The following is a 55,851-nucleotide window of genomic DNA, read 5'->3' as shown; positions in this document are numbered from 1 at the left end:
TTGATGGCCAGGCCTCCTTCCAGGCTCTTGGCCCCGTGGTCGCTCACCACCAGCACCAGGGTCTCCGGGGGCAGGGCGGCCACCAGCCCGCCCAGCAGGCGGTCCAGCAGGGCGTAGTGCGCGGCCAGGATGTCCGGCTCGCCCCAAAAGGCATGGTGCAGCCGGTCCGAGGACATCTCCACCATCATGAACAGCTCGGGCGCGTAGAGACCCAGCAGGCCGTGGGCCACGGCGAAACGGCGTTGGGCCATGGTGTCCAGGCGGGCGGCCAGCTCCGCGCGGGGGGCGGCGCGGAAGTTGGGGATGTCGTAAAGGTACTCCCCCCCGGCCCAGCGCTTGAGGCGCGGCCCCAGGCTGGCGGGCCACACCCCTTGCCGCGAGCCCGCCGGGGTCAGGGGACCGGCCACCATGGCTCCCTTGAGGGGCGCGGCGGGATAGGTGAGCGGCCAGCCCAGCACCACCGAGGTGAGCCCCGCCGCCCCGGCCAGGTCCCACAGGCGCGGGGCCTCGACCATCTCCGCCGTGGCCGTGGCCATGGCTTCGTAGGAGTGATCCCGCCGGTTGCGGAAGCCGTAGAGCCCCAGCTGGCCCGGGTCTTGGCCCGTGGCCAGGCACATCCAGGCGGGCACGGTGATGGGCGGGATGCAGGAAGTGAGGCGGCCCCAGCGGCCGCGTGCGCGCAGGGTGTTCAGGTGGGGCATGTGCCCGGCCAGCTCGCCGAAGGCCAGGGAGGGCTCCAGGCAGTCCAGGCCGATCACCGCCGCCCGGCGGGGGATCACCTTTTCTCCTGTTGCAGGGCGTTCTGGAAGCGGCGCAATTGGCCTTCGTAATACTCGCGCCGTTGGCGGGGGTTGGCCGCCAGGGCGGCCCGGGCCGCGGCCACCGCACGGTGGTAGTCGTGGTTCACGAAGTAGGCCTCGGCCAGGGTGTCCCAAATGTGGGCCGAGGGCGAGAGGGTCACCGCCCGGCGGGCCAGCTCCAGGGCGCGGCGGGGGTTCTTGAGGGCCGGGTCCTGAGCGATGGCCAGGCACCAGGCCAGGCCGTTGATCACCTCCGGGTCGCCCGGGGCCAGGGCCAGGGCGCCCTCCAAACGGGCCAGGCCCTCGCGCTCCCGGCCCTGCTCGAAGAGAATCGCGCCGAGCTGCATGTGCAAACGGGCGTCGTGGGGGTGGGCCGCGATCTCCTGCTCCACCAGGCGGGCCACGGTGGACTGCTTGACCATCTGGTCCAGGCCCAGGTGGTCCACGGCCAAGCCCCCCGCGATGGTGAGGGCCAGGGCGATGAAGAACACCTTGAGGCCCCGGTTGATCAGCTTGGCCTGGGCCGCGATGCGTCCGGGCTCGGCCTCGGCCCTACGCAAGGCCTCCACCCGCTGGGCGATGGAGAAGTGGTGCCAGGAAGGGGTGTCGCGGGTGTCGCCGGACAGGGTGGCGATTTTTTCCAGGGACCGCACCAGGGGATCGGCCGCGCCCATTACGCGCAGGGAGAACAGGTCGGCCTGGCGCTCGAAGTGGCGCATGAAAAAGCCCATGACCAGGCGCAGGTAAACCACCAGCAAGACCACCAGGGGCAGGGCCAGCAGTATGCTCATGGCCCCGCCCGCGCCATCGCTGGAGAGGATGTCCAGGCCCCAGGCGCTGCCCGCCAGCCACCAGACCAACAGGCTCATCACCAGGCTCATGGGACCGGACAGGGCATAGGCCGCGAAAAAGAAGCCCGTGAAGAACATGAGGTAGTACCACAGGTGCTTCAGGCGCACGTGACCCGCCTCGTGGGCCACCACCCCGGCCAGCTCGTCGTTGTCCAGGGCGTCGGCCAGGCCGGGGGTGATGAGCAGATAGCGCAGGCGGGGCACGAGCCCCAGCACCCCGGCGGTCAAGAGGCGCCCGCCCATGAGGGGCCAGGTGAGCATCTCGCCCACCGCCACCCCGGTGTGCTCCAAGACCGCGCCGCACACCGCGCGCACCCGGCCTTGGGGCAGGGGTTTGCAGCCCCACCAGCGCTTGACCAGGGCCGGGAACAACAGGGCCAGGGCCCCCACGAAGACGATGAGATAGGCCAGGCTGCCCAGGCCGCTGTCCAGCCAGGCCCGCGCCCCGGGCCACAGGTGCACCAATACGTCGCGGCACAGGCTCACCGCGAACCAGGGGAAGATGACCGGGGCCACCATGCGCACCTGGCCGCCCAGATAGTCGCCCCGGCCCAGGCCGCCCAGGCCGCCGGCGTTCTCCAGGCGGTGGGACGCGCCCCACACCACGGCCAGCAGGAGCAGGTAGAGCCCCACCGCCACCAGGCCGCGCAGGGTCTCCCAGGTGGCCATGCCCGGCCAAGTCATGAGATAGGCCTTCAGGTCGGCCACGGTGATCATGAGCATTAGGCAGAGGATGGCCGCGCCGTGCAGCTGGGCCACCAGGCGGCGCGCCCGCGCGGCCGGTCCCCGGCCCCGGCGGAACAGCCCCGCCCGGCCCAGGTGCATGGAAACCGCCAGACGCGCCCCCAGCCAGAGCATGGCCGCCAGGACCGCGCTGGCCAGATAGCTCTCCCAGGGCCCCAAGGCGGGCTTGCCGGGCTGGTAGGCCTCGAAGACCACCATCACCAGGATGAAGGCTATGATCTGGGCGAAAAGCACCGCGACTCCCTTGCCCCCGGCCTGGTTTGCTGGGCCGTGCGTCCGGCCGCGCCGGGGATGCCTACAACTTTACCACGACAACGCGGGCGCATTGCCTTCAACCGCGCCGCCTGGCGGCCATGGGGTGGATAGCGGGGAGCTGGGGCGGCCGGAAGGGCGGCCGCCAAAAGCGGGGGCCCGGGCCTGTATTCGGCCCGGGCCCCGCTGGCTGGCAAAAAGTGGCGGAGAGAGAGGGATTCGAACCCTCGGTGGAGCTTTTAACCCCACACTCGCTTAGCAGGCGAGCACCTTCGGCCTCTCGGTCATCTCTCCGCGGCCGGTATCGATTGGTTCAGCCGCCCCTGGGCGGCGATATTTCAGTTGGCGGAGGGAGTAGGATTCGAACCCACGGAGCCTTGCGGCTCAGCGGTTTTCAAGACCGCCGCCTTCGACCACTCGGCCATCCCTCCGCGATGCCTGACAATTTTACCAGAGGGAGGATGCGCATCGGGCCGTGGGGCCATATCCCGGCCCCGCTCAAGGTGCTTATGTACCACCCGCCCCCCGAGGGCGTCAACCGTTTGTGCCCTTTGGCCCCGGTTTCAGGGCGTTTTCTCCCGTCGCCGGGGCCGCCCGCTCCAGGTCGATTATCTTGCGGCCGGGCAGGTATTCCATGGTCTCGTAGCGCACGATGCGCCCGAAGCGCTCCACCAGGCGGGCCAGGCTCTGGGCGTCGGCCATCATGCGCCGGGCCTGGCGCTGCAAATCATCCGGCTGGCTGTACATGGCCATGAGCTCGCTGCTGGCCAAAAGCGAGGTCAGCGGCTGGTTGAGCTCGTGGGCCGCCGCCCCGGCCAGCTCCACCACCCCGGCCAGGCGGGCCGCTTCCTGGCGCTGCTCGTCCAGGCGGCGGCGGTGGCCGATGTCCCGGAAGCTCAGGTAGATGAGCCCCGCGTCCAGGGCCAGGACCAGGACCTCGTAGGTGCTGGGGCTGCCGCCCAGGGCGATCTCCACCTCCTCGCGGGCCACCTTGCCTTGCACCACCCATTCCATGAGGTCGCGGCCCCAGGAGCGCCGGTCGGCGGGCAGCAGGTCCAGCCACGGGTCGCCCTGGGGGGGCAGGCCGCCCTTGAGCAAACCGGCCGCCGCCCGGTTGGCCAACACCACCTTGCCCGCCGCGTCCACCAGCAAGATGGCGTCCGGGCTGCCCTCCACCACCGCGCGCAGGCGGGCGGCCTGGCGCTGCTGGCGGCGCTCGGCGGCCAGGCGGCTGGTCACGTCTTCCATGAGCACCAACTGCTCGCCCCCGGCCAGGCCCACCGAGCGGAAGAGCACGTCCTTTTCGCCCTGGTCGGCGCAGGTGATCCGGAACACCCGCTCGCGCAGGGCCCCCTCCCGGCCGCTGGTCAGGTCGGCCTTCCAGGCGGCCGCCGCCTGGCCGCGCCGCACGGGATCGGGGAAGGCCAGCTGGAGCCAGGCGCGGCCGTCGGGCACCAGCTCGGCGGAGTAGCCGAACATGGAGTTGAAGGCGGGGTTGGTATAGAGGTAGTTGCCCCGGGCGTCCAGAAAGGCCAGGCCCAGGGGAGACTGTTCGCTGAGGATGCGGAAGCGCTCCTGCTCCAGGGCCAGGGCCTCGGCCATGTGCTTGGACTCCTGGTTGAGGAGCTCCACCTGGCGCACGTGCTGGTTGAGGCTGTCCACCAAAAAACGGGCCCGCCGGGCGTTCACCCCGTAGAGCAGGGTCTTGAGGCGCTCGCCTAGGGGCAGATGAACCCAGCCCATGCGCCAGACGCTCTCCGGGGCGCCCTGGAAGAAGCAGGCTTCTTCCTCCAGGCGGGCCGGGGGGCGGCCGAAGCACAAGGGCAGGGCGGCCAGGCAGCCCATGGTGAACAGGCAATTGTTGTGGCTTAGGCAGGGGTCTTGGTGCCAACGCACGTGCAGGACGCAGCCGTCCTCGCCCAGGCCGCTGACCTTCATGGAGCTGATGGAGCGCGAAAAGCGGTGGATGAGCCAGGGGGCGCCCCGGGCCAGGTTGGCCGGGGTGCCCACCAGGCGCATGAACAGGCTCTTGAGCGGCCCCCAGGTGAAAAAGGCCATGGCTTCGAAGGCGATGGCATAGGGCGCCTGGGGATCGAGGAAGATTTCCTCCCGGGTCCGGCGCAAAAGCTCGCTGAACACCGATATGGGCACCCAACGGCCCCTGTGCCCCAGCACCTCCTCCACGCGGGCGGGCTCCATCCCGGCCAGGCGGTCCATGCCCTCCAGAAGCCGGGGCACCATCTCCGGGCGGCGGCGGCGCACATAAGAGATGACCGCGCTGGTGTTGAAGGTGCTGGTCAGGCGCTGGTCCATGGGACTTTTTATCCCCCGGGGGTGAGCAACGGCAATAAGTATCCAAAACATAAGCCGGAAAAGGCAAGCAATTTAAATGAGGCGCGGCTCAGCCGGCGGGCTGGACGGTTCGGGGAGCTTGTAGTATCTTGGGAACAAGCGCCGGCCAGCCTATCCTATTGCTTGGGTAGGAATGGCAGGCGGTTATATCGTTTTGCACATCATAACGAGGACCGGGCCGATGCAGCGGCTCGAGGCCCCGGCTGGCGTTGCCGTTCGGGGAAAAACCTCCCAACCGGTCCGTTGTTTCATTTTGTCTAGGAGCGAGGAAGCATGGACGGCAAAAAGGCTCCCAACGTCTCGGGAGTGGACAGCCCCGGCCGCCGGACGGTCTACAGCATCTGCGGCATGTGCGCGGTGCGCTGCCCCATCCAAGTAGAGGTTGAAGACGGCCGGGTGGTGTGGGTTCAGGGCAACCCCAACGACAAGGGCATGGGCACCAGCCTGTGCGCCAAGGGCGCGGCGGGCATCCCCTTTGAGTACGACGACGAGCGGCCCCAGTACCCCCTTATCCGCACCGGCCCCCGGGGCTCCGGCCAGTGGCGCCGGGCCACCTGGGACGAGGCCCTGGACTACATTGCGGACAAGCTGAAAGAGGTCATCGAGAAGTACGGCGGCAAGGGCGTGGCCCTTTCCGACCGCGGCGGCCCCTTCAACGACCTGACCAAGACCTTCATCAAGTCCCTGGGTTCGCCCAACTACTTCAACCACGACTGTACCTGCGGGCGCAACGCTCACCACGCCGCCAAGAGCCTTTTCGGCATGGGCCGCAAGGACTGGGGCATGGACATCAAGAACACCAAGCATTTGGTGCTCTACGGCCGCAACATGATCGAGTCGCTGCAGGTGAAGGAGGCCAAGGACTTCATCGAGGCCCTGGGCAAGGGCGCCAAGGTCACCTACATCGACGTGCGGGCCACCCTCACCGCCTCCAAGGCCAGCCGCTTCTGGATGATCCGGCCCAACACCGAGTACGCCCTCAACCTGGCCTGGATCAACGTTGTCCTGGCCGAAAAGCTATACAATGCCGAATTCGTTAGCAAATGGGTGGAGGGCCTCGACGAGCTGGAGAGCTTCGTAAAGGAGTACACCCCGGAGTGGGCCGAGAAGGTCACCGGGGTGAGCGCCGAGGAGATCAAGGCGGCCATCCGCGAGATCGCCGCCGACGCGCCCCAGGTCATCTTCCACCTGGGCTGGATGACCGCCCGTCACCGCCAGAGCTTCCACACCAGCCGCACCGCCCACATCCTCAACGCCCTTATGGGCAACTTCGAGGTAACCGGCGGCCTGATCGCGGCCAAGGGACCGGGGGATTACGGCCTCAAGGGCGTGAACAAGCTCGAAGACAGGGTGACCAAACCCACCGACGAGCGGGTTGACCAGATCGGCACCAAGTACAAGCATTGGGACTCCGGCCCCGGCCTGGCCCACATGCTCTTCGCCAACATGCTCACCGGCGAGCCCTATCAGGTGGGGGCCTACTTCGCCTACCGCCACGACCCCCTGACCAGCATTCCGGACCCCGAGGCCATCCAAAAGGGCATGGACAAGCTGGACCTGCTGGTGGCCATCGACGTTAACTACTCCGAGACCGCCTGGTACGCCGACGTGATCCTGCCCGAGACCACCTATCTGGAGCGCGGCAGCTTGGTGGCCCAGAAGAAGGGCGGCAAGCCCAGCCTTCAGGTGCGCGACCAGTGCATCGCCCCGCGCTTCGACAGCCGGCCGGCCTGGTGGATCTTCCGCGAGATCCTCCGGCGGATGGGCAAGAGCGAGGCCCTGGAGTTCGAGACCATCGAGGACATCTGGCATTACCAGCTGGACGGCACCGGGGTGAGCCCGGCCCAGCTTCGCGAAAAGGGCGTGATCGGCCTGGCCAAGGACGCCATCATGCGCGACCGCGAGGACGGCCTGGGCTTCAAGACCGCCTCGGGCAAGATCGAGATCATCTCCCCGGTGCTCAGCGAGGCGGGGCTGCCCAGCCTGGCCCCCTTCTACGAGGCCCCGCCCAAGGAGCCGGGCCAGTTCAACCTGGTCTTCGGCCGGGTGGGCTGGTTGGCCCACGGCCAGAGCACCAACAACCCCCTGCTCAACGAGCTGATGCCCGAGAACGCCCTGTGGATAAACTCCAAGGTGGCGGCCGAGCTGGGCATCGCCGACGGCGACACCATCAAGGTGAGCTCCGACGGGGCCGAGGCCGTGGGCAAGGTGAAGGTCACCGAGTACATCCACCCCGAGGCTGCCTTCATGGTGCACGGCTTCGGGCGCACGGTTCCCTTGCAGACCCGGGCCTACAAAAAGGGCATGGCCGACCAGCGCCTGATGAAGGGCAAGCTGACCGACTATGACCCGGCCGGCGGGGGCAACAACCTCACCGAGACGGTGGTGACAGTGACCAAGGCCTAGGGGCCGGGTGAAGCCTATAACCCTCACCCTGTGAGGAGCGAAATGAGCAAATATTTCCTTCTGCAAGACTCGGAGCGCTGCATAGGCTGCCTGGCTTGCGAGATTCATTGCAAAACCAACAAGGACCTGCCCATGGGCCCGTCCTTGTGCAAGAACATGTCGGTGGGCCCGGTGGAGGTTAAGGACATCCCCCGGGTGCGCTTCGTGTTCATGCCCTGTTTCCACTGCGAGGAACCCTGGTGCATGAACGTGTGCCCCTCCGGGGCCATCAAGCGCCGGGCCAAGGACGGCATCGTGTTCATCGAGCCCAGCCTGTGCATCGGCTGCAAGAGCTGCATCACCGCCTGTCCCTGGGGAGCCTGCCAGTGGAACCCGGTCACGGCCAAGGCGGTCAAGTGCGACTATTGCATGGAGCGGGTGGACCAGGGCCTCAAGCCGGCCTGCGTCACCAAGTGCCTGACCCAGTGCCTGGACTTCGGCAGCGCCGAGAATCTGCCCACCGGCCAGCGGGAGCGCTTCGCCGCCGCGGTGGCCCGCGACCACTTCAACCCCAAGGTCTAGGCCTCCGGGGGCGGCCCTAATCCGAACCCCCCGCCCGGCGGGGGGTTAACCGCGATCTTCGAGGCAGCAGTTATGGCTCCGCAAGCACCCCTTTCCATTCCCCACTCCCTGTTGGAGCGCACCCAGCGCCCCGGTCTGGCCGACCTGGACGCCTATCTGGCCGCCGGCGGGTTTGAGCTGCACCAGTTGGACGCGCTCGACGCGGTAAAGCAGCTCCGGGCCGCGGGCCTGCGCCGCCGCACCACCCCGGCCGAGCCGGTGTTCCATTCCTGGTGGGCCTTTGCCCAGCAGGGCGGCACGGGCGAGATGGTGGTGGACGCCCGCCAGCGCGACACCCTGTCCAAGGCCGAGGACCGGCTCCTGGGCATGGACCCCTACGGGCTCATCGAGGCGCTCTACCTGGCCCATCTGTCCAGCGGGGCCTCCCGGGCCCTGGTGCTATTGGATTCCAGCCTGTCCCGGCACCGGCCCGCGCTACTCAACGCCATGGCCGAGCTGAAGTGGCGGGGCCTGCCCGCGGGCAGCGCCTTTGAGCTGGAGGTCAGGGTGGGGCAGCTTTTCAACGCGCCCTCGGCCGACACGGCCCCCCGCCTGATCTGCTGCGTGGAGACCTGGTATCAGATCAAGCGCATCCTCACCCACCCCGACCTGGCATCCGCGCCGGGCGGCGAGGCGGGCACCCGCCTGATCACGGTGGGCGGGGCGGTGGCCCGGCCCGGCCTGGTGGAGGTGTCCCTGGGCAACACCCTGGGCACGGTGCTTACCCTGGCCGGAGGCCCGGACCCCAAGCACCCGCCCCGGGCCTTGGCCCTGGATTCCGGCGCGGGCGGCTTTTTGCCCCCGGACATGACCGATTTGCCCCTGGAGCCCGAGGAGATGATGGCCGCCGGGGCCAACCCCGGCTTCGCCACCCTCTTGGCCGTGGGGGCCGAGCGCTGTCTGGTGGAGCTGACCCGCAAGGCCATGATCCGCCTGGCCCAGCTGGGCGAACACCCCTCCGACGCCTCGCGCACCCTCACCTGGCACGCGGTGCGCCTGATCATACAGCTGCGCATCCGGCGGGGCGGCCCGGAGGTGGTGGAGCAGCTGGAGGCCATCGCCGGGCAGCTGGAGGCCATGAACTCCCCGGCCGCCTGGCCCCTGACCAGCAGCCTGCGCCACTTCCGCGAGGAGTGGGTCTCCCACGCCCAGGGCATCCCCTGCGCGGCCATGGACTGTTTGCGCCCCCTGGTGGCCCCCTGCCACGCCACTTGCCCGGCGGGCATCGACATCCCCTCCTTCATGGCCCTGATCGGCCAAAAGCGCTACGTGGAAGCGGTGGAGGTGATGCGCAAGGACAATCCTCTGCCTTTCATCTGCGGCCTGGTGTGCCCGGCCCCTTGCGAGAAATCCTGCTTGCGCCAGGAACTGGACACGCCCATCAGCATTAGGGCCATGAAGGCGGTGGCCTGCCGCCACGTTTTGGAAGACCAGGGCCACTACCCCCGGCCCGAGCTGGCCCCGGCCAGCGGCCACAAGGCCGCGGTGATCGGCGGCGGCCCGGCCGGCCTGACCTGCGCCTACTTCCTGGCCCTGGCCGGTCACCAAGTGACCCTATTCGAGGCCCAGGAGGTCATGGGCGGCACCACCTTCCTGGGCATTCCGGCCTACCGCCTGCCCCGCGAGGTGATCGACGCCGAGGTCCAGGCCATCGCCGAGCTGGGGGTGGAGATGAAAAACGGCCAGGCCCTGGGCCGCGATTTCACCCTGGACCAGCTCAAGGAGCAGGGCTACGAGGCGGTGTTTTTGGGCATCGGGGCCCACGAGGGCTACCGCCTGGGCATCCCCGGCGAGACCGACTATCCCCAGGTGCACGACGCCATCACCTTCCTTCGGGGCGTGTCCCTGGGCACCCAGGGCGCCCCGGCCGCCAAGGTGGTGGTGGTGGGCGGCGGCAACGCGGCCATGGACGCGGCGCGCACCTGCCGCCGCCTGGGCTGCGAGGTGACCATCAGCTACCGCCGCACCCGGGGCGAGATGCCGGCCCACGGCGAGGAGATCGACGACGCCCTGGCCGAGGGCATCAACATCGCCTTTCTCACCATGCCCGTGGAGGTGGTGGGCGAGGATGGCCAGGTCACGGGCCTCAAGTGCCTGCGGGCCGAGTTGGGGCCCCCGGACGCCACCGGCCGCCGCCGCCCCCAGGCCATGGAGGGCAGCGAGTTCATCATGGAGGCCGGGGCCATCATCGCGGCCATCAGCCAGCGGCCGGACCTGGCCTGCCTGGGCCCCTGGGCCCACGACGACAACCTCTGCGCCAAGACGGTGAACGCCGACATGCTCAGCGGCCAGACCTCCCTGGGCTGGCTCTACGCCGGCGGCGACGTGGTGACCGGCCCGGCCACGGTGGTGGAGGCGGTGGCCGCGGGCAAGCGGGCCGCCCTGGCCATGGACGCCCAGTTCAAGGGCGAGGCCCTGGACCCGGCGGACACCTATCCCACCCCCCGGGCGGTGGTGGCCCCCCTGCTGGTGGAAGCGGACCAAAAGGCCAGCCTCAAGCGGCCCGACATCCCCAAGCTGCCCCCCCTGGAGCGGGCGGACAGCTTCGAGCAGGCCGAGCTGGGGCTCGATGACGCCATGGCCCTGGGCGAGGCCCGGCGCTGCCTGCGCTGCGACGTGTGCATCGGATGCGGCCTGTGCCAGACCGCCTGCGCCGAGATGGGGGTGGGGGCCTTGCACTTCCGCGAGACCCCGGCCAACCGCAGCGCGCTCATCGACTTCCATCAGGCGGCGGACCGCTGTATCGGCTGCGGAGCCTGCTCGGCGGCTTGCCCCACCGGGGCCATCCGGCTTATGGACCGGGACGGGGTGCGCAAGACCACCCTGGCCGGCACGGTGCTTCGCGAGCTGCCCCTGCTCACCTGCGATGCCTGCGGCAAGCCCTATCTGCCCCAGCTATACCTGGACCGGGTGGCCAGCCGCCTGAGCCCGCGGCAAAAGGAGGGCATGGGCGGGGAGGTGATTTGCCCCGAATGCGCCCGCCGGCGGGCCGCCCGCCAGTTCGCCGGGGTTCGCTGAGGCCGGCAGGCCCCATGCGCCTTGCCAAAGCCATGAGGCCGGGTTAGGCTGGGGCCGTACGTTTTTTAGGAGACGCGCATGGCCCAGACGACCATCGGCCGTTACATGGAGTTCCGCCCCGCGTGGCAGTCCTTCGGGGTGTGGTACTTCGGCATCTTCATCTTCCTGGTGGGGCCTCTGGTAAACCCGGATACCTTCATATCCGAGGCGGCGGGCCAGCTCATCGCCAGTCTTTTGGGGGCCTACGTAATCATCACCCGCTTCACGCGCATGTATAGGGTGAGCCAGGATGCGGTGGAGGTGGAGCGGAGCTTCCCCTCCCACGCCAAGCAGATCGCGCCCATCGTGAACATAACCCGCATCGACCTGCGGCGGGGCATGGCCCAGCGCCTGATGAACGTGGCCCACGTGCACATCCACGCCAAGGTGCCCGGCGGCGAGGTGGAGATTCTCCGCCTCAGCGGAGTGCCCGCGCCCACCCGCTTCAAGCAGGTGCTCCTGGACCGGGGGGCCCACGACGAGCGGGTCTATGGGGCCTTCCGCTAGCGCTTGGCGGGCGGCCAGGGTACGCTTTTGGGAAAGCGGCCGCTCCCGCCAGACTCCGGTGGCCCTGGATTTGGGCGATGGCTGGCGGACGGTGAGCATCCTGGGCGAGGAGTTGGTGGCCGGGGCGGACCCGGCCGAGCCGGTGGCCCGGCGCTGGCGGCTGGCCGGCGAGGACGGCGCGCTCTATGTTTTGGCCCCCCATCCGGCGGGGGGATGGCGCGTCCGGGCATGGGGCCGGGGTGGCGCAAAGGTTTGACAGCCGGGCGTGGCCCATGCTACCTAGAAATGAGTGGAGGCCGTTTCCGCTTTGGCGTCTCCATCCACACGAAAAATGCAAATCCCCTAAGGAGGAGATAATCATGGTGGCCTTGGTTGGTGGGTTGATAGCCCTGCTTTTGGGAATCATCGGCATCTTCGCCTGGTGGGACGAGTTTCTTTGGCTGCTCAAGGGCGTGATTCCGCCCATCCTGATCCTGGGCGGGGTTCTGGCCGCCTATCTGGGGGCCGAGGAGATGAAGGACAAGCGCAAGGCCGAGAGCGAAGCGGCCATGGAGCCCTTCACCCCGCCCGCCGCCGAGGGCGACGACGCCGAGCGCTACAAGCAGGAAGTGGCCGAGCTCAAGGCCAAGCTGGCGGCCATGGAAGAGGCCCCGGCCGAGGAGAAAACGGAAGAGTAAGCTCCTCCTTTTCCGCTGGAACGATTCAGGGCGCGTCCCATGGGGCGCGCCCTTTTTTTGTGGGGCGCGGCGCTATCGGCGCGGCGTCCCGGCCCGCCACTCCCAGGCGGCCACGCCTCCCACCGCCCGCTCCGGGGCCGGGCCTTGCAGCCAGGCCCGCGCCGCCGCCTCCTCCCGCAGATAGGCGTCCGCAAAGGCGCTCACCGCCATGAGGATGAGCTGGTGGTAGCGGGCCTCGTGGGCCGGACGCTCCGGCCCGGCAGGATAGCCCAGGGGACTGCGGTGATCGCCGTCGTTTAGCCACAGTAGATACTGGTCGGCCCGTTTGATGTGGTCAAAGGGCACTCGCCGCCGCTCGGCGGTGGTGAAGCCCAGGCGGGCCACGTCTTGTCCGCCGCTGATGTGCAGGCCGGGCAGGGCGATGGGCCCGTACATCCGCCGAGGCGGGAGCTTGCCGGGCACCGGCGGGCTCAGGGCGATGAAGGCCCGGAACAGGGGCTCGCGCCAGGCACCGCCCCCTCCGAAATCCTGTCCCGCCGCGATCAGCGCGCTGAGCGCTCCCATGGAGTGCCCGGCCACCCCCACGCGGCCCAGGTCCAGGCGGCCTTGCCAGGGGCCGGGCTCGCGGTTCAATAGGGCCAGGCGGTTCAGGGCAAAGGAGAGGTCCCCGGCCCGCTGGCGGTAGCTCTCCGGGTTGCGCCCGGCCTTGTACAGGGCCCAGTAGGTGGCCAGCAGGCTGAGCCCCGCGCCCACCTCGCCGTCGCTGCCCGCGTGTTGCACCGCGCAGACGCCGTAGCCCTGGCTGGCCAAATGGCGGGCCAGGTAGGCCATGGCCTCGCGGCTGCCCCCCAGGCCGTGGGAGATTATCAGCACCGGCCAGGGGGCGGGCGCGCCTTGGGGGCGGTAGAGCTTCACCGGCACCTCGCGGCCGCGGGAGGCGTCCTGCCAGGTTTGGCGGCTTTCGGCCACGGCCCAGGGGCCGGGGCGGGGCGGGTCGGCTGGCGGCGACCAGGCCCGGGCCGGGGCGGCCAGGAGCAATACCAGCAACAGCGCGGCCAAAGATTTCAGACGCCAAGTCATGAGGCCATTATAGCCGCAAAAAAGGGGCGGCCCCGTTCGGAGCCGCCCCTGGGGGTTCGGGTTGTTTCTAGAGTCAGGCCGCGGCCGGGGCGGCGCCCGCCGGGCGCCAGACCTTCTGCATGATCACTACCAGGATCAGCAAGCCGAAGCCGGCCGAATCCACCAGCCAGGCGGGGATCACCCCGCCGCCGGGCAGCACGATGTCCGGCCAGAACAGCAGGCCCGCCGCGCAGACCAGGATCGCCGTCTCCAGGATGGTGGCCTTGCGGAACATGTAGCGGTCCAGGGCGGAAGCAAAGGCCACCAGGCCGCACAGGGTGGTGATCCAGGTGAAGATCACCTCCCAGTGCATCAGCTCGTACTCCTTGCCGTTGGCGATGCCCAGCATGGGGCGGTAGGCCATGATGATGGGGATGATGTAGAGCCCCTTGGCCAGCTTCCAGGAGGTGAAGGCGGTCTGCATGGGGTTGGCCCCGGCCACGCCCGCCCCGGCGAAGGAGGCCAGGGAGACCGGCGGGGTCACGTTGGCGTCCTGGGAGTACCAGAACACGATCATGTGAGTGACCAACAGCGGCACGCCCAGGTCCAGCAGGGCCGGACCGGCCAGGGTGGCCAGGACGATGTAGGAGGCGGTCACCGGCAGGCCCATGCCCAAGACCAGCGAGGCGGCTCCGATGAGCAGGATGGCCAGGGCCTCGATGCCGAAGGAGAGGTCCAGGACCAGGCTGGAGAACTTGAGCCCCATGCCGGTGAGGGTGACCATGCCCACGATGATGCCCGCCGCGGCGCAGGCCACCGAGACCATGATGGCGTTCCTGGCCCCGCGCTCCAGGCCGGTGACCACCATGGAACCTTCCGCCTTGGCCAGCTCCCCGGCGCTCAGGCGCTGGTCGCTGATCTCCTTGACCACGCCCTTGTTCAGGCTCCAGCGCACCAGGTTGGCCAGGATGCTGGCGGCCAGGGTGCTCACCACCGCCACGAAGCCGGCCATCATGGGCGAGTAGTTGGCCATGAGCACGTAGACGAGGATGCCCACCGGAATGATGAAGTGCAGGCCCCCTTTGATCACGTTCCAGGCCTTGGGCAGCTTGTCCTTGGGTTGGCCCATGATGCCCTGTTTCTGGGCCTCGAAGTGCACGAACAGAAGCACGGTGAAGTAGTAGAGGATGGCCGGCACCAGGGCCACCTTGATGATGGTCAGGTAGCTGGTGTTGGTGAACTCGGCCATGAGGAAGGCGCCCGCGCCCATGATGGGGGGCATGAGCTGGCCGCCGGTGCTGGCCGCCGCCTCGATGGCCCCGGCCACGTGGGGCCTATAGCCCACCCGTTTCATCATGGGGATGGTGAAGGACCCGGTGGCCACCACGTTGCCCACCGCCGAGCCGGACACCGAGCCCATGAAGCCCGAGGCCAATACCGCGGTCTTGGCCGGGCCGCCGGAGAAGCGGCCGGTGAGGGCGTAGGCCAAATCGATGAAGAAGTTGCCCCCGCCGGTGACCTCCAGGAAGGCCCCGAACAAGACGAACACGAAGACAAAGGTGGCGGCCACGCCCAGGGGCAGGCCGAAGATGCCCTCGGTGGTCAGCCACAGGGTGGTGGCGATGCGCTCCACGCTGTAGGGCTTGTGCAGGAACATGTCCAGCAGGTAGGGCTCGTAATAGATGCCGTAGAGCCAATAGCCCACCGCGGCCAGGCCCACCAGCAGGGTGAGCCAGCTCTTGGGGCTGTTGCACAGCCGTGCAAAGAGCATGCAGCCCAACACCGCCAGGATCACGTCGCCCATGGTGAAGGCGTAGATGAGCGCGGCGAAGCAGATGCCGGCCATCACCCCGCCGATGACCCGGCGGCAGGCCTCCAGGGTGAGCAGGGTGCCCACCACGCTGACCCAGACGTCGGCCTCGAGCCAGTCTCCCTGGCGGGCGAAGATCTCGTTCAAGTTGGAGCAGATGTAATAGACGCAATAGACCGAGGCCAAGACCAGGGCCCAGTCCATCAGCGTCCAGAAATTGAAGCGGTCCTTCCGGGCCCAGGGCCCGATGGGCCTGAGCAGGAAGGTGAGGCTGAGAATGGCGCCCAGGTGCAGCGAGCGCTGGACCAGGGCGGTGAGAGGAGCGATACCCGCGGTGTAAAGTTGGTAGAGACTCAGGCTCACCGCCAGAACCATGACCACTTTGGCCACCGCGTTCACCAGGGCCTGGTTGGGCCCCTGCTGGCTCGCCGCGCCGGCGGCATTCACGGTTGAAATCATCTACGGCTCCCGCGTGTTGGGAGTGGCCTTCCTGGGCATCAGCCGGTGCCACAGCTCGCCGAGCAGGCTCTCCGGCCGGGCCGAGAACATCACCGCCTGGTGGGGGACCACGGCGCTCAGGTTGGTCGCCGTGTGCCGCCACAGGATGGTGTGGTCCACCCCCGGGCTGCCTACCCTGAGGACGAAGTCCCCGGTGGGCAGGTGCATGTCGGTAATGGCTTCATAGGGGCCGCGCATGATCATGCGGCCCACCCCGGGCATCTTGCCCATGCCCGCCCCGTACTTGAGGTAGCGCTCTTCCTCGATGTAGATGCGTCCCGAGGAATCGACGCTGTGCTCCTCCCAGATGGGGGCGTTTTCCACCGAATGGTAGTAGTGCAGGGTGAAGCGCTCGCCGGGCTGGAGCGGCAGCTCCAGCAGGGGCGGCCCACCCTTCACCGGAGTGATGCTCAGCACCACTCCTCCGGGCAAAAGGGCCAATACGATCAGAATCAAGGCCAGTCCGGCCAGCCCCAAAAGGGCCAGCCGGACCGGCCGGTTCAGTGCGGTCACTTAGGGCTTCAGGATGTCGGGCACCGTGACGCCGCGTTCCTTGAGGGCCTTGATGGTGCCCGGGTGCAGCGGAATGGGGCTGTACTTAACCGCGTTCTCCGGGGTGGTGTAAGCCGCCGAGGGGTGGATCTTCATCATGTAGTCGCGGTGGTCCCACAGGGCGCTGACCAGCTTGTAGACCAGCTCGGTGTCCAGGGACTTCTGCACGATCATCACGTTCCACACGCCGATGGTGGGAACCGGCTTGTCCACGCCGCGATACACGCCGGCGCCCAGGTCCACGGCCATGTAGGTCTTCACCGCGCCGGTGATCTTCTTGACCTGCTCGGGGGTGAAGGAAAGGATGCGGATCTCGTGGGTGGTGGCCAGGTCCATGATGGAGCTGGTGCCCGGGCCCACCGACCAGATGCCCACCTCGATGGTGCCGTCGCGCAGGGCGTTGGCGGTCTCGGTGAAGCTCAGGCGCTTGTCGTCGTAGGAGCCCTTTTCGATGCCCAGGGCCTTGAACACGGCCTCGGCCATGAAGTTGGTGCCCGAGCCGGGGCTGCCGCTGGAGATGCTCTTGCCCTTGATCTGCTCGATGTTGGTGATGGGGCTTTTCTTCATCACCACAACCTGGAGCAGGTTGGGGTACATGATGGCCATGGAGAGGATCCGGTGCTTCTTGCCCCGGAACTTGCTCAGGCCCTTGTAGCCGGCCAGGGCCACGCCGCCCATGACCTCGCCCACCACGGTCTCGCCCTTGTCGGCCAGCTTGACGTTCTCCACGCTGGCGCCGGTGACCTCGGCCACCGCCTTGACGCCCTTGACGTACTTGGACCATACCTCGGCCACGCCGCCGCCGTAGGGATAATAGATGCCGCCGGTGCCGCCGGTGCCGATGGAAATGAAGGTTACGCCCTGGGCCAGGCCGGCGCCGACCAGGATCAGCGCCGCGATGATTGCAATAATGCTAAAGCGTTTCATTGGGTTCCTCCCTTGATCCTTGGGCTACTTGCTCATGGTCTTGACGATGAGGGTCATGCCCAGAGGGGTCTTTTCCTGACCCTTGAAGAAGTAGGTGAAGCTGGCGGTGGCGCCGGGCTTTACCAGACCCTTTTTGGTCTTGCGGGGGATGAGACCACCCACGGCCTTGTCGTTGGCCAGGAAGATGTTGACCCGGAAACGCTGGGGCTCCTTGGACACGTTCTGCAGCGAAACCTTGACCGCCAGGGACATCACCCCGTCGAAAGGCTTGTGCATGCAGGTGAGGCCCACCAGCTTGGCCTCGGGGGCCAGGGCGCGCACCAGCTTGCCCTGCACCGCGCAGGGGCCGGGCTTCACCGGAGCGGGCTTGGCCATCTCCTTCTTCATGTTGTCCACGCCCTTGTCCACGGTGGCGCAGCCACCCAGGGCCAGGGCCAGGGCCATGGCGGCCATGAGCCCGATGAGCATCAGTTTGCTGATTCGCATGTTTGTCCTCCCATACGTTTTGAGACAGTTACCTGGTTTAAAAAATCTTCAGCTGGCCTTGCGGCTGGCCTGGTCCTGGGCCACTTGCACCCCCATGCGGTGGTACAAATCGCGCAAGGTCTCCAGGTCGTCTATGGTCAGCTTGCGGGCCAGGTCGGCTTGACTGGCCAGCAACGCCTGAAAGATTTGGTGGTGAAACCGGTGAACCGTTTGGCTCGTCCGGCGGTTCAACTTGCCTCGCAGGGTCCCCACCAGAATGCTCAGCACGGTTTCGCAAAGCACGCTGAGCAGGGGATTGCCCGCCAGGGCCACCAGGCGGCGGTGGAATTCCAGGTTGTCGTCTCGAAGCGCCTGGGAGTCGCTATGATTGCCTTCGGCCTGTTCCAGAATCTCGCGCAGGGGCCCCAGGTCCTCGGGGCGGGCCCTCTCGGCGGCCAGGGCCGCGGCGGGCGGCTCCAGCATCAGGCGCATCTCGAACAGGTCGTTGAGGGAGATGTCTCCCCCGGCTAAAAGATTTTCTATCGAGGTTATGAGGGGCTTGTCCAGGTCATGGCACACGAAGGTGCCCCCGCCCGCCCCTTTTTGCACGCGCAGGATGCCGGCCAGCTCCAGGGTGCGGATGGCCTCGCGCACCACCACCCGGCTGACCCCGAAACCCTCGGCCAGCTCTCGTTCGGGAGGCAGCTGCTGGTCCTGGCTCAACTCGCCGGAAAATACCTGCGTGCGGATGGCCTCGGCCACCTCCTCGTAGGCTTTTTTCCGTTTCCTATTGTGCAAAGAACCTCCTCGCCGGGTTGTGCTTCCCGGTGCGGGGGTAGTCAAATGAAGATCGAAAATTGGGCTAACCTTAGACCAGAATTATCTTGCCAAGGCGGCTCCCGCCTTGTCAAGGGGGCTCCTTGACCATATAGCACTTGGGGCCTATGCTTCAGCCATGTCGACCGCACCCCGCCAGACGGCCGCGCCGGTGCCCCTGTGGCGACCGGCCCTGGGCCAGGGCCTCGCCCGCTGCCGCAAGTTCATGGGCTTTCTGGTGATCAACATCCTGCCCCTGTACGTGCTATCCGAGGTGCTCACCGCCTCCGGGGCCATGGCCTATATCAGCGGCTTTTTGGCCCCGGTGATGGGCCAGTGGAGCCTGCCCCCCGAGGCGGCGGCGGTGCTGGTGGCCGGGATGCTGGTGAACCTCTACGCGGCGGCGGCGGTGGCCGCGCCCTTGGCCCTCACCTGGCAGCAGGTGAGCATCCTGGGGCTCATTCTGGGCATCAGCCATAGCCTCTTGGTGGAGGCGGTGGTGGTGCGCCAGCTCACCCCGCGCTACCAACTGCTTACCTGGTTCCGCCTGGCCTTGGGCCTGGGGGCGGGCTGGCTATTGGCGCTGATCATATGTTAGGCAAGGTGTGGGGCATAATCCCCGGCGCCCTGGGCCAGGGGCTCATCCTCTGCGCCGAGATTGCCGCGGTGGTGCTGCCCCTTATAATTGGCTACGAGATGGCCAAGGCCTACGGGGTGTTCGAGCGCCCCTGGCCCCGCCTGCGCCCCTGGCTGGCCCGTTTGGGCCTGGGCCCGGGGGCGTTGGTGCCCCTTCTGGCCGGGGTGTTCCTGGGCCTGTTGTACGGCGCGGGCATTTTGGTCTCCGTGAGCCGGGAGCGGGGCCTGGCCGAGGGCGAGCGCCTGGCCCTGGCGGTGTTTCTCATCACCTGCCACGCGGTGGTGGAGGACACGGCCATCTTCGTGCTCTTGGGCGGCAGCGCCTTCTGGATTCTGGGGCCGCGCCTAGCCTTGGCCCTGGGGCTCACCGCCTGGCTGGCCCGCCGGGGGCGGCGCAAGGCCGCACGCCTGTAATTAAAAGGAGAGAACATGGCCGATCACAGCCACGGTTTTGTGGAGGAATACAAGGGCCTGGTGGGCTTCGGCCTGGACCGGCCCACCGACGAGGCCACGGTGTGGGTCTACTTGCAGAAGTTCGCGGACGACGACTGCATGAGGGCCATCCTCCCCCGCCTGGAGCAGAAGGACCTGGAGACGGTCTTCGACCTGATCAGCGACCTGCTGCGCCGGCACCTGAGCGAAGAAGAGTATCACGACAAGTTTTTGAAGGACCCGGAGCCCCATCACCACCACCCCATCGAGGAGTAGGGCCATGGACCCCCGGGAAAAGCTCTACGGCGACCTGGCCCTGGTGCGGGGCATATTGGAGACCGCTTTTTTCAGCCCGCTACGGGCCCTGGACTGGCCGGCCTTCTGCTTCGACCAGGCGGGGCTGTTGGGCATGGAGGACGAGGAGGTCTTCGACCTCACGGTCCGCGCCTCCCTGGCCGCCGAGACCATGCACCCCAGCGAGAGCCAGGGGCGCGACCCCCTGGCCTGGCTCTGGGCCCTGCCCGAGCCCGGCCCGGTGCTGGCCCACGCCCTGGCCAGCATGAGGGCCGACCGGCCTTTCCTGTTCCACCGGGTGCTCTACTCCCTGGGCCCGGTGCGCGAGGGGGCCATCGACCCCGGCGACTACGAGCTGGTGGAGGACTACATGGCCGCCGCCCTGGCCGGGGGGCCCCAGATGCGCGCCGCCGCCGGCCAGGAGTTGAACACCCTGACCCGGCGGGCCCTCCAGGCCGCGGGACAGGACCCGGAGAGCCCGGACCCGGCCCTGGCCGAGCTGGCCGCGCAGGTTTTGGCCCGGCCCCAGGCCACCGGGGCCCACTCCGACGCGGAGCTCTTGACCTGGCTGACCCTGGGCGACGCCCTGGAGGGGGTGCCCGGGGAGCTGGCCCCGGCCGTGGCCGCCCTGGCCTGGAGCCGCTGGTGCGCGGCGATCATGGGCGAGCCGGTGGATTTGGAGCTGTTGGGCCGCTTGCATCCCGAGGTGACCTTCAGCCCCAGCGAGCTGGCCCTGTACGTGCCCCAGGAGCCGGGCGGCGGGCAGATCATCCACAGCCAGTGCCCCTTCTGCTCCGAGGACAACCAGCTCCGGCTGGGCAAGGAGGTGAGCGAGATCAACCGCTGCCCCCACCTGATCTACGTGGGCACCAGCGACGAGGCCCATCTGCTCACCGTGCTGGAGAACTACGAGCTGGGATCGGACTTCCTGGCCCTGTTGGACAGCTATTACCAGTCCCCCTCGGACTTCGAGCTGTTCGCCACCATCGTGGACGACCTCTACGAGATGCTCAGCGCCCAGGGCCGCCTGGGCAGCGCGCCGGTGACCAGCCCGGATACCAAGGGGCTGTACTATCTGAAGGCCTTCTTCGCCGGGCCCCCGCCCCAGGAGGAGCACCTGCACTAGGGTTAGGAGACGAGCATGACCCTCAGCGAGTTGTTGGACCGGCTCTGTCCGCCCCTGGGCCCGCCGGGGCGCGAGGACGAGATCCGCGCCGTGGTGCGCGAGCTGGTGGAAGCCAAGGCGCAGCGCATGGAGGTGGACCGTCTGGGCAGCCTTAGGGCCTGGTGGAACCCGGACAAGCGGCCCCTGGTGATGCTGGACGCCCACCTGGACGAGGTTGCGCTGATCGTGCAGCAGGTGGACGATGCCGGGTTCATCCGGGTGGCCCCCCTGGGCGGCCTGGACAAGCGGCTCATGCCCGGCTCGCGGGTCTTGTTGCAGACCCGGCCCGGCCAGAGCCTGCCCGCCCTGTGCGGCCTGCTGCCGCCCCATGTGTCCCACGGCAAGGACCTGGACAAGGCTTTGGCCTGGGAGCAGCTATTCCTGGACCCCGGCCTGGGCAGCGCCGAGGCGGTGGCCGAGGCGGGCATCCAGGTGGGCTCCATGGGGGTGCTGGACCTGGGCTGCGGCCCCCTGGGCGAGGGCTGCTACTTTGCCCGCAACCTGGACAACCGGGCGGGCTGCGCCATTTTGGCGCACCTGCTGGAGCGCCTGGCCGACCAGGGGCGCGAGCTGCCCTTCGGCCTGGTGATGAACTTCTCGGTGGCCGAGGAGGTGGGCCTGCGCGGGGCCATGACCTCGGCCTTTGACCTGGCTCCGGACCTGGCCCTGTGTGTGGAGTCCACCATGGGCGAGACGCCGGGCGTGGTCGCCTGGCGCAACGCCTCGCATCTGGGCAAGGGCCCGGCCATCACCGTGGCCGACGGGCGCATCGTGGTGCCCGCGCGCATCGTGGAGAGCCTGGAGGAGGCGGCGGCCGAGGCGGGCGTGCCCTGCCAGCGCAAGCTGCCCCCCTACGGCGGCACCGACGCCGGGGCCATCCACACCTCCCGGGGTGGGGTGCCCACCGGGGTGGTGAGCGTGCCCACCCGCTACATCCATTCCCAGGCCTCGCTGCTCAAGCTTTCGGACCTGGAGGCCATGGCCGAGCTGGTCTGGGCCTGGCTGGGCCGGGCGGAGGAGCTGCTGTGAGCTGGCGCTTCCCCTCCTGGTACCACCTGGTCCCGGCCGAGGTGATCGGCCCGCGCGTGGAGCGCATCGCGGCCATGTGCGCCGAGGCGGGCCTGGACGCGGTGCTGCTCACCGACTCCTACGACGTGTTCTACGCCTCGGGTACCAGCCAGCAGGGCCTGGTGCTGGTGCCCGCCGCGGGCGAGCCCCTGGTGCTCATGCGCCGCCACGTCGGGCGGGCCGCGGCCGAGTGTCCCCTGGCGGTCACGCCCATCAGCGGCCTGACCCAGGCGGCGGGCATGCTCCGCGAGGCCCTGCCCGCTGGGGCCAGGCTGGGCCTGACCATGGACGTGCTTTCGGCGGCGGACTACCTGGGCTGGGTCAAGCGCCTGCCCGGAGTGGAGCTGGGGGACGCCACCCGCCCCTGGATGGAGCTCAAGGCGGTGAAGGACGCCTGGGAGCTGGAGCGCATCGCCGCCTCGGGCAAGCTGGCCGCCGATATATATGCCCAGCTGCCCGGGCTGATCCGCGAGGGTATGAGCGAGGCCGAACTGGCCGGGGAGATGCAGCGCCTGGCCATAAGCGGTGGGTCCATCGACTATCTGCGCTCGCGCACCGGGTATCATCAGACCTACTCCTGGCACATCGCCTCCGGCCCGGACGGCGCCCTGCCCAGCGCCCTGGACGCGCCCTTCAACGGCTGGGGCCTCTCGCCCGCCTTCCCCCTGGGGGCCTCGCCCCAGCCGCTGGTCAGGGGCGTGCCCATCAACATCGACTTCGGGGTGAGCCTGGAGGGCTACCAGACCGATCAGACCCGGACCTACGTGATCGGCCCGGCCCCGGACCAGGTGCGCCGGGCCCACGCCTGTTTGGAGGAGATCGAGGCCGCGCTCATCGACGGCCTCAGGCCGGGCGCCATCAGCGGCGAGCTCTTCGCGCTGGCCGGGGAGATCGCGGCGCGCCACGGCCTGAGCGACGACTGGCTGGGGCGCGAGGGCAGCAAGATACGCTTCTGCGCCCACGGGGTGGGCCAGGAGCTGGGCTCGCCGCCCTACATCCTGCAAGGCTCCCCCGCCGTGGTGCGCGCGGGCGAGACCTACGCCCTGGAGCTGAAGATCGTCTGCGACCTGGGCCCGGTGGGCCTGGAGAGCACCGTGGCGGTGATGTCCCAGGGCCCGGCCGCCAACCTGACCCCCGCGCCCAGCGTGCTGGTGGAGCTGCCCGGCTAGGAGCAAGCGCATGAAGAAGATCAACCCCGCCTGGCTGGCCTCGGTGCAATCCGGGGTGAACGGCTGCCCCTACTTTGATCTGCAAACCATGCGCATCATGGACGTGAGCTGGGGCCAGGCCCGCCTGGAGATAGACCTGGCCCAAAAGCACATGCAGCCCTTCGGCCTGGTGCACGGCGGGGTGATCTGCACCCTGGCCGACGCCGCCGGCTTCTGGGGGGTCTACTCCCAGGCGGACGAGGGCCTGGGAATGACCACGGTGGAGATCAAGGTGAACTTCCTGTCCCCGGTGCAGGCCAGGGGCAAGCTCATCGGCCTGGGACGCTGCATAAAACTGGGGCGCAGCCTGGGCCTGGGCGAGGCGGTTATCCAAGACGCCGAGGGCCGCCAGGTGGCCCACGCCACCACCACCCTGATGGTGGTGCCCAGCCTCAAGCTGAACAACCAGGACGACCTGCCGCCCAAGTTTTTGGACTAGGCCGGGCGGGCCGGGTTGCGCTTGACCAAAATCCGGTCAATGGCTATCCTGGCAATAGATAATAATTCTCCGGTGAGAAGATTTTTTTGACAAGGACCCCGCCAGCTCCAGCCATGGACCCCCGCCAGCGCGTGGCGGATATGACCGCCGCCCTGCGCGCGGCGGGCCACCGGGTGACCCCCCAGCGCCTGGCTGTATTGCGCGTGTTGGCCGAGAGCGCCGACCACCCCCGGGTGGAGACGATCTACGAGCGGGTGGCCCAGGACTTCCCCACCACCAGCCTGGCCACGGTGTACAAGACCCTGACCATGCTCAAGGGCCTGGACCAGGTCTTGGAACTGGGTTTCGCCCACCTGGGCAGCCGCTACGACGGCCGCAAGCCCATCCCCCACGCCCACGCCGTCTGCACCCGCTGTGGGGCCATCGCCGACCCGGAGATAGGCTCTCTGGAGCCCCTGGCCCAAGAGATGGCCAAGAGCTCCGGCTACGACATCACCAGCCATCAGCTCGATTTCTTTGGGCTTTGCCCCGCCTGCCAAAAAAAATCCTAAAAAATACGCGGATTGCCCTTTTTTTTGGGTCCGTAATGGAGAATAATTTTCCATAGAAAAGAAATATCGTCTGGGGCCGCCGCGGCGGCTCCGGGCCGACAACGTCTTATGCCGTTTATTAAGGGAGGAAACCTCATGAGCGATAACGCCAAGTGCCCGGTGACGGGTCACGAAAAAAAACCCATTGCCGGCGGCGGCACCTCCAACCGTGACTGGTGGCCCAATCAGCTCAACCTCAAGGTTCTCCACCAGCACTCCAAGCTGAGCAACCCCCTGGGCGAGGACTTCAACTACGCCGAGGAGTTCAACAAGCTCAATTTCAAAGCAGTGAAAAAAGACCTCTACGCCCTGATGACCGATTCCCAGGATTGGTGGCCGGCGGACTGGGGCCACTACGGCCCGCTGTTCATCCGCATGGCCTGGCACAGCGCGGGCACCTACCGCATGGGCGACGGCCGGGGCGGGGCCGGGGGCGGCAACCAGCGCCTGGCTCCCCTGAACAGCTGGCCGGACAACGTGAACCTGGATAAGGCCCGCCGCCTGCTCTGGCCCATCAAGCAGAAGTACGGCGACCGGATCTCCTGGGCCGACCTGATGATTCTGGCGGGCAACTGCGCCCTGGAGTCCATGGGCTTCAAGACCTTCGGTTTCGCCGGGGGCCGCGAGGACCTTTGGGAGCCCGAGGAGGACGTGTATTGGGGCTCGGAGGATGAGTGGCTGGCCACCAGCGACAAGCCCATGAGCCGCTACAGCGGCGACCGCGACCTGGAGAACCCCTTGGCCGCGGTGCAGATGGGCCTGATCTACGTGAACCCCGAGGGCCCGGACGGCAACCCGGACCCGGTGGCCTCGGGGCGCGACGTGCGCGAGACCTTCGCGCGCATGGCCATGAACGACGAGGAGACCGTGGCCCTGGTGGCAGGCGGCCACACCTTCGGCAAGTGCCACGGCGCGGGCGACGCGGCCCACGTGGGCCCCGAGCCCGAGGCGGCGGGCCTGGAGGAACAGGGCCTGGGCTGGAAGAGCAGCTTTGGCAGCGGCAAAGGCGGCGACACCATCAGCAGCGGCATCGAAGGGGCCTGGAAGCCCAACCCCACCACCTTTGACATGGGCTATCTCAAGGTGCTGTTCAAGTACGACTGGGAGCTGGTGAAGAGCCCGGCCGGGGCCAACCAGTGGCTGGCCAAGGACGTGGAAGACCAGGACATGGTGCTGGACGCCCACGACCCCAGCAAGAAGCGCCGCCCCATGATGACCACCGCCGACCTGTCGCTCAAGTTCGATCCCATCTACGAGCCCATCGCGCGGCACTACCTGACCCATCCCGAGGAGTTCGCCGACGCATTCGCCCGGGCCTGGTTCAAGCTGACCCACCGCGACATGGGCCCCCGCTCGCGTTACCTGGGGCCCGAGGCGCCCCAGGAGGACCTCCTCTGGCAGGACCCGGTGCCCCCGGTGGACCACAAGCTGGTCAGCGCCAAGGACGTGGCCGCGCTCAAGGAGAAGATCCTGGCCTCGGGCCTGAGCATCCCTCAGCTGGTCACCACCGCCTGGGCCTCGGCCTCCACCTTCCGGGGCTCGGACAAGCGCGGCGGGGCCAATGGGGCGCGTCTCCGCTTGCTGCCCCAGAAGAACTGGCAGGTGAACGGGCCGGCCCGGCTGAAAAAGGTGCTCTCGGTGCTGGAAGGCATCCAGCAGGAGTTCAATGACGCCCAGAGCGGCAACAAGCGGGTGTCCCTGGCCGACCTGATCGTGCTGGGCGGCTGCGCGGCCATCGAGCAGGCGGCGGCCAACGCCGGGCACAAGGTCAAGGTGCCCTTCGCGCCGGGGCGCACCGACGCCGGCCAGGAGCAGACCGACGTGGAGGCCTTCAAGGTGTTGGAGCCCAAGGCGGACGGCTTCCGCAACTATGAGAAGGCCAAGTACGCCGTTTCGGCCGAGGAGCTCTTGATCGACCGGGCCCAGCTCCTTACCCTGACCGCCCCGGAGATGACGGTGCTCCTGGGCGGCATGCGGGTGCTCAAGACCAACTTCAAGAACACCAAGCACGGCGTGTTCACCAAGCGGCCCGAGGCCCTGACCAACGACTTCTTCGTGAACCTGTTGGACATGGGCACCGTGTGGAAGCCGGTCTCCGAGGAGGCCGAGGTGTTCGAGGGCCGCGACCGGGCCACCGGCAAGCTGAAGTGGACCGGCACCAGGGTGGACCTGATCTTCGGCTCCAACGCCCAGCTCAGGGCCGTGGCCGAGGTCTACGCGGCCAAGGGCGCGGAGAAAAAGTTCGTCAAGGACTTCGTGGCCGCCTGGGTCAAGGTGATGAACCTGGACCGCTTCGATCTGGCCTAGGCCAGGCACCCTCCCCCAAAAAGCGACCGGGCTCCGGCACATGCCGGGGCCCGGTTTTTTCGTGGGGCTGTGGGCGGCTACTTGTCCTTGTCTGCCGCCTTCTCGGCCACCAGGGTGGCGTGGGCCTCCTCCAGGATGGGCATCTCCACCCCGTTTTGCCGGGCCAGGCGGGTAGCCAGGGCCAGGTCGCGCCAGGCGGTGAGGCTGTTGCCCTCCTCGGTGAGCTGCTCCTCCAGCTTGGCCGCCGCGGCGGGCAGCTCCTTGCCCCGCTTGGCCAGGCTGCCCAGCTTGCGGCCGAAGTCCCGCGCCGAGCCCCCCAGGCCGCTGGCCGCGAAGGCCGAGGACCAGGCCGGGCTGGCCGCGCTGAAGCTTTCGGCCGAACCCCCCAGGGCGCGGCACAGGGCGATGGCCTCGGCCGAGGCGTCGGCCAGATAGCAGCCGGCCGCCGAGGCCCGGGCCAGGCGGCCGGTCTTGAGCAGGAAGCCGCCCCACAGGCCGTATACCCGGGCCAGGACTCCGGCCAGGTTTACCCCCACCGCGTCCGGGGCCTGATAGACCTCCACCGGAGGCGCGGCCAGAAGCTCGGCCAGCTCGGCGCGGCCCGGGGCCGGGCCGGCCAGGACCAGGCGGGAGGTGCGGCCGGGGATCAGGTCGCCGGGGCCCACCGCCCCGCCCAGGGCGTAGATGCTCACGTCATTGCGCCCGGCCTGGGCGGCCATGCGCCGGGCCAGGAGCACCGGCAGCTCCGGCCCCGGAGCCAGGCCCCGGCTGGCCACCACCAGCTTGAGCCCCTGCTCGGCGTGGGCCAGGATGGCCCCCAGCTGGTCGGCCAGGTGGGAGGCCGGGGTGGCCACCACCACCTCGGAGGCTTTCTTGAAGGCGCTGGGGCGGTCGCTGGTGACGAAGGCGTTTTTGGGCAGGCGCTGCTCGCTGAAGCGGCCCTCGGGGCTGCGGTCGTAGGCCAGTAGGTCCACGATCTCCCGGCGGGGGTCGTAGATGGTCAGCGAGGCGTTCAAAAAGCGCTTGGCTTCGAGCATGTGCGAGCCCAGGTGCCAGGCCAGGGCGAAGCCCCAGTCCCCGGCCCCGGCCACCACCACGTTCTGGTCGGCGGTGGGCGAGTAGATGCGCCGGTCGCCGTGGGTGGCGTAGTAGCCCAGGCCCTTGGGGCTGCGCACCAGGGGCAGCTTGTTCTCGTCGCGCATCAAGGGCCAGACCACCGCGCGCCGCTTGAGGGTGCCCAGGCCGTCGGCCACCACCTTTTCCACCGGGTTCTGGCGGATGAAGTCCTCCAGGTCCGGCTCCTGGCCGAAGGCCTCGCGGTGGTACTCGGCCAGGCCCTCCAGCTCGCTCCGGGTGGCCTCCACCAGGTCGCCGCGCTTCTGGCGGCGGGCCCGCATGAGGCCCCGGGCGGTGAGCTGGCTAGCCATCACCTTCTTGGAGCGGGCGATGTCGTTGATGGCGGTCAGCGCCACGTACTCGTCCAGCTCCCGGCCCTGGCGGTCGACGGCGTGGGCCTCCTTCAGCTCGGAAAGCAGGCGGGGCCGGGGCAGGGTCAGGTAGGCCCGGCCGTAGAGGTCTTGCACGCTGCGCCACACCCAGGAGCGGGGATGGCCCACCATGCGGGCCAGGGTGCCCAGCACGCCCACGCCCCGCACCCAGCCCATGGCCCCCTTGCGGGCGGCCAGGGAGAGGTCTTCGGGCACCGCCGCGAAGGAGCAGGCCACCGGCTGGATGACCACTTCCTTGTCCCCGGCCAGGGCCCCGCGCAGGGTGACCAGGCGGCGGGGGTAGCGCAGAGAGCCGTCGCGGCTGCGGGCGCCCCCGGCCCAGGCCTCCAGGAAGATGCCCTGCTGCTCGCCGCACTCGGCCACGGCCCGGCAGTAGTTGTACAGGGCGGCCATGTAGGCCCGGTCCGCCCCCCGGCGGCGCACCACGTAGGAGCTGATCCACAGGATCTTGGCGATGGATTTGATGGCCATCATGTTGTCGCCCGCCGCGAACAGGGGCAGGCCCAGGTCGTGCTGGGCCATCACCGTGGCCAGGAGGAACTCGTCCAGGTGCGAGGAGTGGTTGATGAGGTAGACCACGCCCAGGCCCTGGTCGCGGTACTGCTTGAGCAGCTCCACGTGGGCGATCTCGCGGTGGTCCGGCGAGGTGAAGCAGTTGGTGGAATCCTGCTGCCAGAAGAAGCCGTTCATCAGGGTGCACACCGCCGTAGCGCCGTAGATGTGCAGCTGGCGGTCGTAGCGCACCCCGATGGACTCCAGGTTGCGCGCCAGGGCCTCCTCGTCGACCTCGCGGCCCTCCTCGAGGAGTTGGGCCCGGGTGAGTTCGGCGGCCCGCTCTATGATCTCCGGGGCCTTGCCCCAGTGCTCGGGCATCTGGGAGAAGCGGTCCAGCCAGGGGCGGCCGGCCTCGCTTTCGGAGATGTGCTTGAGCAGGCGCACGAAGTCCACCCGCCCGGCGCTCTTGACCAGGCCCTTTTTCATGGTGCGCGAAAGGTCCCGGAGCAGGGAGAGAGGAAAGGGCTTCTTCTTGGCTGCCGTCACTCTGTTCCTCGCCGCAGATAGGGGAAATTACAGGTAACTGTAGCCAAGTGAGAAGCTTTGTCAAGGCGTGGGAAAGCGGCGCGTATTGTGTGCCAAGGCCCAACGGTGTAGAGTCGGTTTCATGAGCAAAGAGCACATCCCACCGAAGCTGAATGATATTCAGGCCATGGAGCGCCTCAAGGCGTTGCCGCGCCCCTGGGCGGCGGATTACCTGGCCATGTACTCCAACTGGCTGGGCGGCATCGTAACCGACCCCTGGCTGATGAGCGTGCCCATCGACGACCACCTGGTGCACCGGGGCGACGGGGTTTTCGAGGCCACCAAGTGCGTGAACGGGCGCATCTACCTTTTGGAGCGCCATTTGGAGCGCCTGGAGGGTTCGGCCGCGGCCATCCACCTGCAACCGCCGCTGGGCCGCCGCGAGCTGGCCGGGCTGGCCCGGGCGGTGGTCATGGCCGGGGGGCAGCGCGACTGCATGCTCCGGATCTTCCTCTCGCGCGGGCCGGGCGGCTTCACCACCAACCCCTTCGAGTGCCCCAACCCGGGGCTCTACCTCATGGTCAGCCGGGCCCATCCGCTGCCCGAGGGGGCCTATGAGCAGGGGGTGAACCTGGGGGTGAGCTCGGTGCCGGCCAAGAGCGGCTTTTTCGCGGGGGTGAAATCCTGCAACTATCTGCCCAACGTGCTCTTGAAACGCGAGGCCATCACCCGGGGTTGGGACTTCGCGGTTTGCCTGGACCCGGAGGGCTATCTGGCCGAGGGCTCCACCGAGAACTTCGGCCTGGTGGACCAGGACGACGTGCTCTGCCTGCCCCCGGCCACGCACATCCTGGAGGGCACCACGGTCAAGCGCGCGGCCGAGCTGGCCACGGGGTTGGTGGAGGCGGGCGAATTAAAGGGCATCGAGCGCTGCGACATCAAGGTGGAGGAGCTTACCGCGGCCAAGGAGGTGATGCTCTTCGGCACCACCTTGGACGTATTGCCCGTGACCCGGGTGGACGGCGACGAGGTGAACAACGGCCTGGTGGGGCCGGTGGCCCGGGAGCTCAGGCGCTTGATCAAGAAGGACATCGCGGAGAATGACCAGATGTCTTTCGCGGTGTGGGACTGATCCAAGCCAAGACGCCAGCTGCCCCCTGGACGCGCGAATCGCGCCCATAGCCGACAACACCAGGCAGGGGGACAACATGGTTAACCTGGAAGCAATCGCACAGAGCCCGCGCGGCCTTTACGACGCGGTGTTCGCGCCAATAAAGGCCGAGCTAATCCTGGCCGCCATCAAGGTGGGCCTTTTCACTCATCTGGAAAATCCAAGCGGCTCGGCCGCCCTGGCGGAGCGGCTGGGCTGGGAGCCTCGGGCCACGAGCATCTTGCTGAACGGCCTGGCCGCCGGCGACATCCTGCGCAAGCAAGGCGGCCTGTTCCAAAACAGCCCCGAGGCCTCGCGCTTTCTGGTGCCCGGCAAGCCCACCTATCTGGGCGATCACCTGATCAACACACACCGCATGGTGACCAACGGCCTGGCCGGCCTGCCCCAGCGCCTGCAAGAGGGCCCACCCGCCCCGGCGGAGGGCGCCGGGCCCGCTGGCGAGGTCGACTGGTCGGCCATGGCCGAGGGCATGGCCAACTCGGCCCGGGCGGGACGGGCCCAGTTCGTCTTGGGGCTGGTCCGGGAGCTGCCCGAGTTCGCGTCTTTCCAGAAAATGCTGGACCTGGGCGGCGGGCCGGGCATGCTTTGCATCGCCATGGTCGGGGCCCATCCCAGCATGACCGGGGTGGTCTTCGACCGCCCGGCCATGGGGGAGCAGGCCCGCCGCTACATCGAGGAGTATGGCCTGGGCGGGCGCATCGAGTTTATGGGCGGCGACTACATGAGCGACCCCATCGGGGATGGCTATGACCTGATCTGGGCCTGCGCCTCCCTGAACTTCTGCGGCGAGCGCCTGGAGGAGCTAATGGCCAAGGCGCTTAAGGCCCTGAACCCCGGCGGGGTGCTGGCCGTGTTGCAGGAGGGCCTCACCCACGAGGGCACCAAGCCCGCAGAGATGGTGCTGTCCATGCTGGCCTGGCAGCTGAACTCGGACGAGGGGGTCAACTTCGCGCAGGGGCAGATCGCCTCGGCTATGCTGGCGGCGGGTTTCCGCTCGGTGCGCTCGCGCACCCTGGAGACGGTGTCCGGGGAGATGGACTTCGACGTGGCGCGGAAGTAGGGGGGCTCGCCGCTTCGCGGCCCCGACAGCAAGCTGTCAGGCGGCAGCAGAGAAAATCATTTCGCAAACACATAGGTTGTCATTGCGAGGAGCGGCCTTGCCGCGACGCGGCAATCTCTGTTTGCAAAGGGCGGGTTGGAGCAGGCGGGACGGTGCGCCGGACCTCTTGTGCCTGCGGCACCCAGACAGCGAGCTGTCTGGGCCACCCCGGAAAAGACATGCTGCGGGATGCCGGGCACCAGGGAAGATTGCCACGCAGCGGCGGGAGGGGCGGCCTTTCCTTATCTGCCTCTGGGGCCGCCGCTGCTCGCAATGACCGTCTGTTTCTGTGATTAAGAGAAGAAGCCGGGTTTGCAAGGGTGGGGCTGGTCCCCGCCCTTTTTATTTATAAGAGGCGGCCGGGGTGGGGCAGAGATTGCTTCGCTACGCTCGCAATGACAAAGGTGGGTGGCGAGGCGGGGCGGTGGTTGCCGGTCCGGGGCGCTCTTGGGCGGGGATAAACCCCGCCCCTACATTTTTTTTCATCACAAGCCGAGAATAGGCGCTGAAGATTTCTTGCCGCCCGGCTGGGAGCCGAGCGGCCCCGACAGCAAGCTGTCGGGGGCAGCAGAGAAAACCATTTCGCAAACAAAAAGTTGTCATTGCGAGGAGCGGCCTTGCCGCGACGCGGCAATCTCTGTTTGCAAGAGGCGGCTGGGAGCAGGCGGGACGGTGCGCCGGACCTCTTGTGCCTGCGGCACCCAGACAGCGAGCTGTCGGGGGCAGCAGAGAAAAACCTAGCGCAAATAGACTAGTCTTCCTCGGGCGGTTCGCTCTGGCGCTTCTTGCGGGCGGCCTTGAGGCGGGCGGCCTTTCCGGCGCGCACCGCGCTGGTGGAGGCGTCTTCCATGGCCGACCACCAGCCCACCACCGAGCGGGCCAGGTTGCCGCCCAGCTGCCAGAGGTACTTGGCCGCCGTGTCGCGGGGCTTGTACACGAAGTGCTCGCCCTCCACGTCCACCGTGACCGTGGCCCCTTCCTTGGGCTGGTGCTCCTCCAGGCGGCCGTGGGCCAATATCACCGAGCCGTCGCCCAGCTGCACATAGCCCAGCTCCAGGGGCGCGTCGAATCCCTTTGGCGGGGTGTGTAGGGTGGTCCAGGTGAGCAGACTGCCCCGGCCCGGCTGGAGGCTTTCCTGGTGCAGGAGCGGGCGGCTGGGGAACAGCTCGGGGCTATAGGCGATCTTCTCGGGCACCTGCCAGGCGCGCTTAGCGTCGGTGCGGGCCAGGATGGTGACCAGGTTGTTGTTGGCCAGGCCGCCGATGGACTGGGCCAGGCCCACCTCCACCCGGGGCAGCTGGCGCGCCGGCTCCACCTGCCCGCTCATCTGCCAGGCCAGCTCCACCACCTGGGCCAGGCCCGAGGCGCCCACCGGATGGCCCCGCGCCTTGAGCCCGCCCGAGGCGTTCACCGGCAAGCGGCCCTCGCGGCCGGTGTCGCCCTCCATGACCGCGCGCCAGCCCTGGCCGGGCTCGAAAAAGCCCAGGTCCTCGCAGCCGATGATCTCGAAAATGGTGAAGGCGTCGTGCACCTCGGCCAGGTCGATGCTCTCCGGCCCCAGGCCGGCCATACGGTAGGCCTTCAAGGCGGCCTGCTTGGTGGAGTTGAAGGAGGTGAGGCTGCCCCTACGGCCCACGGCCAGGGTGTCGGTGGCATGGCCCACCCCCACCAGGTTGAGCAGGGCGGGGCGGCTGCTCAAGACCATGGCCGCCGCGCCGTCGCTGATGGGCGCGCAGTCGAACAGACGCAACGGATCGGCCACCAGGCGGCTGGCCGCGTAGTCCTCTTGGGTAATGGCCTTTTGGAACTGGGCCAGAGGGTTGAGCGCGCCGTTGGCGTGGTTCTTCAGAGCCACCGCGCCCAGGGCCTCGGCCAGCTCGCCATCGTCCAGGCCGTGCTTGAAGGCGTAGCGCCGCGCGATCATGGCCGCCAGGGCGGGCATGGTGGCCCCGTAGGAACGCTCCACCCGGTCGATGACCCGGGCCAAAATCTGGGTGGTGGCCGCGGTGGGCAGATGGGTCATCTTCTCGCCGGCCACCACCAGCACGTGGCTGACCAGGCCGCTGGCCACGGCGTAGAAGGCGGTCTCCAGCACCGCCGCGCCGGTGCTGCTGGCGGTCTCCACCCGGGAGGAGGGCACCCCGGGCAGGTCCAGCTGGTCGGTGAGGATGGCGGCCAGGTTGGAGTCGCCGGTGAACTCGGCCGGGTCCATCACGCCAAGATACACCGCGTCCACCGTGTCCAGGCCCGCCTGGGCCAGGGCGGCCGAGGCCGCCTGGATCATCATCTGCTCCAGGGAGTCGGGGCGCTTGCCGAATTTGGTAAGGGCCGCGCCCGCTATGAAAACCGGATTGGCCATGTCGCCCGCCATTGAAGCGTGGTAGTTGGGGCCGGCGGATCGCTTTATAGATAAATGTTAGCACGGGGGCCGGGCGGCACAAGTCGGGTCTTGCCTCTTATCATATGGCGGTTGCTGCGGTAAGCTTGGACGAGAGATCACCCGAGCGATTGGAATGAGATGCACGCAGGCTTTGTGGCCATAATCGGCGCGCCCAACGTGGGCAAGAGCACCTTTTTGAACCAGGCCCTGGGCTTCAAGCTGGCCATCACCAGCGACAAGCCCCAGACCACCCGGCACCGCCTGCTGGGGGTGCACAACCTGGAAGGGGCCCAGATCGTGTTTTTGGACACGCCGGGCATCCACGCGGCCAAGACTGCCCTGAACCGGCGCATGGTGGCCACCGCCTGGGAGGCCCTGGCCGAGGTGGACGCGGTGCTGTTCATGGCCGAGGTGAGCAGCAAGGGCATGGAGGAGGCGGCCAAGCTGGCCCCCCGCCTGGCCGCGCTGAAGACCCCGGTGGTGCTGGCCCTGAACAAGATCGACCTGGTGCCCAAGAAGCAGGCGCTGTTGCCCCTGTTGGCCCTGGCCTCCGCCTGGGGCGAGTGGAAGGCGGTGGTGCCCCTGAGCGGGCTCAAGGGCGACGGGGTGGACGCGCTGGTCAAGGAGCTGGCCGCCTGCCTGCCCGAGGGGCCGCCCCTGTTCCCCGAGGACACCATCACCGACCTGCCCCTCAGGTTTTTGGCCGCCGAGCTGATCCGGGAAAAGGTCTTCCGCCTCACCTCCCAGGAGGTGCCCTACGGGGTGGCCGTCACCGTGGACCAGTATTTGGAGCCGCCCGACGAGGAGCACCCGGTGGCCATCACCGCCACCATCCACGTGGAGCGCTCCGGCCACAAGGGCATCATCATCGGCAAGGGCGGGGCCATGATCAAGAAGATCGGCACCCAGGCCCGCCAGGACCTGGAGAAGCTGGTCGGGCAGCAGGTGTTTTTGGACCTGCTGGTGCGCGTCGAGCCGAAATGGTCTCGCAGAGAGCAAGGCTTGTCAAAAATGGGTTACTAAACCCAGCCACGCCAAAAAGAACAGGCCGCGGGAACCAACCCGCGGCCTGACTGTTTTTACGTTCTGGGCTGGTTTCAGCCGCCTACCACTTGAAGATCTTCTTCACCGCGTCCAGGCCCTGCTGCACCGCGTCGCCTTGTTGCTCCTGGCCTTGCTGCTGGCCCTGCTGTTGCTGCCGGGTCTTGGCCTCGGCCTGGGCCTGGGCCGCCTGGCGCTGGGCGTCCTGCATGGCTTGGTTCTGCTTATTAGCCGCGTTGGGGTCCTTGAGCATGTTCATGATGTTGTGGGCCATCTCGCGCTGCTTCTGGTCCGCCTCGGCGTTGAACTGCGGGGTAATGCCCGCCGGGGGCTTGAGCTTGCTGGAAGGCACCGGCACGCCCACCGAGATCTGGGTGGCGGTCATGTTCATCTCCACCCCCATGATGCTGCCCTTTTGCTTGAGCACCACGTTCTTGCCCCGCCAGGTGTAGGAGGTCATGCCGGCGGCGCTGACGATGTCCACCGGCTTGCCCATGAACTTGCCCTGGCTCACCTGGGGCTTGCCGCCCATCATGGCCATGAAGTTCTTGCCCATGGCCTCGGCGTTCTTTTTGACCTGCTTTTTCTCGGCCGGGCTGAGCTTGTCGTACTCCTCGGCCATGTAGGTCATGTAGTTGCCGGTGTAAAAGGCCTCGTTCTTCTTGAGGTCGATGGTGGTCATCCGCTTGGGCGAGGTGATGATGATCTGGTTGTCCTCGCTGCCGAAGCCCAGCACCTTGGTGGTCAGGTGCTTGTACTCCGCCCGGGTGTCGCCCTTGAAGTAGGTGGTGGCCTCGCCGCTCTGGTTGCCGCTGTAGGCGTATTTGATGATCGCGGTCTTGAAAGGCGGGGAGGGGCGGAAGGGGTTGTCCCCGGCCATGGCCGCCAGTGGCAGGGTCAGGACCAGTGCCGTGCAAAGCAACAGACGAAGGACTCTGGAGGGGCTCATGTGGTTCAACTCCCGGTAAATCGCTCTAGGTCATGCGGACCACGTGTATGTGCGAGATTCTAAGGCCTGGGGCGGCGGGAAACAAGAAAATTGGCCCCTTGGCCTCGGGGGTGGCGCGTGGGGCGGCGGCTTGTGCTAATCTGGCCCCAAAGGGGAGGAGGCCGCCATGCACGAGGCGATGCTCTACGAGAAGTTGCGCAAGAACAAGGAAGTGAGGTGCCGCCTCTGCGCCCACAAATGCCTCATCGAGGACGGCAAGCGGGGCATCTGCCGGGTGCGGCAAAACCAGGGGGGCACCCTCTACAGCCTGGTCTACGGCAAGCCCATCGCGGGCAACGTGGACCCCATCGAGAAAAAGCCGCTGTTCCACTTTTTGCCGGGCTCCACCAGCTACTCCATCGCCACCATCGGCTGCAACTTCCAGTGCGGCTTTTGCCAGAACTGGGACATAAGCCAATACACCCGCGAGACCGGGGGCAAGATTCCCGGCGGCGGGCCGGACGGGACCGAGGTGCCCCCGGAGCAGATCGTGGCCGCGGCCAAGCGCTCCGGCTGCGCCTCCATCGCCTACACCTACACCGAGCCCACGGTGTATTTCGAATACGCTTACGAGTGCATGAAGCTGGCCCACGCCGAGGGCATTAAGAACGTCTTCGTGACCAACGGCTTCGAGTCCGAGGGCTGCGTGGAGGCCTGCCAGGGCCTTTTGGACGCGGCCAACGTGGACCTGAAGGCCATGAACCACAGCTTCTACCTGCGCGAGTGCAAGGCCCATTTGAGCCCGGTCCTCGAAACCCTGAAGCGCATGCACCAGGCGGGCATCTGGCTGGAAGTGACCACGCTACTCATCCCCGGCAAGAACGACGCGCCCGAGGAGCTTAAGAAGCTGGCCCGCTTCATTGCCAAGGAGCTGAGCACCGAGGTGCCCTGGCACCTCAGCGCCTACACCCCGCGCTACAAGTACGCCGAGGAGGAGCGGGGGCCGGGGCGCACCCCGGTGAAGACCCTGGAGATGGCCATGGGCATAGGCCTGGAGGCGGGGCTGAGCTACGTGTATCCGGGCAACGTGTTCGGCCACGACGGCGAGAGCACCAAGTGCCCGGGCTGCGGCTCCAAGATAATCCCCCGCCGGGGCTACAGCGTGAGCGACCAGGTGATGAAGACCGGCCTGTGCCCGGACTGCGCCAAGCCCATCGCCGGAGTCTGGACCCCGTGAGCCCGGCCCAGGGCGCGGCCAAGAACCCCGCCGAAGGCCACCGCGCCCGCTTGCGCGAAAAGTTTCTGGCCCACGGCCTGACCAAGTTCACCGACGAGGAGGCCCTGGAGCTTCTCTTGACCCTGGCCACCCCGCGCCGCGACTGCAAGCAGCAGGCGAGGGCGCTGCTAAAGGCCCTGGGCAGCCTGCGGGCGGTCTTGGAGGCCCCACCGGCCGAGCTGGCCAAGATAAAGGGCATCGGCCCCAAGAACATCCTGGGGCTCAAGCTGGTCCCGGCCGTGGCCCGGCGCTATCTGGAAGACAAGCTCATGACCGGGGGCTCCCTGGCCGACCCGGCCCAGGCGGCGGAGTATCTGCGCCTGAGCATGGGGCCGCTCAAGCAGGAGGTGTTCCGGGTGCTCTTGCTGGATTCGCGGCACCGGGTGCTGGCCAACGAGGAGCTGTTCGCGGGCACCATCAACCAGGCGGTGGTCTATCCCCGCGAGGTGGCCGCGCGGGCCCTGGCCGCCGGGGCGGCGGCGGTGGTGGCCGCCCACAACCACCCCGGCGGCGACCCCACCCCCAGCCGGGAGGACCGGGCGCTCACCCGCCAGCTCTACTTCGCGCTCAGGGGGGTGGGACTGGAACTCACCGACCATCTGGTGGTGGGAGGCGATTCGGTCTATAGTTTCCGGGCCCAGGGGGAGCTGGTTCCCCTGGCCCGGGAATACGACGCAATGCATCTGGAGGAGATGGGCCCATGACCCCCCGCGACCGACTGATATTCGCCCTGGACGTGGACAGCGCCGACGAGGCCGAGGACTTGGTGCGCCTTTTGGCCTCCGAGGTGGGGGTGTTCAAGGTGGGCCTGGAGCTGTTCGTTTCCGCCGGGCCCAAGGTGATCGCCCGGGTGCGGGCGGCCGGGGCGCGGGCGGTGTTTTTGGACCTGAAGCTGCACGACATCCCGGCCACCATGCGGGCGGCGGCGCGGGCCGCGGCCGCGTTGGGGGTGGACATGCTCACCTGCCACGCGGACCAGGAGAAGATCTTCACGGACATGGACCTGGGCGGGGCCCAGCTTTTGGGGGTGACGGTGCTCACCAGCCTGGGGCGGGGCGAGCTGATGAGCATGGGTTACCCGGCCGAGCTGACCGACCCGGCCGCGCTGGTGTTGCACCGGGCCCGCCTGGCCCTGCGCGCCGGATGCGCCGGGGTGGTGTGCTCCGGGCAGGAGGCCATGCCGGTGCGCGAGCTATTGGGCGAACAGGCCCTGGTGGTGTGCCCGGGCATCCGCCTGGCCAGCGGCTCGGCCGACGACCAAAAGCGGGTGATGACGCCCGAAAAGGCCATTGCCGCCGGGGCCAGCCACATCGTGGTGGGCCGGCCCATCCGCGCGGCGGATGATCCGGTGGCCGCGGCGCGGCAGATGGTGGCCGGCATCTCCGATGGCCTGAGCGCACGGGGGCTTGCTTGACTGGCCTTTGGGGCGCTGGTAGAGTTTAGTCGCATTCGCAGAAGCTTAAGGGGTTTGGCGTGGCCGAGGTCATTGACCTGAAAAGGCGCAAGAGCAAGGACCGCCGTATCGCCGAAGGGCGCGCCCGCAGGCGGGCCCAGGCGGTGGCCAGTTCGCTCAGTTGCGGCATGTGCCCCCGGCGCTGCGCCCACTGCGGCCTGGCCGTGGAATACACCGCTCCGCCGCCCGTGGACGCCCCCTATCCCTTCTGCGAGGTTTGCCAAGAGGAATACGAGGCCTTTCGCCGCTGGGAAAAGGGCGAAGAGCCGGAAGCCTTCTGGCACACCGACGAGTGGGGCGAGGCCTGGCGCGCCTGGCTGGCCCACATGCGGGCCGGCGAGGCCTTTCGGAGCTCGCCAGCCTTCCTGAGGCTCATGGAGGAACACCTGGAGTGAGGCCCCACGGGGGCCCGCCACGGGGGAGGGTAAGGTTATGATCGGCGGGATCGGCATTCCCGAACTTCTCATCATTCTGGTCATCGTTCTGTTGATCTTCGGCGCCGGCAAGCTGCCCATGATCGGGGGCAACCTTGGCAAGGCCATCAAGAACTTCAAGGGCGGGGTCAAGGACGAGGAGAAGGAACAAGAGTTGAATTCGGCCAAGTCCGAGGCCATCGAGGACAAGCCCGCCGGGGACAAGCAGTAAGCCACCTCCGGGCCCCACAGACAATTTAGGCAGGCCGCCGCGCTGAACACGGCGCGGCGGCCTTTTTTGCGTCCGGCAACCGGGCGGCGGGGCCTTATCCGCGCCTAATTACTGAAGCTGACCTTCCACTCACCCCCGTTGCCGGGGTGTTCCCCGCCGGGTTTGGTGTCGCCGTCTTGCAGGTTAAGGGTGAAGACGCCCCCGCCCCGGCACTGAAGCTTGTAATGCTCCCATCCGGTGGAGCAGTGCTTGCGCCGGATGGCGCCCTGGCCGCAGGAGGCGGTGAAGTCGACGCAGCGGTCGCCGGTGTCGTCGTAGCCGTGTGCTATGCCCAGGGTGGCGGTTTTGGCCCAGGAGGGGACCTGCACCCGGAAGCTGGCGGGGGTGCTTTGCTTGCACTTGATGCACCAATCGATCGTCTTGGTGCTGCTGCGCTTGGTGTCCTGCCGCCAGGCCAGGTCCTTGGCCCCGCCGGGTGACCACTCCTTGCGCCAGGTGCGGTAGAAGCTGTCCACCCGCTTGCGCTCGTTGTAATAGTTTTGCTTGGCCCGCTGCCGGTATTTATTCCAGAACGCTGCCAGGTAGGCCTTTTCCTGCTCCAACATCGCCACCCGCCGCCGCAGCACATCGCCCCGGCCCTTGTATTTCTCTTGCAGCTCGGTAATGGTCTGGTTCACCCGCGCCACGGCCCTGTGCTCGCGCTGGTTGATCTTGTGGGTCAGCGCATCGTATCCCTGTTTGAGGTTCAGCTTGGCGCCCTGCCATTCCTGGTCGATGTAACGCACCATCCATTCCAGGGCGGAGGCGGGCTGGGCAGAGAGGGCCAGCAGGGCCGCGGCCAGCAACACCGCGGCGGCCAGGGCGCCGATTCTTCCTCGCTTCATAATGATCCCCACTTTTTGGCAAAGACCGGCGGCAAGCGCGAAGGTGGGGGGATGCAAGATGGCGAAGCTGAACGCGGTAGCCCGGTGCTGGCCGCTCCCTCCGGGTTGGGCGCATGGCGGTACATGGGAAGCGGGGCAACGCGGCCGGTCGGAAATCCGAGACGGTGTTTGAAGGCCAAGGCGGCGCATGGACCAAAACCCGGCGAATGCCGCCCCCGCCTAGTTTCAGTGAATCCTAGCCCCGGCGGGTTTGATGAGTCAAACCGGAAATGAAATCAGCGCCCCGGGGCGGAGGGGGCTTATCTTCGCCAGAAGAAGAAGTTGCGCCGGGGCTTGGGCAGGGGGGGCGGTGGGGGCTCCGCCCCGGAGAGCAGGGCGGCGGGGGCCTCCACGGTGAGCACCCGGGCGGCCTCGTCCCCGGCCAGGCGGGCCAGCTCGGCGGCGGCGGCGGACAGGGTGGGCGGCCGCCAGTCGGCCGAGTGGGCGTCGCTGGCCACCAGGCCGGCCAGGCCGCGCGCCACCAGCTCCTGGGCCGCCGCCTTGGGCGCGGAGCCCATGTCGCCGGTGAGGCTGGAGCCGGTGAGCTGCACCAGGCAGCCCTGCTCCACCAGCCCGGCCAGCCAGTCCCAGTCCTTGGTCCCGGACCAGGTGCGCTCCGGATGGGCCAGGACCGGCCGGAGCCCGGCCAGGCGCAGGGAGTAGACCAACTCGGGCAGAATGCGCGGGCTGGTATGGGGCGGGCACTCCAACAGCAGGGCCCGGCCCGAGCCCAGGGTGGGCAAGAGCCCCTGGCGGGCCATCTCGCCCAGCTCCGCGTCCAGGGCCACCTCGGCCCCGGGCACCAGCTTCAGCTCCAGGCCCTCGGCGGCCACCATGCCCTGGAGGCGCTCCAGCTTGGCCAGCACTTCGGAGCGTTCCGGCGGGTTTTGGGCGGGATACCAGTGGGGGGTGGCGGCGATGAGGCGCACGCCGTCGGCCACGGCCAGGCGGCACATGGCCAGGGCCTCATCCCAGTCCTTGGCCCCGTCGTCCAGGCCGGGCAAAACATGGGTGTGCAGATCCAGCAAGCTTTCCTCCAGCCCTTGGGACCACCCACTCAGCCTAGCATCGGCCCCGCTCCGGGGCAACAAGGGCGGCTAGCCCCCACGGGGGATGATTTGCTAAGATGGGAGCCGCCGGTCCGCGGCGAGGAGGGATCATGACATTGGCGAGCACTCTGGGGGGCAGAGACGAAATAGGGCCCCTGCGGATTCTGGTGGCCGACGATTCGGCCACGGCCCGCGCCCATCTGGAGCATGTGCTGGCCGGCCTGGGCCACACCAGCCTGAGCGCCGCCAGCGGGATGCAGCTTTTGGAGCTCCTGGCCCGGGAGGCGGTGGACCTGGTGCTCTGCGACCTGATGATGCCGGGCATGGACGGTCTGGAGGTGTTGGCCGAGACCCGGCGCCTCAAGCCAGAGGTGCCCTTCATCATCATCACCAGCCACGGCTCCCTGGACAGCGCGGTGGAGGCGCTCCGGCAAGGGGCGGACGACTACCTGAGCAAGCCGGTGGACGCCGAGATATTGGCCCACCGCGTGGCCGCCGTGCTCCTGAAGCGCCGCCTGGAGGCCAGCCAGCGGGAGCGCGGCAAGCTGGAGGCCGCCCTGGCCACCGCCGGGGCCGCCGCCCACCAGATAAACCAGCCGCTCACCGCCCTGCTGGCCACGGCCCAACTGCTGCAAAAAAGCTCGGACCCCGAACGCTCGGCCCACTACTGCCGGGTCATTGCCGAGCAGTCCCAGCGCCTGGGCGACATCGTGCACCGCCTGGTCAACCTCACCCGCTTCAAGACCATGAACTATCCCGGGGACACCGAGATCCTGGACCTGGACCAATCCGGCAAATAGGGCCCCGCCCCAGGCGGGAGTTTTAGGTAGCCGCATAGTTTTCCACTGTGGTGGAAAAGCTACGTAAGTGCGTTTTTTAATTGCAAAACCATTTGTGCAAAACTCGGTGGAAAACTGGTTGAGCGGCGGTTGGCCAATGGTTGATGGCTTGGGGAAAAGCGGTGGAAAACAGCCCAGGCGCGGTGGAGAGAGGGCGCAAAAGCCGGGGCGCTTTGTGGAATAATGGGGGAGTGACGGTGGAAAAGCAGCGGCCGGCCGGTGGATAACCCCGGCGGTTGCGGTGGAAAACGTGGTGGAAAAACCCGGCCCGCCAGGGCCGGAGAAGCGGAAGAGGGAACATGCTCATCGGAGTGCCCAAGGAGATAAAGAGCGAGGAATACCGCGTGGCCCTGGTGCCCGCCGGAGCCCAGCGCCTGGTGACGGCGGGGCACCGGGTGTTGGTGGAGGCCGGGGCCGGGGCCGGGGCGGGCATCCCGGACGAGGCCTATCTGGCCGCCGGGGCCGAGCTGAGCGACGCGGCCGGGGCCTGGGGGGCCGAGATGGTGATCAAGGTCAAGGAACCCCTGCCCTCGGAGTATGATTATTTCCGGCCCGGGCTGTTGCTCTACACCTATCTGCACCTGGCCGCCCAGCCCGAGCTGACCCGGCGCCTGGCCCAGGACCGGGTGAGCGCCGTGGCCTACGAGACGATCCAGCTGGCCGACGGCAGCCTGCCGCTCTTGACCCCCATGAGCGAGGTGGCCGGGCGCATGGCTGTGCAGGCCGGGGCCCACTGGCTGGAAAAGCCCCAGGGCGGGCGCGGGGTGCTCCTGGGCGGGGTGCCCGGGGTGAGCCAGGGCAGGGTGGTGATTCTGGGGGCCGGGGTGGTGGGCCACGCCGCGCTCAAGATGGCCCTGGGCCTGGGGGCCAAGGTGACGGTGATAAACCGCTCCTTCACCCGCCTGGCCTATCTGGACGACCTCTACGGCGGGCGCATCACCACCCTGATCTCCCTGCCCGACACCGTGGGCGAGCTGGTGCGCCGGGCCGATCTGGTGATCGGGGCGGTGCTGGTGCCCGGGGCCAAGGCCCCCATGCTGGTGAGCGAGGAGATGGTTAGTGAGATGCCCGAGGGCTCGGTGATCGTGGACGTGGCCATCGACCAGGGCGGCTGCGTGGCCACCATGCGCCCCACCAGCCACGCGGACCCGGTGTACACGGTGCACGGGGTGATTCACTACGGGGTGGCCAACATCCCCGGCGCGGTGGCCCGCACCTCCACTTTCGCCCTGACCAACGCCACCTTGGGCTACGCCCTCAAGCTGGCCGGGCGCGGCCTGGCCGCCGCCCGAGAGGACCCGGCCCTGGCCCTGGGGGTGAATGTGGCCGGCGGGGAGATCGTGCATCCGGCGGTGGCCGAGTCCTTGGGGCTCAAGGCTGCGCTCCTGAGCCAGGCGCTCTAAAAAATGAGCCTGCTTCATCAGTCTTTCTAACAGCCGAACCCCCGCCTCCCGGGACGGACCCGGCGGGCGGGCGTTTTTTTGCGAGGCATCTCCCTGGGCCCCGCCTAGGGCTTGGGGTAATTTGCCAGTGAAAACCCGTTGCTGAGTTTTGCCGGGCAAAAAAAGGCGAAAAAAGATGAAAAACGCCAAAAAACAGAGTAAATTGAAGATCGGAAATGTGGCCTAAAAATCGCACAATTGTGACATTTGTGAGAAACCTAGGCAGCGGCGGGGTTTAGCCCAGCAGGCCCCGGAGGGCGATTATCATGCGCTCTATGGAGGGGCGGCGTGGGATAAACAGTGAAAACAAAGGTTTGTTGTATGTGGCCAAGTGTGGGCCGTGCCGGGCCCTACCAGGGGCATACCGCGATTGACCACGGGGGGGGGCCTTAGACAGAATGGGCAAGACTTATACGTCGCACCGGGTCCAACTTTTACAAAGTCAGGTTTTTTCTTAATTTTTTGCCGCTAATACGCGGCAACACAGGGGCAGTGCTACCTCCAACCATGAACCACGGCCGAACCGACATAATCGACACCACCCCGGGGAAAGTGACCACGGCCCCCTGGGATGCCCCCAACAGTGATAAGGCCTCTCAATTGTGGCAAGAAACTCTCATCGCCTTGGGCGATGAGCTCGACTCCCAGGAACAGGCCCTCTGGCTGGAGCCGCTTAGGCCCCAAAGCCTACGGGACAACTGCCTGGTGGTTTCCTGCCCCAACCGGCTGCATTGCAACACCGTGCGCGAGCGCTTCGCGCCCAACCTGGAGCGCGGCCTGCAAGCCGCGCTGCCCGGGGCCCGCCTCAGCCTTGAGGTGGCCCCGCCCCCTCCGCCGGCCACCGGACCGGCTCCGCAGCCCCGCCAGATGGAGCTGCCCCGCATCGGCTGGGCCCAGCCCCGCCTCAACCAGCGTTTCGTGTTCGACAACTTCCTGGCCGGCGGGGGCAACGAGTTCGCCTGCGCCGCGGCCAAGGCCCTGGCCGGGGGCAGCGGGCTGTTCTCCAACAGCCTGTTCCTCATGTCGGCCACCGGCTTAGGGAAAAGCCATCTCACCCAGGCGGTGGGGCATCAGGTGATGGGCCTCAAGCCCGGCTCGCGGGTGGCCTATCTGACCGCCGAGGAGTTCACCAACCAGATGACCGCCGCCATCCGGGGCAAGCGGACCCAGCAGTTCAAGGACCGCTTCCGGGCCTCCTGCGACCTGCTGCTCCTGGAAGAGGTGCAGTTTTTGGCCGGCAAGGAGAAAACCCAGGAGGAGCTGGTGTTCACCCTGGACGCCCTGGCCGACCAGGGCAAGCGGGTGCTCTTCACCGGGCGCATGCTGCCCGCCGAGGTGAAAGGCCTCTCTTCGGCCCTGGCCAGCCGCCTGGCCGACTGCGTGGCCGTGGGCATCGAGCCGCCGGACTTCAAGACCCGCGTGCGCATCCTGGAGCGCCAGGCCGCCCAGGAGGGCGTGCGGGTGCCCCGCGCGGTACTGGAGTTTTTGGCCGAGGAGATCCCCGGCGACATGCGCCGCATGCGCTCGGCCCTGGTGGGCATCCTGGCCCGGGGCAGCCTGGCGGGCCGCCCCCTGGACCTGTCCCTGGCCGCCGAGGTGCTGGGTTCCATAAGCGCCCGCCTGGCCCGCCACACCCCGGAAAAGATCCGCGACCTGGTGGCCTCGGTCTACGGCCTCACCGTGGCGGTGCTCACCGGCAAGAGCCGCAAGAAGGCGGTGGTCACCCCGCGCAATTTGGCCATGTTCCTTTCCCGCCGCCACACCGACGCCTCCTACAAGGCCATCGGCGAGGTGTTCCACCGCGACCACGCCACGGTTATGTATGGGGTGGATCAGATCGAGCGGCGGTTGGGGGCCGAGCCCAAGTTGGCGGCGGAGCTTACCTTCCTGGAGCAACGCTTGGGAGTCAGCGCTTAGGGGCTGACTTTGTAACAAGCAGGCTTCGCCAGGCGGCGTGCCGCCGCCGCCAAGGCGGGTCGTGAAAGCCTCGGGGAGTTGGCCACAGTCAGTAGCTCCCGTTGCAGCCATCTGGGTGCCCCAGCCTGGGGCCGGGATACGTTGTTGCCGGCGTCGCTCCAGCCTCGACGTAGGTCAGCCTACGCCTCCGGCTGTCGCTCGCCGGCGCCTAGCCTACCGGCGGCTGGCTGTGCCTACGGTGGCGCGGGGGAAAGAGGGAGGCAGGGAATTTAGGACTTTTTTCATTCCCTACTTCTTTTTCTTTCTGATCAACGAGCCGCAAGGCAGCGCTTGCCCGGGGAGCGGTCAAAAATATAGAGTAAAAGGCGTCCGGGAGACCGGGCGCCTTTTTTATTGCGCAACCTGGGAGGGGTCATGGCCTGGCTGGAGCTGGAGGGACGGCGCGTCTTTTACGAGGACCACGGCCAGGGTCCCACGGTGATCCTGTTGCACCACGGCTTCAGCTCCCTGGAGATGTGGCGCGGGGTGCTGCCCCATCTGGTCATGGCCGGGCATAGGGTGGTGCTCTACGACCGCCGGGGCTACGGCCAGAGCGACGAGGGGGCGGGTTTCCGCGAGTTCTACTTCAGCGACGAGTTCCGCCCGGCCGCCGTGGCCGAGCTGGCCGGGGTCATGGACGCCCTGGGCCTTCAGAGCGCGCATCTCATCGGCCAGTGCGAGGGCGGGGTGGTGGCCCTGGACGCGGCGGCCACCCGGCCCGAGCTGGTGAAAAGCCTCTGCGCGGCCTCCACCCAGTGCTTCGCGCCCACGCCCATGGTGGAGTTCAACCGCGCGGCGTTCCCTAAGCCTTTCACCGAGCTGGATCAGGCCATCAAGGACAAGATGATCAAGTGGCAGGGGCCGGACAAGGCCGAGGAGCGCTTCGAGCTGTTTCGCTACAAAGGCGGGGCCTACGGCTGCGATGAGTTCGACCTCAGGCCCATGCTGCCCGGGGTGGCCGCGCCCGCCCTGGTGCTCTACCCCGACCGCAGCGCCCTGTTCCCGGTGGAGCAGGGGGTGGCCATGTACCGGGGCCTACCCCGGGGCGAGCTGGCGGTGATCCCCTCCTGCGGGCACAACTCCTATGACAACCGGCCCCAGGATTATCTGCGCACCGTGCTGGGCTTCTTGCAGCGCCAGGAAGGCGGCACGGGCCTGCCGGACAACTACAGCTTTTCCACCTGCGCGGGCTGACGCCGCATTAGGCGCAGCCGCCGGGCCCGCCGCCGCACCAGGTAGGTGAGGGCGTCGCGGGCGGTGCGCAACAGGGCCGCGTCCTCGCGGTCCAGGGGGGCCAAGCCCCCGGCGCGGAGCCAGGCCCGCCGGGCGGCCAGCCCCACTCCCACGAACAACAAGAACAAAAGGGCCAGGGCCAGATACAGGCCAAGGGTGGCGTGGTCCGTGGGCGGCGGGGGCGGAGGCGGCGGCCAGGCCGCATGGGGACGGGCCTTGAGCACCGCGCAGGCCGGAGCCGCCGCTATGAGGGCGGCTAGGCAGCTTAGGCAGGCTGGTATTTTAACGGATATAGAAATAGCTTGACATATAACCATAAAGGCTTTATCAATGTTGTCGCCAATGATTCTCCGTAAATACCATAAACCTGCCCGGGACTTGAACCGCAATAACAAGGAGGCGACGACATGGCCCAGGATCTTTTCACCCGCCAGGGGCTGGTGCCCGGCTGGATGCGCCAGGTGGAGGCAGAGCAGCTGCCCGAGGTCTATCAAGAGATCGTGGGGGTGATCGGCCTGGAGCCCACCCTGCAACTGGCCCAGGTCTTCGCGGGCAACAGCGTGTACTTCCCCAAGCTGGACCGGGCCCTCATCGAGCTGCGCAACCGGATGATCCGGGCCGAGTTCGACGGGGCCAACACCCGCGCCCTGGCCCGGCGCTGGGGCCTGAGCTCCCGCCACGTGCGCCACATCCTGCGCCCGGCCCATCGGGTTGAGGACAACTAGCTCTCTTTCCGCCTTTCCCGTTCCGCTCCCCCCTTACACCACAACCCGGAGACCACCCGAGGAAGCGCCGCCGCGCGCCAACTCGGGAAGGCGTTTTTGTGCGCCCCCTTGCTGGGCCCCCCCGCGCGGGGAGCCTAGGCTCATGCCCAAGCTGACGGCCCGCGTGGAGCGGGCCCGCATGAGAGGAGGGCCCATGAGCCTTTTACAGACCAAGACCTTCTGGACCGGGGTGGCCGCCCTGGCCACCGCCGCCGGGGCCTACCTGAGCGGCGAGGCCGGCCTGATGGAAGCGGCCCAGACCGCCTTCACCGGCTTGGCCGCCATCTTCCTGCGCGCCGGCATCCTGCGCGTGAACACGGACTAGCCCGCTTGGGCGAGGAGGAGATGAAAGTGGCCCTGGAGAACCTGCGGGGCCAGCTGCGGCGGCTGGACACGGTGATCAAGATGTCGTTGGCCGAGCAGCGCCGGGTGAACGGCGAGACCGCCGCCGCCCTGGAGCGGTCCGGCGGCAGGGTGGACGCCCTGGACCAGCGCCTGGACCGCCTGGAGACCCGCCTGGCCGCCTACACCGGGGGCCTGTTCGTGCTCTGGCTGCTGTTCCAGGTCGTTCATTCCCTGTTGAGGTGAGAGCCATGGACAAGACTTCCCGCCTGATCGCCCGGGGCCTGCGCGCCGAAAAGCGCGAGCGCCTTAGGCAGCTTGAGATAAAGATCGATCGCCTGGGCAAGGACATCAGCTACTACCTCTACAACCTGGACGGGGTGGAGGCCATGCGCATCGAGCACGCCGAGCAGGCCATGGAGGAGCTGGTGGCCGCGGTGCGCGAGTACCGCGCGCTGAGCCGCGAGCTTCGGGAGATGGAGGCCTGCTGATGGCCGGCGGCGAGGACAGCAAGGCCATCGCCCGGGCCCGCTATCTGGCCGGGCAGGAGCTGGGCGCGGTGGCCGCCGAGCTGGGCCTGGAGCCCGAGCGGCTCATCCGCTGGGCGGCCGAGGGCAACTGGGCGGCCATGCGCAAGGCCTGGCTGGCCGACCCCCGGGGGGCGGCGGCGGCCCTGCGCGAGCTGATGGCCAAAAAGGTGGAGGATCTGGTGGCCACGGGCGAGCTGGAGGCGGCCCAGGCCGACCAGCTGGCCAAGATCGCGGCCGCCTGCGCCCGCCTGGAGCGCGAGGGCTACGACCTCAAGGCCGCGGCGGTGGAGGTGGGCGAGCGTCTGGCCGCCCTGGCCGCCGAGGGCCCGGAGGACCCCGAGCGTTTGGCCTGGCTGGGGCGGCTGCTGCAAAAGTTCTTCGCGCGCCTGGAAGGGGAGGGCGCGGCGTGAGCGCCCTGGCCGCCCGCAAGATGACCAGCGCCCGCTTTAGGCAGCGGGCCGCCCAGGTGGTGGGGCGTCTGGCCGCCGAGGCCGGGGCCTTCGGACCGGGCGACCCGGCCCGCTCCGAGCGCCGGGCGCGGGCGGCGGAAGACCCCCTGTACTTTTGTGCCACCTATCTGCCCCATTACTTCAACTGCGCCTTCGCGCCTTTCCACCGCGAGCTGATCGGCCTGTTGGAACAGCGGGGCAGCGCGGTGGTGCCGGTGGCCGTGGCCGCGCCGCGCGGTTTTGCCAAGACCACCCTGGTGAGCTTCGGCTACGTGCTGCACCAGGTGTTGTTCGGGCGGCGGCGCTTCGTGGTCCTGGGCAGCGACACTGCCGATCTGGCCAACGACCTGACCAACTACCTGCGCCTGGAGCTGGAGCTCAACCCCCGCCTGGAGGAGGACTTCGGCCCGGCCCGGCGCCCCGAGGGCCCGGCGGGCGACTTCGTGGTGGGCGGGCGCACCCGCATCCTGGCCCGGGGCAGCGGCCAGCGTTTGCGCGGGGTGAAGCACGGCCGCTTCCGCCCCGATCTGGTGATCCTGGACGATCTGGAAAACGACAAGAACGTGAAGAACCCGCGCCTGGTGCGGGCCTGTTTGGAGTGGGTGAGCGCGGCGGTGTACCCGGCCATCGACCCCACGGGCAGCCTGTTCATCATCGGCACCATCCTGGCCCGGCGCAGCGCCCTGGCCACCCTGGTGGGCTCGCCCGAGGAGCCCTGGAAGCGCTACACCCGGCGGGTCTACCGCGCCCTGGACGACGCGGGGCGCAGCCTATGGGAGGAGCGTCACCCGGCCAAGGAGCTGCTCCAGCAAAAGCGGCTCATGGGCACCCGGGCCTTTAATACCGAGAAGCAGAACAACCCCCTGGACGACAACGGCATGTTCCAGGAGGAGTGGCTGCGCTCCTACCATCCCGCCGAGCTGGGGGGTAAGGAGCTGGCCGTGGCCGGGTTCCTGGACCCCTCCCTGGCCACCGGCGAACGGGGCGACTTCAAGGCGGTGATCACCGTGGGCCTGGACCGGGCCGCCCAGGTGTTCTACGTGCTGGACGCCTTTATCCGGCGCTGCTCCCTGGATCAGCTGGTGCGCGCGGTGCTGCGCCGCCAGCAGCGCCACCAATACCTGGTCTTCGGGGTGGAGGACAACCTGTTCCAGCGCCTGCTATTGGACGAGTTCTCCCGCGCCGCCTGCGAGGCCGGGGTGGTGCTGCCGCTCAAGGGCGTGACCCAGCGCCTGTCCAAGGAGCTGCGCCTGGCCGGCCTGAGCCCCCTGGTGGAGCGGGGCCTGGTGCGTTTCCGGCCAGAGCACTCCGACCAGGGCGAGCTGATCGAGCAGCTTCTCAATTTTCCCACCCCCAAGGTGCACGACGACGGACCCGACGCCCTGGAGGGCGCGGTGAGCCTGCTGCGCTCCACGGGGCCCAACGTCTGGTGAGGTGAACATGAAAGCCTGGCTGAGCAAGTTATTTCCGTCCTCCCTCGGCAAGCGCCTGGAGCTGCCCCCCGCGCCCCCCGGCCCGCCGCCCTTTTTGGGCGGCAGCAGCACCCGGGGCCGCTCCCGCCAACTGGCCGCCTACCAGGGCTGGGTCTTCGCGGCGGTGAGCGCCATCGCCCGGCGCATGGCCGGGGTGCCGCTGAGGCTCTTCGCCGACCAAGGCCCGGAGGTGAGCGCCCATCCGGTGCTCTCGCTGTTGGCCCGGCCCAACCCCCTGCTCACCGGCAGGCAGCTGCGCTACACGCTCTGCCTGCACCTGGAGCTCACGGGCATGGCCTTCGTGCTGGTGCTCAACAACGCCCTGGGGCGGCCGGCGGAGCTGTGGCCCCTGAGCCCCGGCGACCTCATCGAGATCGCCTCGGGCAGCGACACGAGGCAGCCCATAGAGCGCTTCGTGTTCGCCGACAGCCAGGGCCAGAGGGTGGAGTACGCGCCCAGCCAGGTGCTCTATTTCCGCCACCCCAGCCCCACCAGCCTGGTCTACGGGGCCAGCCCCATCGAGGCCATGGCCCACGCCTTTGACATCGACCTGGCGGTGCGCATCTATCAGCGCAACTTTTTCCGCAACTCGGCCCGGCCCGAGGTGGTGCTAAGCACCGACCAGCGCCTTACCGAGGACGAGGCCCGCCGGGTGCTCACCCGCTGGCGGCAGAAGCACCAGGGGTTGTCCCACGTCTTCGAACCCACGGTGCTGGACGGCGGGCTCAAGGCCACGCCCCTGGCCTACTCAGCCAAGGACTTCGAGTTCATGGACCTGGCGGGCTGGACCCAGGACAACATCCTGGCCGCCTACGGGGTGCCGGCGGGCAAGCTGGGCCTGGTCAAGGACGTGAACCGGGCCAACGCCCAGGGCATCGAGGTGACCTTCAACGCCGAGTGCATCCGGCCCCGCTTGGAGCTGTGGGAGGACGTGATGAACGCCTTCCTGCTGCCCCGCTACGGCCAGGGGCTTTCGCTCCGCCACGATAACCCGGTGCCCAGCGACCGGGCCCAGGCCCACAAGGAGGCCATGGCCCAGCTGGACCGGGGGGTGATCACCATCAACGAGCTTCGGGCTGCCCAGGGCCGCGAGCCGGTGGCCTGGGGGCACCAGCCTCTGCTGCCCGCCTCTCCGGAAGGCCCCGTAGCCATGGGCCTGGAGCCGGAGCTGGCCGTGGGCCTGCATGAGGCCTGGCCTCGTTTGGAGGCGCGCTTCGCCGGGTGGTCCGCCGGGCGGGTGGCACGGGAGTTGGAGCGAAAGCCGGAGCTGATCGACGGGATGCTGCCCCCGGCTCTGCCCCCCCAGCAACGGGGCCGCCTGCAAAAGCAACTACGGAGCTGCCTAACCCGGGGGCTCGACATCAAGCAAACCATGCGGGAGCTCAGTTCCCCCCGCCAAGGAGACGAGTCATGAAGCTGGTGCACAAGGTGATGGATTTCGAGGTGAGCCGGGCCGACGAGGACAAGCGCACCTTCTGGGCGGTGGCCTCCAGCCCCACGGTGGACCGCCAGGGCGACCTGGTGGAGCCCACGGGCTGGGACTTCGCCAACTTTCTGAAGAATCCGGTGATCCCCTGGGCCCATGACTACGCCTCGCCTCCCGTGGCCCGCGCCCTGGCGGTGAAGGTGGAGAACGGGCGGCTGTTGTTCAAGGCCCAGTTCCCCACTGCCGAGGAGTACGCCTTTGCCGACACCATCTACCGCCTTTACAAAGGCGGCTATCTGCGCGCCTTCTCGGTGGGCTTCGCGCCGCTGGAGAGCGAGGTGGCCACCCACCGCCTGAACGGCCGCGCCCTGACCGGAACCCGCTACCTTCGGCAGGAGCTCTACGAGATCTCCTGCGTGACCCTGCCGGCCAACCCCGAGGCCCTGGTGGCCCTGGGAATCAAGGGCCGCTCCACCCCCTCCCCGGCCACGCCGGGCGCGCCGCAACCAACGGCGCTTAACCCCGGAGCGGCCCGGGCATTGGTCTCGGCCGCCCTGGGCCAGGCGGTGGTGAAACGCATCCGCTATCACCTGGGCCTGGTGGACTAAGCAACCAACCTATTAAGGAGCCATGAAACCATGAAGCAGACCAAGATCATCGAGCTGTTGGAGCAGGCCACCGGCCTGTCCCTGGACGAGGCCAGCCTCAAGGGGCTGATCGACGAGCGCCTGGAAAAGGTGCTGGCCGCGGTGGAGCCGGGCCGGGTGAGCCTCGGCGGGCCCTCCGGGCTGCCCGGCGTGGGCCTGAGCAAATACCTGGGCGACGTGCGACGCCTGGGCATGGGCCAGTCGCCCAAGCACCTGGAGACCGGGGAGCTGGTGAGCGCCGGGGGCGCGGCCCTCAAGCAGGTGGAGGCGCCCCGGGCCAAGGACCTGCGCGAAGGGGCCACCACCGCCGGGGGCTACCTGGTGCCCGGCGAGGAGTCCGGCGAGGTCTTGAACCTGGTAAACAATTTCAGCGCGGTGAAGGGCCTGTGCCGCACGGTGCCCATGAACAGCCACCAGATCACCTTCCCCACCATCACCAGCGGCCTGAGCGCCTACTGGGTGCCCGAGGCCGTGGACAGCGAGACCTACGGCCTGGGCGACGGCGCGGCCCATGGCGAGAAGCCGCGCAGTGACGCCACCTTCGGCCAGCTGGCCCTGAGCGCCCATGTCTTGGCGGTCAAGGTGGTGGTGAGCAACCAGCTGTTGGACGACTCGGACCCCGGGGTGGATGCGGTGCTCAGGAACCTCTTCGCCGAGACCATCGGCCAGGCCTTTGACGTGGCCTGCCTGCGGGGCGCGGGCTCGGCCACCGACCCCATCACCGGCCTGGCCGGCAAGATAAGCACCAACGCCCTGAGCGTGAGCGGCACCTTCGGCTTCGACGACCTGGCCGGGCTCATCTTCGCGGTGTACGAGAACGCGCCCCACGCGGCCAGCGTGCCGGTGATCGGCCATCCCAAGGCCGAGAAGGTCTTGATGACCCTCAAGGACGACAACGGCGACTACATCTACCGCCAGCCGGGCCAGCCCCGGGCCGAGGGGGCCGAGCGTCCCCTGGTGTGGGGCGAGCCTTTCGTGCGCGACCCCAACGTGCTCACCAATCTGGGCGACGGCACCGACGAGACCCGCCTGTTCGCGGGCGACTTCGCGGGCAGCGCCCTGGTGGGCCTGCGCCAGGGTTTGGTGGTCAAGACCAACCCCTGGGCCGAGCCCTACTTCTCCTACAACCAGACCGCCTTCCTGGCCGAGGTGCGCATGGGCTTCAACCTGAGCGAGGAGAAGCGTTTCGCCATGCTCAGCGCGGTGCCCACCGCCTAAGGACCCCAACCCCCCGGAGGCCCCGCGCCTCCGGGGCCTTTTAAAAAGAGAGCCCAACCATGGCCCTATCCAACGACGCCCTGACCACCCTGGCCGAGCTCAAGGAGTACTTGGCCATCGCCGCCACGGAGCACGACGGCCTCCTGGAGCGGCTCATCGAGGCGGTGAGCGCCCAGTTCAACGCCTACACCGGCCGCAAGCTCAGAGCCCGCGACTACTCCTACCAAAGCGAGGACGCGGCCTTTGACCCGGACAACGCGCTCTTGTCCGGCGCGGGCTACGCCGAACTCCTATTGCCGCAGTACCCGGTGATCAGCCTGAGCAGCCTGGTTTTGGAGGGGCGGGCCATCGCCCCGGCAAGCGGGGGCGTGGGCTGGGTCTTGGACGCCGGGGCCGGGGTGCTCACCCTGTTGGACCGGGTGTTCCCCCGGGGGGCGCACAACGTGGGGCTCATTTACCGCGCCGGTTTCGCCACCACGCCCCCGGACCTGGCCCAGGCGGCCATCGAGCAGGCGGCCACCCGCTTCCAGGAGTCCGGGGCGGGTCACGGCCGCCTGGGCATGAGCGCCCGCACCCTGGCCGACGGCTCGGTGAGCTACCACGCCGGGGCGCTCATGCCCCAGGTCAAGGCGGTCTTGGACCGCTACCGCAACCGGAGCCTGCTGTGATCTCGCTCACGGTGATCCCCCCGGCCATTGACCCCCTGGAGCAGCTCACCCGCCGTTTGCCCGAGGTGATCCGCCAGTCCCTGGAGCAGGCGCTGGAGGCGGGCCTGGACGCGGCGCGGACGGCCATGGGCCCTGGCGGGGGCGGGCCCCAGGTGCGTAGCGGCCGCTTGCTGCGCAGCCTGGGCGGGCGGGTCTACCAGAGCGGCGACACCTGGATCGGCGAGCTCTACGCCGACGCGCCCTATGCCGGGGCCCAGGAGTACGGCGCGGTGATCACCGCCCAAAAAGCCAAGTACCTCAAGTTCCGCATCCAGGGGCAATGGGTGCAGGTGAAGCGGGTGGTGCTGCCCGCGCGGCCCTATCTGCGCCCCGGCCGCGACGCCGCCCTGGAGGCCCTGCCCGCGTTTTTGCAAAGCAATCTGGCGGAGGCGATGCCATGACCCGCGCGACCATCATCAGCGATCTGCTGGCCTGCCTGGCGGCCATGGGGCCCAGCCACGGCATGCCCCAGGCGGCGGCCACGGTGCTCCGGGGCATTCACCTGGCCGAGCAAATGAACGACCTGCCCGCCTTGACCCTGTTCAACGAGCGGGTGGAGACCCTGGAGAGCACCGACCGCACCGCGGAGCGCAAGCTGGTGCTGCACGTGTGGGGCTACGCCAAGGCGGCCGGGGGCGACTTCTCCGGCCTGGACGCCCTGGCCGAGAGCGTGCTCATGGCCCTGGGCGATCCGGGCCTGAACCCTCACTGGGAGCGCACCACCTGCGGCAATTTGGAAGTCTACGAGGGCGGCGCGGCCGACCCCATGGGCATCTTCGACCTGGAGCTGACCGTGGCCTACGAGTCGCCCCTGAACACCCTTTGATCCTCTAATCAAGCCATAGGAGAGAGAACATGAGCAGCGGCAAGGAAATCAAGGCGGCCTTTGCCCAGGCCGAGACCTGGGGCACCCCGGTGGCCTGCGCCTCGGGCGACGCCCTTCTTATCACCAGCGAATCGGTGACCCAGTCCATCGAGCACCTGCCCGACGACAGCGCTGGCCAGAGCTTCCACACGGCCAGCGACCAGGGGCTCGTCACCTGCGGCGGCGACCTGTCGGCCTATCTGCGCTACTCCGGGCTGGGGGTGCTTTTGGCCATGGCCATGGGCGGCGCGGAGGCCCCCGCCTTGCAGGGCTCCACCGGCCAGCTGCACCAGCTGCGCCTGGCCGGGGACAGCGACGGCCTTTTCGGCACCCTGGCCATCTACAAGGGCTTCTCGGTGCACGAGTTCGCCTCGGCCAAGGTGGACGGCTTTTCCATCGAGGGCGCGGCGGGCCAGCCTCTCAGCGTGAGCTTCCCGCTCATGTGCGACGGCCTGAGCATCAACACCTCCAGCGGGGTGAACACCAACGCCAGCCTCACCGGCCTGAGCGCGCCCGCCCCGGGCAACCGGGTGCTGTTCAAGCAGGCGAGTTTTTGGATCAACGACGCGGACGGCGGGGCCCTGGACAGCGGCGACGCGGTGCACCCGGCCCGCTTCTCCCTGCGCTTCCGGCGCAATCTGGCCGGCGACCACCTGGCCGGGGGCGGCGACAGGATCGCCGAGCCGGTGTGCGCCGCTTTCCCCAGCCTCAGCCTGAGCCTGGAGTTCCCCACCTACACCAGCGACACCTATCTGAGCGACCTGGGCAGTGACACCCGCAAGAAGATGCGCATCGACTTCATTGGCCCGGAGATCGAGTCCGGGGTGAACTACGGCCTTAGCCTGATCATGCCCCATCTGGTGATCACCAACGCCGAGAGCGCGGTGGGCCGGGCAGGCAAGATCGCCCATCCGGTGAGCCTGGACCTCTTGGCCCCGCCCACCGAGGCGGCGGGC

55 protein-coding genes and 2 tRNA genes (2 of these 57 cut by a window edge) are annotated in these 55,851 nt (G+C 68.2%); 40 read left to right on the top strand and 17 right to left on the bottom strand.

Going from position 1 to position 55,851, the window contains the following annotated elements; genetic code table 11:
- The 5 genes from KQH53_03710 to KQH53_03690 form a co-directional block, all read right to left on the bottom strand.
- Positions 1–779, bottom strand: the 5' portion of a protein-coding gene (locus tag KQH53_03710; protein ID MCB2225760.1) for an alkaline phosphatase family protein. It extends 595 nt beyond the left edge of the window; the window shows 779 of its 1,374 coding nt (coding positions 1–779); the start codon lies at positions 777–779; its stop codon lies off the left edge, out of view.
- Positions 776–2,629, bottom strand: coding sequence for a M48 family metalloprotease (locus KQH53_03705; protein MCB2225759.1), 1,854 nt, complete (start codon positions 2,627–2,629; stop codon positions 776–778). Before KQH53_03705 ends, KQH53_03710 begins: the two co-directional genes overlap by 4 nt.
- A 219-nt stretch (positions 2,630–2,848) precedes the next feature.
- Positions 2,849–2,941: transfer RNA gene (locus KQH53_03700), tRNA-Ser, on the bottom strand.
- A gap of 49 nt (positions 2,942–2,990) precedes the next feature.
- Positions 2,991–3,078: transfer RNA gene (locus tag KQH53_03695), tRNA-Ser, on the bottom strand.
- A gap of 103 nt (positions 3,079–3,181) precedes the next feature.
- Complete coding sequence (locus KQH53_03690; protein ID MCB2225758.1) at positions 3,182–4,960, bottom strand: PAS domain S-box protein; 1,779 nt, start codon at positions 4,958–4,960, stop codon at positions 3,182–3,184.
- Positions 4,961–5,272: 312 nt separating this feature from the next.
- On the opposite strand from KQH53_03690, the gene KQH53_03685 reads away from it, so the two are divergent.
- From KQH53_03685 to KQH53_03660, 6 genes are all read left to right on the top strand, one after another.
- Complete coding sequence (locus KQH53_03685; GenBank protein ID MCB2225757.1) at positions 5,273–7,405, top strand: molybdopterin-dependent oxidoreductase; 2,133 nt, start codon at positions 5,273–5,275, stop codon at positions 7,403–7,405.
- A gap of 42 nt (positions 7,406–7,447) precedes the next feature.
- Positions 7,448–7,966, top strand: a complete 519-nt coding sequence (locus KQH53_03680; protein MCB2225756.1) for a 4Fe-4S binding protein — start codon at positions 7,448–7,450, stop codon at positions 7,964–7,966.
- A 72-nt stretch (positions 7,967–8,038) separates the two neighbouring features.
- Complete coding sequence (locus KQH53_03675; protein ID MCB2225755.1) at positions 8,039–11,023, top strand: FAD-dependent oxidoreductase; 2,985 nt, start codon at positions 8,039–8,041, stop codon at positions 11,021–11,023.
- A gap of 78 nt (positions 11,024–11,101) precedes the next feature.
- On the top strand, positions 11,102–11,569 hold the full coding sequence (locus tag KQH53_03670) for a PH domain-containing protein (protein ID MCB2225754.1): 468 nt from the start codon (positions 11,102–11,104) through the stop codon (positions 11,567–11,569).
- Positions 11,553–11,825, top strand: a complete 273-nt coding sequence (locus tag KQH53_03665; GenBank protein ID MCB2225753.1) for a hypothetical protein — start codon at positions 11,553–11,555, stop codon at positions 11,823–11,825. Before KQH53_03670 ends, KQH53_03665 begins: the two co-directional genes overlap by 17 nt.
- A 103-nt stretch (positions 11,826–11,928) precedes the next feature.
- On the top strand, positions 11,929–12,246 hold the full coding sequence (locus KQH53_03660) for a hypothetical protein (GenBank protein ID MCB2225752.1): 318 nt from the start codon (positions 11,929–11,931) through the stop codon (positions 12,244–12,246).
- Between the two features lie 72 nt (positions 12,247–12,318).
- Here KQH53_03660 and KQH53_03655 read toward each other — a convergent pair whose 3' ends face one another.
- From KQH53_03655 to KQH53_03630, 6 genes are all read right to left on the bottom strand, one after another.
- Positions 12,319–13,326 carry a hypothetical protein gene (locus tag KQH53_03655; GenBank protein ID MCB2225751.1) on the bottom strand — a complete coding sequence of 336 codons (1,008 nt, stop codon included), beginning with the start codon at positions 13,324–13,326 and terminating at the stop codon, positions 12,319–12,321.
- A gap of 73 nt (positions 13,327–13,399) precedes the next feature.
- Positions 13,400–15,574, bottom strand: coding sequence for a TRAP transporter permease (locus tag KQH53_03650; GenBank protein ID MCB2225750.1), 2,175 nt, complete (start codon positions 15,572–15,574; stop codon positions 13,400–13,402).
- Complete coding sequence (locus tag KQH53_03645; GenBank protein ID MCB2225749.1) at positions 15,575–16,126, bottom strand: DUF1850 domain-containing protein; 552 nt, start codon at positions 16,124–16,126, stop codon at positions 15,575–15,577.
- Entirely contained in the window at positions 16,127–17,092 is a 966-nt protein-coding gene (locus KQH53_03640; protein MCB2225748.1) for a TAXI family TRAP transporter solute-binding subunit, read from the bottom strand.
- 24 nt (positions 17,093–17,116) lie between these two features.
- Positions 17,117–17,578 carry a hypothetical protein gene (locus KQH53_03635; GenBank protein MCB2225747.1) on the bottom strand — a complete coding sequence of 154 codons (462 nt, stop codon included), beginning with the start codon at positions 17,576–17,578 and terminating at the stop codon, positions 17,117–17,119.
- Between the two features lie 48 nt (positions 17,579–17,626).
- Entirely contained in the window at positions 17,627–18,355 is a 729-nt protein-coding gene (locus tag KQH53_03630; GenBank protein MCB2225746.1) for an FCD domain-containing protein, read from the bottom strand.
- A 157-nt stretch (positions 18,356–18,512) separates the two neighbouring features.
- On the opposite strand from KQH53_03630, the gene KQH53_03625 reads away from it, so the two are divergent.
- The 9 genes from KQH53_03625 to katG all read left to right on the top strand — a co-directional run bounded on the left by KQH53_03625 (position 18,513) and on the right by katG (position 26,512).
- Positions 18,513–18,971, top strand: coding sequence for a hypothetical protein (locus tag KQH53_03625; GenBank protein ID MCB2225745.1), 459 nt, complete (start codon positions 18,513–18,515; stop codon positions 18,969–18,971).
- A complete protein-coding gene (locus tag KQH53_03620; protein ID MCB2225744.1) occupies positions 18,965–19,423 on the top strand; it encodes a hypothetical protein in 459 nt (152 codons plus the stop codon). The genes KQH53_03625 and KQH53_03620 overlap by 7 nt, the downstream gene beginning before the upstream one ends.
- A gap of 15 nt (positions 19,424–19,438) precedes the next feature.
- Entirely contained in the window at positions 19,439–19,717 is a 279-nt protein-coding gene (locus KQH53_03615; protein MCB2225743.1) for a cytoplasmic protein, read from the top strand.
- 4 nt (positions 19,718–19,721) lie between these two features.
- Positions 19,722–20,861 carry a hypothetical protein gene (locus KQH53_03610; protein ID MCB2225742.1) on the top strand — a complete coding sequence of 380 codons (1,140 nt, stop codon included), beginning with the start codon at positions 19,722–19,724 and terminating at the stop codon, positions 20,859–20,861.
- Between the two features lie 15 nt (positions 20,862–20,876).
- The gene (locus KQH53_03605; protein ID MCB2225741.1) at positions 20,877–21,929 is read left to right on the top strand and encodes a M20/M25/M40 family metallo-hydrolase; all 1,053 of its coding nucleotides are present in this window, start codon (positions 20,877–20,879) and stop codon (positions 21,927–21,929) included.
- Positions 21,926–23,137: a Xaa-Pro peptidase family protein gene (locus KQH53_03600; GenBank protein ID MCB2225740.1), complete on the top strand. Its 1,212-nt coding sequence runs from the start codon at positions 21,926–21,928 to the stop codon at positions 23,135–23,137. Before KQH53_03605 ends, KQH53_03600 begins: the two co-directional genes overlap by 4 nt.
- A gap of 10 nt (positions 23,138–23,147) precedes the next feature.
- Positions 23,148–23,615: a PaaI family thioesterase gene (locus KQH53_03595; GenBank protein ID MCB2225739.1), complete on the top strand. Its 468-nt coding sequence runs from the start codon at positions 23,148–23,150 to the stop codon at positions 23,613–23,615.
- Positions 23,616–23,728: 113 nt separating this feature from the next.
- Positions 23,729–24,166, top strand: coding sequence for a transcriptional repressor (locus KQH53_03590; protein MCB2225738.1), 438 nt, complete (start codon positions 23,729–23,731; stop codon positions 24,164–24,166).
- 135 nt (positions 24,167–24,301) lie between these two features.
- Positions 24,302–26,512 carry a catalase/peroxidase HPI gene (gene katG, locus KQH53_03585; GenBank protein ID MCB2225737.1) on the top strand — a complete coding sequence of 737 codons (2,211 nt, stop codon included), beginning with the start codon at positions 24,302–24,304 and terminating at the stop codon, positions 26,510–26,512.
- Between the two features lie 77 nt (positions 26,513–26,589).
- Here katG and KQH53_03580 read toward each other — a convergent pair whose 3' ends face one another.
- Positions 26,590–29,061 carry a 1-acyl-sn-glycerol-3-phosphate acyltransferase gene (locus tag KQH53_03580; protein ID MCB2225736.1) on the bottom strand — a complete coding sequence of 824 codons (2,472 nt, stop codon included), beginning with the start codon at positions 29,059–29,061 and terminating at the stop codon, positions 26,590–26,592.
- Positions 29,062–29,182: 121 nt separating this feature from the next.
- Here KQH53_03580 and KQH53_03575 point away from each other — a divergent pair, with 121 nt between their 5' ends.
- Positions 29,183–30,172, top strand: a complete 990-nt coding sequence (locus tag KQH53_03575) for an aminotransferase class IV (GenBank protein ID MCB2225735.1) — start codon at positions 29,183–29,185, stop codon at positions 30,170–30,172.
- A 76-nt stretch (positions 30,173–30,248) separates the two neighbouring features.
- A complete protein-coding gene (locus tag KQH53_03570) occupies positions 30,249–31,271 on the top strand; it encodes a methyltransferase domain-containing protein (protein ID MCB2225734.1) in 1,023 nt (340 codons plus the stop codon).
- 790 nt (positions 31,272–32,061) lie between these two features.
- On the opposite strand, the gene KQH53_03565 is transcribed toward KQH53_03570, so the two are convergent.
- The gene (locus tag KQH53_03565) at positions 32,062–33,669 is read right to left on the bottom strand and encodes a hypothetical protein (GenBank protein ID MCB2225733.1); all 1,608 of its coding nucleotides are present in this window, start codon (positions 33,667–33,669) and stop codon (positions 32,062–32,064) included.
- 159 nt (positions 33,670–33,828) lie between these two features.
- On the opposite strand from KQH53_03565, the gene era reads away from it, so the two are divergent.
- Positions 33,829–34,713, top strand: coding sequence for a GTPase Era (gene era / locus KQH53_03560; protein MCB2225732.1), 885 nt, complete (start codon positions 33,829–33,831; stop codon positions 34,711–34,713).
- A gap of 82 nt (positions 34,714–34,795) precedes the next feature.
- Here era and KQH53_03555 read toward each other — a convergent pair whose 3' ends face one another.
- Positions 34,796–35,680, bottom strand: coding sequence for a hypothetical protein (locus KQH53_03555; protein MCB2225731.1), 885 nt, complete (start codon positions 35,678–35,680; stop codon positions 34,796–34,798).
- A gap of 166 nt (positions 35,681–35,846) precedes the next feature.
- Here KQH53_03555 and amrS point away from each other — a divergent pair, with 166 nt between their 5' ends.
- The 5 genes from amrS to tatA are packed head-to-tail and all read left to right on the top strand — an operon-like array spanning position 35,847 to position 39,033.
- Positions 35,847–36,896, top strand: a complete 1,050-nt coding sequence (gene amrS / locus KQH53_03550; protein ID MCB2225730.1) for an AmmeMemoRadiSam system radical SAM enzyme — start codon at positions 35,847–35,849, stop codon at positions 36,894–36,896.
- Complete coding sequence (gene radC, locus KQH53_03545) at positions 36,893–37,639, top strand: DNA repair protein RadC (protein ID MCB2225729.1); 747 nt, start codon at positions 36,893–36,895, stop codon at positions 37,637–37,639. Before amrS ends, radC begins: the two co-directional genes overlap by 4 nt.
- Positions 37,636–38,349, top strand: a complete 714-nt coding sequence (pyrF, locus tag KQH53_03540; protein ID MCB2225728.1) for an orotidine-5'-phosphate decarboxylase — start codon at positions 37,636–37,638, stop codon at positions 38,347–38,349. The genes radC and pyrF overlap by 4 nt, the downstream gene beginning before the upstream one ends.
- Before the next feature lie 59 nt (positions 38,350–38,408).
- On the top strand, positions 38,409–38,783 hold the full coding sequence (locus KQH53_03535; GenBank protein ID MCB2225727.1) for a hypothetical protein: 375 nt from the start codon (positions 38,409–38,411) through the stop codon (positions 38,781–38,783).
- 37 nt (positions 38,784–38,820) lie between these two features.
- Positions 38,821–39,033 (top strand): twin-arginine translocase TatA/TatE family subunit, encoded by a 213-nt coding sequence (gene tatA, locus KQH53_03530; GenBank protein MCB2225726.1) that lies wholly within the window; start codon positions 38,821–38,823, stop codon positions 39,031–39,033.
- Between the two features lie 104 nt (positions 39,034–39,137).
- Here tatA and KQH53_03525 read toward each other — a convergent pair whose 3' ends face one another.
- Positions 39,138–39,917, bottom strand: a complete 780-nt coding sequence (locus tag KQH53_03525; GenBank protein ID MCB2225725.1) for a hypothetical protein — start codon at positions 39,915–39,917, stop codon at positions 39,138–39,140.
- A gap of 299 nt (positions 39,918–40,216) precedes the next feature.
- The gene (locus KQH53_03520; protein MCB2225724.1) at positions 40,217–40,984 is read right to left on the bottom strand and encodes a hypothetical protein; all 768 of its coding nucleotides are present in this window, start codon (positions 40,982–40,984) and stop codon (positions 40,217–40,219) included.
- Between the two features lie 131 nt (positions 40,985–41,115).
- Between KQH53_03520 and KQH53_03515 the strand changes: the two genes are divergently transcribed.
- The 4 genes from KQH53_03515 (at position 41,116) to KQH53_03500 (ending at position 46,436) form a co-directional block, all read left to right on the top strand.
- Entirely contained in the window at positions 41,116–41,805 is a 690-nt protein-coding gene (locus KQH53_03515) for a response regulator (protein MCB2225723.1), read from the top strand.
- 338 nt (positions 41,806–42,143) lie between these two features.
- Positions 42,144–43,247 carry an alanine dehydrogenase gene (ald, locus tag KQH53_03510; protein MCB2225722.1) on the top strand — a complete coding sequence of 368 codons (1,104 nt, stop codon included), beginning with the start codon at positions 42,144–42,146 and terminating at the stop codon, positions 43,245–43,247.
- Between the two features lie 546 nt (positions 43,248–43,793).
- The gene (gene dnaA / locus KQH53_03505; protein ID MCB2225721.1) at positions 43,794–45,203 is read left to right on the top strand and encodes a chromosomal replication initiator protein DnaA; all 1,410 of its coding nucleotides are present in this window, start codon (positions 43,794–43,796) and stop codon (positions 45,201–45,203) included.
- A 414-nt stretch (positions 45,204–45,617) separates the two neighbouring features.
- A complete protein-coding gene (locus KQH53_03500) occupies positions 45,618–46,436 on the top strand; it encodes an alpha/beta hydrolase (protein MCB2225720.1) in 819 nt (272 codons plus the stop codon).
- Here KQH53_03500 and KQH53_03495 read toward each other — a convergent pair.
- A complete protein-coding gene (locus tag KQH53_03495; protein ID MCB2225719.1) occupies positions 46,409–46,699 on the bottom strand; it encodes a hypothetical protein in 291 nt (96 codons plus the stop codon). The genes KQH53_03500 and KQH53_03495 overlap by 28 nt on opposite strands.
- A 183-nt stretch (positions 46,700–46,882) precedes the next feature.
- Here KQH53_03495 and KQH53_03490 point away from each other — a divergent pair, with 183 nt between their 5' ends.
- The 13 genes from KQH53_03490 to KQH53_03430 all read left to right on the top strand — a co-directional run.
- On the top strand, positions 46,883–47,200 hold the full coding sequence (locus tag KQH53_03490; protein ID MCB2225718.1) for a hypothetical protein: 318 nt from the start codon (positions 46,883–46,885) through the stop codon (positions 47,198–47,200).
- 142 nt (positions 47,201–47,342) lie between these two features.
- Complete coding sequence (locus KQH53_03485) at positions 47,343–47,564, top strand: hypothetical protein (protein ID MCB2225717.1); 222 nt, start codon at positions 47,343–47,345, stop codon at positions 47,562–47,564.
- A 20-nt stretch (positions 47,565–47,584) separates the two neighbouring features.
- Positions 47,585–47,827, top strand: a complete 243-nt coding sequence (locus KQH53_03480) for a hypothetical protein (GenBank protein MCB2225716.1) — start codon at positions 47,585–47,587, stop codon at positions 47,825–47,827.
- Positions 47,828–47,832: 5 nt separating this feature from the next.
- Positions 47,833–48,072 (top strand): hypothetical protein, encoded by a 240-nt coding sequence (locus KQH53_03475; protein ID MCB2225715.1) that lies wholly within the window; start codon positions 47,833–47,835, stop codon positions 48,070–48,072.
- On the top strand, positions 48,072–48,521 hold the full coding sequence (locus KQH53_03470) for a hypothetical protein (GenBank protein MCB2225714.1): 450 nt from the start codon (positions 48,072–48,074) through the stop codon (positions 48,519–48,521). Before KQH53_03475 ends, KQH53_03470 begins: the two co-directional genes overlap by 1 nt.
- Positions 48,518–49,993: a phage terminase large subunit gene (gene terL, locus KQH53_03465; GenBank protein ID MCB2225713.1), complete on the top strand. Its 1,476-nt coding sequence runs from the start codon at positions 48,518–48,520 to the stop codon at positions 49,991–49,993. The genes KQH53_03470 and terL overlap by 4 nt, the downstream gene beginning before the upstream one ends.
- 7 nt (positions 49,994–50,000) lie before the next feature.
- The gene (locus tag KQH53_03460; protein MCB2225712.1) at positions 50,001–51,446 is read left to right on the top strand and encodes a phage portal protein; all 1,446 of its coding nucleotides are present in this window, start codon (positions 50,001–50,003) and stop codon (positions 51,444–51,446) included.
- A complete protein-coding gene (locus KQH53_03455) occupies positions 51,443–52,066 on the top strand; it encodes an HK97 family phage prohead protease (GenBank protein ID MCB2225711.1) in 624 nt (207 codons plus the stop codon). The genes KQH53_03460 and KQH53_03455 overlap by 4 nt, the downstream gene beginning before the upstream one ends.
- 30 nt (positions 52,067–52,096) lie before the next feature.
- Positions 52,097–53,323, top strand: a complete 1,227-nt coding sequence (locus KQH53_03450) for a phage major capsid protein (protein MCB2225710.1) — start codon at positions 52,097–52,099, stop codon at positions 53,321–53,323.
- 59 nt (positions 53,324–53,382) lie between these two features.
- A complete protein-coding gene (locus KQH53_03445) occupies positions 53,383–53,991 on the top strand; it encodes a phage gp6-like head-tail connector protein (GenBank protein MCB2225709.1) in 609 nt (202 codons plus the stop codon).
- Positions 53,988–54,431: a hypothetical protein gene (locus tag KQH53_03440; protein ID MCB2225708.1), complete on the top strand. Its 444-nt coding sequence runs from the start codon at positions 53,988–53,990 to the stop codon at positions 54,429–54,431. The genes KQH53_03445 and KQH53_03440 overlap by 4 nt, the downstream gene beginning before the upstream one ends.
- Entirely contained in the window at positions 54,428–54,856 is a 429-nt protein-coding gene (locus tag KQH53_03435) for a hypothetical protein (GenBank protein MCB2225707.1), read from the top strand. Before KQH53_03440 ends, KQH53_03435 begins: the two co-directional genes overlap by 4 nt.
- A 29-nt stretch (positions 54,857–54,885) precedes the next feature.
- Positions 54,886–55,851: the 5' portion of a hypothetical protein gene (locus KQH53_03430; GenBank protein ID MCB2225706.1), read on the top strand. Its footprint extends 69 nt past the window's final position; only the first 966 of its 1,035 coding nucleotides appear in the window; the start codon lies at positions 54,886–54,888; the stop codon falls past the right edge of the window.

Source organism: Desulfarculaceae bacterium (assembly GCA_020444545.1).
Taxonomy (GTDB): Bacteria; Desulfobacterota; Desulfarculia; order Desulfarculales; family Desulfarculaceae; genus Desulfoferula.
Note: the sequence above shows the minus strand (reverse complement) of the source record. Positions and strands in the feature narration are given on the sequence as shown.

Excerpts from the sequence above, each read along its gene's own strand:
- KQH53_03690 (MCB2225758.1), bottom strand. The coding sequence starts at position 4,960 with ATGGACCAGCGCCTGACCAGCACCTTCAACACCAGCGCGGTCATCTCT.
- KQH53_03685 (MCB2225757.1), top strand. The coding sequence starts at position 5,273 with ATGGACGGCAAAAAGGCTCCCAACGTCTCGGGAGTGGACAGCCCCGGC.
- KQH53_03680 (MCB2225756.1), top strand. The coding sequence starts at position 7,448 with ATGAGCAAATATTTCCTTCTGCAAGACTCGGAGCGCTGCATAGGCTGC.
- KQH53_03675 (MCB2225755.1), top strand. The coding sequence starts at position 8,039 with ATGGCTCCGCAAGCACCCCTTTCCATTCCCCACTCCCTGTTGGAGCGC.
- KQH53_03670 (MCB2225754.1), top strand. The coding sequence starts at position 11,102 with ATGGCCCAGACGACCATCGGCCGTTACATGGAGTTCCGCCCCGCGTGG.
- KQH53_03665 (MCB2225753.1), top strand. The coding sequence starts at position 11,553 with ATGGGGCCTTCCGCTAGCGCTTGGCGGGCGGCCAGGGTACGCTTTTGG.
- KQH53_03660 (MCB2225752.1), top strand. The coding sequence starts at position 11,929 with ATGGTGGCCTTGGTTGGTGGGTTGATAGCCCTGCTTTTGGGAATCATC.
- KQH53_03655 (MCB2225751.1), bottom strand. The coding sequence starts at position 13,326 with ATGACTTGGCGTCTGAAATCTTTGGCCGCGCTGTTGCTGGTATTGCTC.
- KQH53_03650 (MCB2225750.1), bottom strand. The coding sequence starts at position 15,574 with ATGATTTCAACCGTGAATGCCGCCGGCGCGGCGAGCCAGCAGGGGCCC.
- KQH53_03640 (MCB2225748.1), bottom strand. The coding sequence starts at position 17,092 with ATGAAACGCTTTAGCATTATTGCAATCATCGCGGCGCTGATCCTGGTC.
- KQH53_03635 (MCB2225747.1), bottom strand. The coding sequence starts at position 17,578 with ATGCGAATCAGCAAACTGATGCTCATCGGGCTCATGGCCGCCATGGCC.
- KQH53_03625 (MCB2225745.1), top strand. The coding sequence starts at position 18,513 with ATGTCGACCGCACCCCGCCAGACGGCCGCGCCGGTGCCCCTGTGGCGA.
- KQH53_03620 (MCB2225744.1), top strand. The coding sequence starts at position 18,965 with ATGTTAGGCAAGGTGTGGGGCATAATCCCCGGCGCCCTGGGCCAGGGG.
- KQH53_03615 (MCB2225743.1), top strand. The coding sequence starts at position 19,439 with ATGGCCGATCACAGCCACGGTTTTGTGGAGGAATACAAGGGCCTGGTG.
- KQH53_03610 (MCB2225742.1), top strand. The coding sequence starts at position 19,722 with ATGGACCCCCGGGAAAAGCTCTACGGCGACCTGGCCCTGGTGCGGGGC.
- KQH53_03605 (MCB2225741.1), top strand. The coding sequence starts at position 20,877 with ATGACCCTCAGCGAGTTGTTGGACCGGCTCTGTCCGCCCCTGGGCCCG.
- KQH53_03595 (MCB2225739.1), top strand. The coding sequence starts at position 23,148 with ATGAAGAAGATCAACCCCGCCTGGCTGGCCTCGGTGCAATCCGGGGTG.
- KQH53_03590 (MCB2225738.1), top strand. The coding sequence starts at position 23,729 with ATGGACCCCCGCCAGCGCGTGGCGGATATGACCGCCGCCCTGCGCGCG.
- katG (MCB2225737.1), top strand. The coding sequence starts at position 24,302 with ATGAGCGATAACGCCAAGTGCCCGGTGACGGGTCACGAAAAAAAACCC.
- KQH53_03575 (MCB2225735.1), top strand. The coding sequence starts at position 29,183 with ATGAGCAAAGAGCACATCCCACCGAAGCTGAATGATATTCAGGCCATG.
- KQH53_03570 (MCB2225734.1), top strand. The coding sequence starts at position 30,249 with ATGGTTAACCTGGAAGCAATCGCACAGAGCCCGCGCGGCCTTTACGAC.
- KQH53_03565 (MCB2225733.1), bottom strand. The coding sequence starts at position 33,669 with ATGGCCAATCCGGTTTTCATAGCGGGCGCGGCCCTTACCAAATTCGGC.
- era (MCB2225732.1), top strand. The coding sequence starts at position 33,829 with ATGCACGCAGGCTTTGTGGCCATAATCGGCGCGCCCAACGTGGGCAAG.
- KQH53_03555 (MCB2225731.1), bottom strand. The coding sequence starts at position 35,680 with ATGAGCCCCTCCAGAGTCCTTCGTCTGTTGCTTTGCACGGCACTGGTC.
- amrS (MCB2225730.1), top strand. The coding sequence starts at position 35,847 with ATGCACGAGGCGATGCTCTACGAGAAGTTGCGCAAGAACAAGGAAGTG.
- pyrF (MCB2225728.1), top strand. The coding sequence starts at position 37,636 with ATGACCCCCCGCGACCGACTGATATTCGCCCTGGACGTGGACAGCGCC.
- tatA (MCB2225726.1), top strand. The coding sequence starts at position 38,821 with ATGATCGGCGGGATCGGCATTCCCGAACTTCTCATCATTCTGGTCATC.
- KQH53_03525 (MCB2225725.1), bottom strand. The coding sequence starts at position 39,917 with ATGAAGCGAGGAAGAATCGGCGCCCTGGCCGCCGCGGTGTTGCTGGCC.
- KQH53_03515 (MCB2225723.1), top strand. The coding sequence starts at position 41,116 with ATGACATTGGCGAGCACTCTGGGGGGCAGAGACGAAATAGGGCCCCTG.
- ald (MCB2225722.1), top strand. The coding sequence starts at position 42,144 with ATGCTCATCGGAGTGCCCAAGGAGATAAAGAGCGAGGAATACCGCGTG.
- dnaA (MCB2225721.1), top strand. The coding sequence starts at position 43,794 with ATGAACCACGGCCGAACCGACATAATCGACACCACCCCGGGGAAAGTG.
- KQH53_03500 (MCB2225720.1), top strand. The coding sequence starts at position 45,618 with ATGGCCTGGCTGGAGCTGGAGGGACGGCGCGTCTTTTACGAGGACCAC.
- KQH53_03490 (MCB2225718.1), top strand. The coding sequence starts at position 46,883 with ATGGCCCAGGATCTTTTCACCCGCCAGGGGCTGGTGCCCGGCTGGATG.
- KQH53_03485 (MCB2225717.1), top strand. The coding sequence starts at position 47,343 with ATGCCCAAGCTGACGGCCCGCGTGGAGCGGGCCCGCATGAGAGGAGGG.
- KQH53_03480 (MCB2225716.1), top strand. The coding sequence starts at position 47,585 with ATGAAAGTGGCCCTGGAGAACCTGCGGGGCCAGCTGCGGCGGCTGGAC.
- KQH53_03475 (MCB2225715.1), top strand. The coding sequence starts at position 47,833 with ATGGACAAGACTTCCCGCCTGATCGCCCGGGGCCTGCGCGCCGAAAAG.
- KQH53_03470 (MCB2225714.1), top strand. The coding sequence starts at position 48,072 with ATGGCCGGCGGCGAGGACAGCAAGGCCATCGCCCGGGCCCGCTATCTG.
- KQH53_03460 (MCB2225712.1), top strand. The coding sequence starts at position 50,001 with ATGAAAGCCTGGCTGAGCAAGTTATTTCCGTCCTCCCTCGGCAAGCGC.
- KQH53_03455 (MCB2225711.1), top strand. The coding sequence starts at position 51,443 with ATGAAGCTGGTGCACAAGGTGATGGATTTCGAGGTGAGCCGGGCCGAC.
- KQH53_03450 (MCB2225710.1), top strand. The coding sequence starts at position 52,097 with ATGAAGCAGACCAAGATCATCGAGCTGTTGGAGCAGGCCACCGGCCTG.
- KQH53_03445 (MCB2225709.1), top strand. The coding sequence starts at position 53,383 with ATGGCCCTATCCAACGACGCCCTGACCACCCTGGCCGAGCTCAAGGAG.
- KQH53_03435 (MCB2225707.1), top strand. The coding sequence starts at position 54,428 with ATGACCCGCGCGACCATCATCAGCGATCTGCTGGCCTGCCTGGCGGCC.